A 43830-nucleotide genomic window follows, 5' to 3' on the forward strand; every position below is an offset into this window, starting at 1 on the left:
GGTCAGGTCACTGGTCGACATCGGCGACCAGACCGGCGGCCTGGTGGCCTCGGCCGGGCGGCTGGCCGAGCGCAGGCCGCTGCTGGGCACCTCGCCGCCCGCGCTGCACCTGGCGGCGCGGCTGCGCGAGGCGGCCGGGCCCACCGGGCTGGCAGGCGAGGTCAGCGCCGCCGACGGCGAGCTGGCGGGCTACCACCGGGCCCTGAACGAGACCGTGGGCCGCTACCAGGACGACGAGCGGGAGATCGCCTGGCGGTTCACCGGCCGGGAGACGGGCAGGTGAGCGCCCCGACCCGCGTCGCGGCCCCCGGGGTGGACTTCGGGCTCGTGGAACTGGACCTGCTCGCCACGCACGCCGGTGCGCGGTTCCCGTTCCCGCTGCGGGTGCCGGAGTTCGGCCGGATCCCCGGTGAGCGGGACGTGCTGCTGGCAGGTGCCGGGGTGACCCTGCGCTCGCGCGGGCTGGCGGGGGAGCGCGGTCCGCTCGGCATCGCGGCCGAGGTGGTCACCGCGCTGCGCCGGTACCGGGGCACGGTCGACCTGGTGCTGGCGGGCCCGGACGGGGCGGTCGGCGTCCTCGGCGTGGTCTACCGGTCCTGGGCGCTGATCTGCACCCAGCGGTTCACCGGCGACCCGGCGACGAACGGGGTGCGCATCCGGCGGGTCGCGCAGAACACCCTGGCCGAGGAGCTGCTGCGGCTCGTGCCCGAGGTGGAGGCCGCGGTGACCATGCCGATCACGGTCCCGCCGGACGGCTCCGACCCCGCCGCGCTCGACGAACTCGGCCTGCTGCTGCCCGAGCTGACCGGCGCGGGCCAGCTCGGCGCGAACCGCCGCGTCCCGCTGCCCGTCGCCGCCAGGGCCGGAACCGAACTGTCCTGGTTGGACGGACCACGCGGCCGGGTGCGGATCGACCGCGCCGAGGACGGGTGGAGCAGCGTCAACTCGTTGCGGCACAGCGACCTGGGCCTCGCGCTCACCGCCTGTGCCACGATCGCCGGAAGGGAAGACGATGGGTCCTGAAGAGTGGCTCGCGCAGTACGACAAGCGCCTGACCGAGGTGGCCGCGCGCGCCGAGGAGGCCGACGCGCGCCTGCGCCGGGTCGGCGCCACGGCGGCCTCGCCCCGCGGTGAGGTCCGGGTGAGGGTCGGCGCAGGCGGCGTCCTGGAGGACCTCACCCTCACCCCTTCGGCCCGCACGCTCGAATCCGACGAGCTGGCGCGGCTGATCCTCGACACCACGCGCAAGGCGCGGCACGCGGCCAGTGCGCAGATCGCCCGGATCTCCGAGGAGTGCTTCGGCGAGGGCCCCGCGCTGGAGGTCATCAAGCAGCACCTGCCCGCCGGTGCGCGCCCGACCGGCGACCGCGACGACGACGACTACTTCGCCAACCCGCCGGAGATCACCCGATGACCGAGAGCCCGATGACCCAGTTCGACGTCCACGCCGACCGGCTGCACGGGCACGCCCGCAGCGTCGACGACGTCGCCGACCGCCTCTCGGCCATCGGCGGCGGGCTGCCCAGCGGCCTGGCCGACCTCGCCCTCGGCCTGTTCGCCCAGTTCCTCGCCACCGGCCTGCAGGGCGCCATGACCCAGACCGCCAACACCATCACCAGCGCCTCGTCCTCGGCCGCCGAGGTGGGCGCCGGGATCACCCGCACCGCGGCCGACTACCAGTACACCGACGAGGACAACTCCTCCGCGCTGACCCGGGAGTACCCCTGATGCCCGACACCGACACCGCCCGGATGGTCACCGAGCTGCAGGCGACCGACGCCGCCGTGCGCGCCAAGGGGTGGGTCGCCCCCGGCCTCGGCGTGCCGGGCGCCCCCCTGGGCCTGCTGGAGACGGCGTTCAACCCGCTGGGCGGCCTCGCCGCGGCGGGCCTGGGCTGGTTCATGCCGCTCGTGTCGTTCCTCGGCGAGGGCCTGACCCAGCTCCAGGGCGGCAACGGCAGCTCGGTCTCCTCCGGCTCGCGGGACTTCGGCGACGCCGGGCAGAGCATCGGCGGCGTGGCAGAGGAGTACCGGCAGTCGGCCACGACCCAGACCGCGGGCTGGACCGGGGCGGCCGCCGACGAGTACCGGCAGGCCGCGAACCAGCACGCCGACGGCATCGCCGGTCTCGGCCAGGCGAGTACCGGGGTGGGCAGCGCGATCATCGGCGCGGGCCAGGTCGTGGCCCAGGCCATCGCCGAGGTCACCGAGCTGATCGCCGAGGCCGTCGCGCAGATCGTCCCAATCCTGACCCAGGCCATCGCCAGGGCCGGGGAGACCTTCGGCCAGAGCGTCGTCGAGGCCATCCCGCCGTGCGTGGGGATCGCGGTGGAGTACGCGCTGCGCATCGCCGCGAAGCTGGCGGCGCTGGTGGCCAGCGGGGACAACCTGATGAAGCTGGTGCAGGGCGGCATGGCCGTGGTGCAGATGATCGAGCAGGCGCTGTCGGGCATCGGCCAGCAGAGCGTGAGCGCCGAGAACCAGGCGGCGGTCGGCGGCGGTCAGCAGGGGGGAGGCGGAGCCGCGAGCGCCGCCGACGCCGTGGAGGAGGCGGCGGGGTCCGGGAACACCGCGGGCAGCAACGCGTCCGCGGCCCAGAAGACGTCGTCGTCCGGTGGCGGTGCGCCCTCGTTCGGGGGTGTGACCGCGCCGAGCGGGTCGTCCGCACCGGGCGGCTCGTCCACCCCGATCGACGCGCCCGCGCCGAGCCGGGTGGCCATGCCGAGCGGCCTGGGCGCCGCGCCGGACTCCACCACCCGGCTGTCGGGCCTGGTCCCGCCGTCCCACAGCGGCATCCCGACCACCTCCGGCCTGACCGCCCACACCGGCGGGGCAGGGATGTCCACCGGCGGGTCCGGGGTGCCCACCACCGCCCTCAGCGGCGGCATCCCCCTCGGCGCCAACGGTTCGGCCCCCGTCCCCGGTGCCCGCGTCGGCGCCGGGCGCGACACCACTGCCGCTCGCCAGGAGAGCAGGCAGCAGCCGGTGCGGGCTCCCGGGGCCGGTGGCGGCACGCCGGGCGCCACTCCGATGGGTGCCGTGGGTGGGGTCAGGCCAGCCGGTGAGTCCGACAGGGAGCACCAGCGCAAGTACACCGTGGTCGAGGGGCACGAGGAGGACCTGAAGGTCGCACCCCAGGTCATCACCGGATCGGACTAGCCCTGTCCGCAAACCTGCCGACCACCCGACAAACCGGCGGCAGACCAGGCCGAACCCCACCGGCGCAGCCACGACCAGCCGCCTGCCTGGCGGCCCGCCACGCCGAACCGCACCGGGCGCAGCGAAAGCCAGCCACCCAGGCAACCGCCGGCCCGGCTACGGAAATGCCCGGGTGGGTGGATCTGCTTGGGTGGGGATGCCGATCATGTGCAAGCCTGCTCGGGCTGTGGGGCATCTCTTCAGCCCCACTCGGTCACACTGGGCGCATGATCGGCGTAGGGGCCCCACCCAAGCAGATCCACCCACCCGGGCACGCCCCCAAACTCTCGGCGCTTGTGAAACAACGGCACGGCTGAGCAGATCGCACCACCCGGGTATCCACGACAAAATCCCGGTCTCCGAACAGGACACGGCACACCGGCCCGGGGGGCCTCCATGCCCCGGAGCCCCCGGCTCGGTCCGGTGTCCACTGAGGACGTTCAGCGGGGAACGCCTTCGGGGTGCGCGCGGGGGGCCAGCTCGGCGAGCACCGCTCGGATCGCCGGGCTGGCACCCGCGCTGCGCCGCCAGGTCGCGTGCACCTCGCGCTTCGGCGGTCGCCGCAGCGGCCGGGACACGAGCCCTTCCCCCAGCGGCGGGCGGGCGAGGCGGGGGACCAGGGCGATGACCCGGTCGGCGGAGACCAGCGACAGCTGGGTGGAGAAGTCGTCGACCAGGTGGCGCACGTCGGGGTCGTCGGGCGCGTCCGCGAACAGCCGCCGGAACCACTGGTGGCACACCGTGCCGGGCGGGCTGGTCACCCACGGGTGGCCAGCCAGGTCGGCGCTGGTCAGCGGCCGGTCGAGCCGCGCGAGCGGGTGCTCCCGCCCCATCACGACGTCGCCGACGTCGGTGTGGACGTGGCGCCGGGTCAGGGACGCGGGCAGCGGGGCGGGCAGGCCGTCCGCGTCGTGCACCAGGGCCAGGTCGGCGGTCCCGGCGTCGACACCGCGCAGGGCCTGGTCGGGGTCCTGCTCGGTGACGTGCACGCGCAGGTCCGGGCAGCGCGCCGAGAGCCGGGGGACGATCGGCGCGAGCAGCCCGCGGACGGCCGTCGAGAAGGCGACCACCCGGAGGCTGCCGCGCGCCGCGCCCCCCGCGACCGACCGGCCCGCCTCGGCGCAGCGCTCCAGCGCCTGGAACACCTCCGGTGTCGCCTCGACGATGGCCCGCCCGGCCGGGGTGAGCACGACCCCGCGACCGGCCGGGGCCAGCACGGGCACCCCGACCTGCTGCTCCAGCCTCTTGATCTGCTGCGACACCGCCGAGGCGGTGAACCCCAGTTCGTCGGCCGCCCGCGCCAGCGTCCCGAGGGTGGCCACCGATCGCAACGCCCGCAACGCCCCGACCTCGATCATGAAGCCACACTACGCAATACCGGTGAGGAAGCATCGCTGGAGCGTGGGTGTCGGTGCGGGCACGATCGCCCCATGACCACTGCGCAGCACCCGGCCGAACTGCTCTTCGGCACCAACCTGGTCGCCATGGTGACCCCCATGCGACCCGACGGCGCGATCAGCGAACCCGGGCTCGCCGACCTCGTCGACCACCTGCTGGGCACGGGGTGCGACGGCATCGTCGTCGGCGGGACCATCGGCGAGGCGCCCACCCTGACCGACGCCGAGACAACCGACCTGATCCGCGCCGTGGCGGCCAGGGCGGGGGGTCGGGCCAGGGTGATCGCGGGCGTCGGCACCAACAACACCGCCACCAGCACCCACCGGGCCCGCCAGGCCGAGGCCGCCGGAGCCGACGCCCTGCTGCTCGTCTGCCCCTACTACTCCAGGCCGACCCAGGCCGGGGTGGTGGCGCACTGCCTGGCGGTGGCCGACGCCACCGAGCTGCCCGTGATGCTCTACGACGTGCCCGCGCGCACGGGCACCGCCATGGACGCCGCCACGCTGGTCGAACTCGCCCGCCACCCCCGCATCCGAGCGGTCAAGGACGCCAAGGGCGACCTGTCCGAAGCGGTGTCCGTCATGGCGGGCACCTCCCTGGCCTACTACTGCGGCATCGACGAACTCAACCTGCCCCACCTGGCGTGCGGCGCCACCGGCGTGGTCAGCGTCGTGGGCAACATCGCCGCCGACCGCAACGCCGAGCTGATCCGAGCCGTCCGCGGCGGCGACCTGGACACGGCCCGGGCGATCCAGGTCTCCCTGCTCCCGCTGACCGACGCCGTCATGCGGGCCTCCCCGGGAGCCGCCACGGCCAAGGCAGCGCTGGCCGACCTGGGGATCATCCCGCACGCGGCGGTGCGCCTCCCGCTGCTCGAACCACCGGCCGAACACCGCCTGCGCCTGGCGGACGCCCTGGCGACGGCGTCGGTGGATCACCGGAACAGGCTGGTCCAGTAGTCCCAGAAGGCGATCAGCACGAGGATCACGATCACCACGTACCACAGCGCCAGCACCGCGCTGTGGACCTTGCGCAGCGGTGCCAGCGCGGGCCAGGTGTCGAGGGCGGTGTACCAGAACAGCGGGATCATCACGACCCACACGACCATGCAGTACGGGCACAGCGCGTGGATGTCGTACAGGCTCGCGGCGATGAGCCAGTGCACGAACACCACGCCGAACGTGGTGCCCACCGCGAGCCCGATCCGGTACCAGCGCGGCGGGTCGAACCCCGCGAGCCCCGCCACCCCGGTGGTGACGACGACGGCGAAGGCGGCGATGCCGATGAGCGGGTTGGGGAAGCCGAACGCCCCGGCCTGGGCGCTGTCCATCACCGAACCGCAGGAGATGATCGGGTTCAGCGAGCAGATCGGCACGTAGGTGGGGTCGCCGAGCTTGGCGATCTTCTCCAGCGTCAGCGCGATGGCCGCGGCGAGGCCGAGGCCGCCGCCGATCGCGTACAGCCAGGCCAGCGCGCGGCTCATCCGGCGAGCCTTGCATCGATCGCCGCGCGCAGCTCCCGGTCGACCTCGCCTGCGGTGCTGCCCTGCGGGTCGAACTTCTCGCCGTTGATGAAGAACGTGGGCGTGCTGTCCACACCGAGCTTCGTGCCGTCGGCGACGCCCTGGTCGATGATCGCCTGCACCTCCGGGGAGGCCGCGTCCGCGCGGAACCGGTCCAGGTCGAGCCCGGCCGCGGTGGCGAACTCCTCGAACCTCGCGGTGGCCCGGGGGAGGTCGTCGCTGGTGGACTTGCCGTCCTCGGTCAGCGCCCAGGACGCGTACCCGTCGTAGAGGGCGTGGTACATCTGCGCGTACTTGCCCTGCTTGCCCGCGGCCTCGGCGGCGCGGGCGGCGGGGACGGCGAGCGGGTGGCTCTGGAGCGGGAAGTTCCGGGGGACGAAGGTGAACCGCCCCGCGTAGTCCTGCTCCAGCTTCTTGGTGATGTTCTCGTAGAACGAGGCGCACGCGGGGCACTGGAAGTCCAGGAACTCCACCACGGTCACCTTGTCACCGGCCACCTGGGACAGTGTGTGGCTCCCCGCGGGGCGCAGGGTCTCGTTCGAACCGCCGCCGCTGCCGTCGGAGCGGTTCGCGAGCAGCACGATCCCGATCACCGCGACGGCGACCACGACGACGATGGCGGTCAGGATCACGTTCAGGGACACGCCGCGGCGCGCGGTCACCGGATTGCGGGTCTTGCTCGGCATGGGAGTGGGTCACCTTCGATAGGGGTGGGGGTCTCACCGAGTGAGTCGGATGAGATCCGGAGTAGTTCCGGGAACCATTCACCCTTTCCGGGCGACTCATGTGGGTGTGAGGGTGGACAAGGCCGTCGTCGCTTCGGCCTGCGCTGGTGCGGTGCTGAGTGCGGCGGTGGTGCTCGCGGCCGGTGACGTGTACGCGCTGCTGGGCGACAGCGACCCGGGCTTGCCCGCGGCGCTGCTGTTCGGGGTGCTGCGGTTCGTCGCCGACGCGGCCGGTGTGGTCGTGGTGGGGGCACTGGCCTTCGCGGCGTTCGTCGTGCCCGCGCGCCGCGGGGCGGTGCTGACCGCCGACGCCTTCGGGGCGACGCGGATCGCCGCCGCGGCGGCCCCGGTGTGGCTGCTCGCCGCGCTCGGGGCGGTGCCGCTCTCGGCCGCCGACGCCACCGGGCAGACCCCGGGGGTGGTGTGGCGCAACCTGGCGGCGCTCGTGGCCGCCACCGAGGAGCCGAAGGCGTGGCTGGGCGTGGCCGCCGTCGCCGCGGTCGTGGCGGTGGGGGTCAGGACGACGCTGACCTGGTCGACGACCGTCCTGTGGTTCGGGCTCGCGCTGGTGGGGCTGCTGCCGCCGGTGGTGGTCGGGCACGTGTCCGTCGGCGCCTGGCACGACCTGGCGACCGACGCGATGGCCTGGCACATCCCGGCCGCCTCGGTGTGGGTCGGGTCACTCGTCGCGCTGCGCTCGCACCTGCGGCGCCGGGGTTCCGCGGACCGCGGGCAGGTGGTGCGCCGCTACCACCGGCTGACCGCGGTGTGCCTGGTGGTGCTGGTCCTCAGCGGAGCGGTGCCCGGCCTCGTCCTCTCCCGTGGGCAGTTCTCCGGTTACGCGATTCTGCTGCTGCTCAAGGTCGCCGTGTGCGCCCTCGTCGTCGCCGGGCGCCGCCTGCTCGGTTCCCGGTGGCCCCTCGCCGTGGAACTGGTCGCGCTCGGCGTGGCCCTGGGCGCCTCGATCGGCCTCGGCCACCTGGTGCCGCCCGCGTTCACCGGCCGGTCCGCCTCCGTGCACGAGACGATCCTGGGCTACGAGCTGACCGCGCCCCCGACCGCGGCGGGCCTGCTGTCCGGCGTGCGCCCGGACCTGCTGCTCGGTCTCGGCGCGGTGCTGCTGGCCTGCGCCTACCTCGCCGGGGTGCGGGTACTGCGCCGCCGGGGGCACCACTGGGCTCCCGGCCGGACCGCCGCGTGGCTGGCCGGGTGCGCGGTGGTCGTCCTGGCGACCTGCTCCGGTCTCGGCAGGTACGCGCCGGGGACGTTCAGCCTGCACATGGTCGCCCACATGTCGCTGAACATGTTCGGCCCCGTCCTCCTGGTCCTGGGTGGACCGATCACCCTGGCCCTGCGCACCCTCCCACCCGGTCCGCGCGCCTGGCTGGTCGCCCTGACCCACTCCAGGGCCGCGCGGCTGGTCGCGCACCCGGCCGTCGCCTCGGTGGTGTTCGTCGCGTCCTACTACCTGCTGTACTTCTCGGACCTGTTCGGCGCGGCCATGCCGTACCACTGGGCGCACCAGGTGATGAACCTGCACTTCCTGCTGTCCGGCTGCGTGTTCTTCTGGCTCGTCATCGGCGTCGACCGGCCCCCGCGCCCGCTGCCGCACCTGGCCAGGCTCGGGATGCTGTTCGCGGTCATGCCGTTCCACGCGTTCTTCGGCGTCATCCTGATGAACTCCCGGACGGTGATCGCCGAGACGTACTACCGGTACCTGTCCCTGCCGTGGGTGCCCGACCTGCTCGCCGACCAGCGCCTCGGCGGCGGCATCGCCTGGGCCGCGGGGGAGATCCCGATGCTGGTGGTCGTCATCGCGCTGCTGCGCCAGTGGGCCGCGGCCGACCGGCGCGAGGCCACCCGCACCGACCGCCACCTCGACGCGGGCCGCGACGACCGGCTCGACGCCTACAACGCCATGCTCGCCGACCTCGCCGGGCGACGGCACTGACCAGCTCCGGGAAGCAGACGATGACCTCAGCACCGACCAGCGCACCGGTCGAACTGGCCGTGTCCGGCATGACCTGCGCCGCGTGCGCCTCCCGCGTCGAGCGCAAGCTCAACAAGCTCGCCGGGGTCCGCGCCTCGGTCAACTACGCCACCGAGCGCGCCGTCGTCCACCTGCCGCCGGGCCTCGGCGACGACGACGTCATCGACACCATCCGCGAGGCGGGCTACGACGCCAGGGTCCGCCCCAGGGCCGAGGACGACCGCGCCGCGCACACCACCGCGATCACCGACCTGCGGCGCAGGCTGCTCGTGGCCGCGCTCCTGGCGATCCCGCTGGGCAACCTGTCGATCACCCTCGCCCTGGTGCCGGGCCTGCGCTTCCCCGGCTGGGAAGCCCTGTGCGTGCTGCTGGCGCTGCCCGTGGTCGCCTACTCCGCCTGGCCCTTCCACCGCGCGGCGCTGCGCAACCTGCGGCACGGGTCGTCCAGTATGGACACCCTGGTCTCCCTGGGCGTGCTGGCTTCCTTCGGCTGGGCCGCGTGGTCGTCGGTCGCGGGCAGCTCCGCCCCCGGCCACTGGCTGGGCTTCGGCACCACCGCCGCGGGGGCCGACGCGGTCTACCTGGACGTCGCGGCCGGGGTCACCACCTTCCTGCTGGCCGGGCGCTACTTCGAGAACCGGTCCCGGCGCAGCGCGGTCGACCTGCTCACCGCCCTGGCCGGACTGGCGGTCAAGGACGCCCGCGTGCTCCGCGACGGCGTCGAACACGTCGTGCCCGCCGCCGAGCTGCGGGTCGGCGACGTCGTGGTGGTCCGGCCCGGCGAGGGCATCCCGGTGGACGGCGAGGTCGTCGACGGCTGCTCGGCGGTCGACGCGAGCGCGGTCACCGGCGAGTCCGTCCCCGCCGAGGTCACCCCGGGGGACCGGGTGGTGGGGGCGACGGTCAACACGACCGGGCGGCTCGTGGTCCGCGCCACCGGCGTCGGCGCCCACACCCAGCTCGCCCAGATGAGCGCCCTGGTCGAGGAAGCGGCCCAGCGCAAGGCGTCGGTGCAGCGCCTGGTCGACCGGGTGTGCGCGGTGTTCGTCCCGGTCGTGCTGGTCGTGGCGCTGACCACCCTGCTCGGGTGGCTGGCCACCGGCCACGGCGCGCGCGAGGCGTTCACCGCGGCGGTGTCGGTGCTGATCATCGCCTGCCCGTGCGCGCTGGGGCTGGCGACGCCGACGGCCCTGGTGGTCGGCGTGGCCAGGGCCGCCCAGTCGGGCATCCTGATCAAGGGCCCGGACGCGCTGGAGGCGACCCGCATGGTCGACACCGTGGTCCTCGACAAGACGGGGACCGTGACCACCGGCCGCATGGCCGTCGTCGACACCGCGTCCTTCACCGGAGCACCCGAGGCGGACGTCCTGCGCCGGGCGGGCGCGGTGGAAGCGGCCTCGGAACACCCGATCGCCGCGGCGATCACCGCCGCGGCTGGCGACGCACCCGCCGCCGTGACCGGGTTCGAGGCGCTGGTCGGCGCCGGGGCCCGCGGGGTCGTGGACGGTGTGCGGATCACGGTCGGCACCGCCGCGCTCATGTCCGAATCCGGCATCGCCATCCCACCCGCCGCCCACCGGTGGCTCGACACCACCGGCCCCGCCACCGCCGTCCTGGTCGCCGAGGGAGGTGCCGTCACCGGCGGGATCGCGGTCCGCGACACCGTCAAGCCCACCGCCGCCGCGGCCGTGGCCGACCTGCACCGCCTCGGGCTCCGCACCGTCCTGCTCACCGGCGACAACGAGGTGGTCGCCCGCGCCGTCGCCGCCGAGGTCGGCATCCCCGAGGTCCTCGCAGGCGTGCGCCCGACCGACAAGGTCGCCGCCGTGCAGGAACTGCGCGCGGCCGGACACCGGGTCGCCATGGTCGGCGACGGCATCAACGACGGCCCGGCCCTCGCCGCCGCCGACCTCGGCCTGGCCATGGCCCGCGGCAGCGACATCGCCACCCACGCCGCCGACGTCATCCTCGTCCGCGACGACCTCACCGCCGTCCCCGAGGCCATCGCCCTGGCCAACCGCACCCTCACCACCATCCGCGGCAACCTCGCCTGGGCCTTCGGCTACAACGTCGCCGCCATCCCCCTGGCCGCCCTCGGCCTCCTGAACCCCCTCATCGCGGGCGCCGCCATGTCCCTGTCGTCGGTGCTCGTGGTCTCCAACAGCCTGCGCCTGCGCAACCACCGCCCGTCCCGGTCTCCCGGCGCGCGCGTCTGATCAGCTCCGCGCGTGACCCCGACCGAACCGGTCGAGGGGCGAGTGGCATTCGGGTGAGCGTCGCGGAACGCGGTCGCCTGCCCGACGCCGACATCGGTGTCATCGCCTTTCCCCCTACCCGCCTTCGGAGCATTACCGCCGTTACTACCGGGACCTGACAGCGGGATTCGGGTACCTGGGCGGCCAAGGCGGCCGATACGTATAGGGCGCCCGAGCGCGGGGTAGGATGCTGCTCGTTGACATGGAGGTAAACATGGAGTACACGCCGTTCGAACGACGTGACCCAGACGAGCAGTACCGGACGATCCTGGCCAGGATCGTGAACGAGGGCGAAAAGGTCCCCACGAAACAGGGCCCCCCGGCGTTGACCCTGATGCAGCAGGCGATGCGCTTCGAGTTGGGCAATGGTTTCCCGATGATCACCGAGCGGAGCGTGCGCTCTTTCTGGCGCAAGCCGATCGGTGAACTCTGCGCCTTCATCAACGGTGCGACCACCCTCGACGAATTCGAGGAATTCGGCTGCGACTGGTGGGGGGATTGGGCGACCCCGGCGAAGACGTCGTCCCGGGGCCTCCCGCCCGGCAGCATCGGTCCGGGTTCCTACGGCGGTGCCTTCCACGACTTCCCCACCCTGGAATCGGGGCCGTTCGACCAGTTCGCCCACCTGGTGGAGCAGATCCGGGAGCTGCCGGACGTCAGGACGCACTTCGTCAGCCCGTGGATCCCGCAGTACCAGGTCCGCGGCGCGGGCAAGCGCCCGCGCACCACGATCGCGCCCTGCCACGGCTGGGTGCACGTGCGCGTGCTCAACGGCCGCCTGCACCTGCACATGTTCCAGCGCTCCGGCGACGTCCCGGTCGGGGTCCCCTCGAACATGATCCAGTACGCCGCGCTGACCCTCATGCTCGAACACCTGACGGGCGTCCCGGCGGGTGTCTACTACCACACCATCTCGGACGCGCACGTCTACGAGGACCAGCTCGACCAGGCGAAGACGATCATCGGGCGCGAGTCGCGGAGGCTGCCCACCGTGGTGCTCAACGACGCGGGGCGCGCCGTCACCGACATCCACGACTTCCGGGCCGAGCACTTCGACCTGGCCGACTACGAGCCGCACGGCGGCCTGCGCATCCCGGTGTCGCCGTGAGGACCTCCCTGATCGTGGCGGCGGACGAGAACGACGTGATCGGGCGGGGCAACGCCCTGCCGTGGCACCTCCCGGTGGACCTCGCCCGGTTCAAGCGGCTGACGATGGGCCACGCGCTGGTGGCGGGCCGCCGCACGCACGAGAGCATCCTCGACCGGCTCGGGAAGCCGCTGCCCGGCCGCTTCACAGCCGTGGTCACGGGCAAACCCGGCTACGCGGCGGGCGCGGGCGCCGCGAGCCAGCCCGATTGCCGCTCGGCCCTCGAACTCGCCCGCGGCGTGGAGGCGTTCGCGCAGCGCGACGAGGTCTTCGTCATCGGTGGGGCCCAGGTGTACGGCCAACTGCTCGACGACGTCGACCGGGTCCACCTGACGCGCGTGCACCAGCACGTGGACGACGGCGACGTCACCATGCCCGCCGGGTGGCTGGGGGCGTTCGAGCTGACCGGTGGTGAGGAGAGCGGGGATTCCCGCTGCTCGTTCCTGACCTACGACCGGAGGTAGGCGTGGAGCTGTACTACCTGGGCAACTCCCGCCTGGAGGAGCAGCGCGCGGAGATGATCAGGCTGGAAGAGGCGGGCGTGTGCCTCTTCTGCCCGGAACACCGCCCCCGGGACCAGGTACCGCTCCTGCGCACCGACCACTGGTCCGTCGTGCCCAACCGGTACCCGTACCAGGGCACCCGCGTGCACCTGATGCTCGTCCCGGACGAACACGTCACGGACATGGCCGACCTGTCCGGGGCGGCCCAGGCGGACTTCTGGCCGACCCTGCGCTGGACGCGCGACCGCCACGGGCTCACCCACTACGGCATCGGCGTCCGCAACGGCGAATCCCGCTTCACCGGCGGGACGATCAAGCACCTCCACGTGCACGTCCTCACCGGGGACGTCGACGACCCGGACCACACCCCGGTCCGGATGAAGTTCAGCTCGCGTCCCCGGGAGGACTGAGCCGACCGGCCGCGGCGGTGTCCACCCAGACCAGCTCCACGCCCGCGGCGCGCAGGATCGAGTCGCCGTCGAGCATCGAGTACGGGCCCGCGAAGTAGCAGCGGCGGAACCCGACCTCCGCGATCATCCTGGCGCACCCCGGGCACGGGAAGGTCGACACGTAGAGGTCGGTGCCCGCGAGTTGCTCGCCCGTCCTGGCCGCCCGGGCGACGAGCAGCGCCTCGGCGTGGATCGCCGTGGACAGATCGATGCGCACACCGCGGCTGAAGTCGTTGCGCGGGTCGCCGTCGACGTAGGGCGTGTACTCGCTGGGGCGGTGCTGGTTGTGCTCGACGCCGATGACCTCCCCGTCGCGCACGGCGACCGCGCCGACCTGCCGCCACCAGTCGGAGCTCAGCGCCGCGGCCCCCGCCGCCCGGGCCATCAGGGCGAGGTCCTCGGCGTCCGAGGTGACCACCCCGTCGTAGTCCGGGGGGCGCTGGGCCAGGCTCCAGCTCCGGTCCCACCGCAGGAACGTGCGCTCGTAGACGAGCTTGCGCCCCGCGTCCAGCCCGTGCCGGGCGACCAGGTCGCGGGTGATCTCCTCGTCCGGGACCACCAGCAGGTCGGCGACCACCGCGTCGGCCACCCCGTCCCGTTCGACGACGGACACCGCGGGCCGGTCGGCCGAACCCCGCAGGTACCCCGCCGCGACCTCCGGGGCCAGCGCCCTGATCTCCTTCTTCATCGACGGGTGGTCCTCGGCGAAGCTGGTGCCCAGGAGCAGGATCTCGTCGGCGTCCGCGTGCCGGGAGAAGAACGCCTCGTACCCGGCGTGCAGGACCGGCAGGTACAGCAGGAGCTGCTTCATCAACTCTTCCGGAACTCGTCGATCACGTCGTGGATCAGGTCGGGCAGCCGTTCGGCCAGGTGCTGGGACATGCGTTCGGCGAGGCCGAGCTGGAGCAGCCGCAGCCGCGCCGAGGTGCTCACCGTGGCCATCCGGTCGAGCACCTCGACGTGCCCGCAGTACTTCTCCTCCAGCTCGGCGATCTCCTCGGCCGAGTACGTCTCCGCGGTGGCCACCAGGACGTCGGGTCGCACGGCGGAGATGAGCGACCACCGGGGCTCGTCGACGTGCTTGAGCGTCACCAGCCCCACCCCGCGCTGGTGGGTGAGCATCCTCAGCCGCTCCGCCTCCGGCACCGCGGGCCGCCACGGTCCCTTGCGCTTGCGCACCTTCTCGTCACTGTCCACGCCGACGATGAGGAAGTCACCGAACCGCCTGGCGGCCTCCAGGTACATCGAATGGCCCTCGTGCAGGATGTCGAAGGTGCCGCTGGTGAGGACGACCTTCATGCCCAGCACGCGCAGCGCTTCCGCGATCTGGCTGATGGTCGCGTAATCCGACACGTAGCGGACGTCGAAGTTGGACGCGTCCGCAAACAATCCGCTGTTCGGAGCCATCAGTCTTCTTCCGTGCGGGTGAGATGTCGATTCCGGGAAAGCGCCGCGACAAGCGGGCGAACGGCAGCCCGGTGCTCGAATTCCACCTGCACAGCGCCTCCCGCCAATCGCCTCGTCGCCCGTCTGGCACTATGCCGTGCGTCACTCGGCCGGAGCACGGACTTCGCCGATGCTACGCCGCGGCCGGGAGTGCCCCGATCGGCAGGTGGTCGCGAAACGCCGATCACGATCCACACCCGCGACACCCCGAAACGACCGGGTCGACCACTCCGCGGGCAATCCTCAGGTGGTGCTCACCCGGTGCAGGCGCAGGGCCACCTGGATCTCCAGGAGGTGGTCGGCCTGGCGCCAGGTCTCGCCAAGCAGGCGGCTGATGCGGGCCGAGCGCTGGGAGACGGTGTTGGGGTGCAGGTGCAGTTCCTGGGCGGTGCCGCGGGTGTTCTGGTTCGTGGCGCAGGAGACCTCCAGGGTGCGCAGCAGGTCGTGGTCGGTGGTCTGCTGGGTGAGCAGGTCCCGCAGCAGCTCGCCGCGGACGCGGGCCTCGGCCTCGCCCATGCGCCGCCGGGTGACCAGGACCAGGGCAGCGACCAGGGCGGCGCGTTCGAGGATGCGCCGGTCGGTGTCGCTGATCGGGGCCGGGCCCAGGTGCACGACGGTGCCCAGCGGCTCCGACTCGGTGATTATCGGGAACGCGCACAGGCGTCCGCGGAGCAGGGTGTGCCCGGAGGTCCTGGCCTCGGCCCCGATCCCGGCCAGCTCCGGTTCCCCCGCGCGGTCCGCACCGCCGGAGGTGGCGACGGCGGTGCCGTGCTCGTCGAGGACCAGCACGTGCCCGGGGACCGCGGTGGCGGTGGCGGTGGCGACCTCGTCGACCCCCTTGCCCTGCAGGACCAGCTTGGTCAGCCGCTCGTGCACGTCCGCGCTGCGCTCCAGGTCGTCCACGTGCGACCGGACGGTCGCGTTGGCCACCCGCAGCTCGTCCAGGTAGGACTCGACGCTGCCCGGAGGCGCTTGACGTCGATTTGCTGAAGGCAATCGGCTTGAGCGTCGGAATTCGCGAGGTTCACTGGTTTCATGAGCCCTGATCCGTGGATGTGGGCAGCCACTTGTGTATTCGCGAACGTTCGACGGCGGCGTCGACGTGCCACAGCTTGGCAGCCCGGTCGAACCGCGCGTTGAATTCCCGCTTGACCACCGCGTTGTCCGCGAACGGCACATCGAGGTACAGCCGCCCGTCATCGACTTCGCCGGGGCGGATCTTCGAGCCCGTCGTGGCGCTCCCGCCGGGGCCGCGACGGTAGGCGGGATCTGCCAACGGTCGTTCCCGGCGCGCGGTCGTCATGATCTTGCGCACCCGCTCGCACGCGGCCGCGTCGGTGATCCGCATCATCAAGTCGGTCGGGCCGGTGTTCGCGAGCAGGTTGAGCGAACCGTGCCAGAGCACGGTGTCGTCGACGATCATGACCTTCTCGTGCATCCGCTCGCGCAGTGACACCTCGCACCCCGCGCCGCGCAGTTCGTCGACGAGCTTCCCCTCCGCGGAATCGCCGTCCGGTGGGCGGGTGTGCACGACGACCCTGACACCTGCTGCCAGCCGCGGTGCGAGGATTCGCAGCCAGCGCCGCACGGGCCGGGGGTCGAGGAAAGGGCAGTAGATCTCGAGGCTGCGCCCCGCGTGGTCGATGTCCCACTCCACCGCCCGGTGGACCTCGTCGGCCGGGAAGAACGAGGGGCGGGCGAGTTCCTCCTCGGTCAGACCCGCGAGGTCCGCCGCCGTTCGGACCGGGACCAAGTCGTCGATCGAGAGCCGGTGGGCGTGGCGCTCCAAGTGCTCGACGAGGCGGGCGGCTTCGCTGCCGGGCGGTAGGTTGCGCTTGAGGAAGTCCACGTCCGCGACCACGACGAGATGGTCTTGGGCCCGGCTCAGCGCGACGTTCAGCAGGCGGCAGGTGGTGGACGAGAGGCCGGTGCCACCGTAGAAGAAGCCGAGCTTGTCGCCTGCGCCCGCCACGGTGTCGATGACCACCACAGGCCGTTGGCTGCCCTGGAAACGGTGCACGGTGTCGACCAGACCGTCGAACCGCTCCCCGAAGCGGTACCGGAGACTGGTGTCCAGGGCGCGCGCCTGGAGTCGATACGGGGTGATCACCGCCAGCCTGTCCGTGGCCCGCTTCTCCACAGCCTCGGCCTTGCGTCCGGGCAGCACCCCGTCGTACTGGAGGCCGCGGATCAATTCGTGGATCACCGCCTCGTGCACGGGGTTCGTCATGTGCGCGTCCCTGCGGCCCCGGGGGTGCGGAACCCGTCGTGACGACGTGTCGACGAGGACAACGGGTGCGGGGAGCAGGGGTGATGGGGGCACCCGGCTGCTGTTGTCCCGCAGGGTCCTCAGCGGGCTGTCGGGGTAGGCGACGGTGTTGACCGCGGCGCAGATGTCCGGGCGCATCCGGTACTGGGCGTCCAGGCAGATCATCCTGGCGTCCGGTCGCGCCGAGCCCGCCTCGTCGACGAGCGCGGCTGCGTGGAACGGGTCCCGGTCCATCCACCGCCGCGAATGTGCTCGGTCGGCCTCGCTGGCCTTGGTGTTGGTCGCACCCAGCGTCACCGGGGGCAGTTGGCGGAAGTCACCCGCGATCACGACCCGTTTCGCACCCAGTCCCGCCGCGTACCAGGCCGATGGCAGTGCCACCATGCCCGCCTCGTCGATGACCACGACGTCGGTGGAGCTCATCAGCGCGTTCGACTGCACTGCCTTGGCGACAGTCGCGCCCATCACGCGGCAGCGCTCGCGCACCGCCGTGACGATGCTGCGCCGTTCCTTCTCCGCATCGGCCAGAGCGCCTGTGAGCTCTCGTTCCTGTGCGTCGAGGCGCGGCAACGTCGGCATCGTCTGCAACCGATGGTAGGTTTCGGTGGTCAGTCGACCGGCGATCGTGTCCAGTCGCCTCCGGCACTCTCGCAGGCGGGCCTCATCAGCTTGGACGAGGTCGTGGGCGCGCTGGGCCTCAGCCGCCCGATCGGCCACCCGCGCCCGCAGCGAATCGATCTTCTTCTGCTTCCGGCCGAACAGCCCGGGGTCGTCACCGATCTGGTCCAGGTCCAGTTGAGCCTTGTCCGCGGCGTCTCGTGCGCTGCGGGCCTGTTTGTGGTGCCTGCCGATCGCGTCCTCCAACGCGCGGGCGCTGTCGAGCAGCTCGCTGCGCTCGGCTGTGGCGTGCGCGATCTCCCGGTGCAGTGCGATGCCCTCGCGGACTTCGCCGAGGTGATGCTGGAGGGATTGGATCCGCTGCGCGAGTTCAGCCGTCAGCCGGTCGGCGATGGCGTCAGGGCTGACCGCGTCCCCGTAGCGCTGCGCCAGTGTGGGGACCTCGATCTCGCCGCTGCGTTGGACGAGGCCGGATCGGAACTGCTCCTCGTGGACGAGGAGTTCGCACACGCGCTCCAGTGCCTGGTCCACCGCCACGTGTGTCGGTGCGACGAACAGCACGCGCAGGCCCTGCCGGTAGCAGCCTTCGATGATCCTGCTGATCACGTCGGTCTTGCCGGTGCCCGGCGGTCCCCAGATGAACGTGATGTCGCTGGCCAAGGCGTGCTCGATCGCCAGCCGCTGCCTGTTGTTCAACGGGAGGTTGTCGTAGCCGTGCACCAGCCGCCCGGGTTCCGGGCAGCGGCCGATCCGGGGGGAGCCCTCACCGAGGACCCACGACGCGGTCGTGGAGTTGAACCCGGCATCCTCACCGGATGCCGCTATGCGCTCGACAAGCAGCTCCAACGACGCCGTGTCGTCGGCGCGGAGCTGCACGTTGGTCAGGTTCCTGCCCAGGTCGGACTCAGCCGTCACCCTGACCTTGCCGCCGGGCATGGCCGTCGCGGTGACCTGCACCCAGGCGCCGCGAGACGACGAGGGGCGGGCCAAGAACCTGTTGTTCGACTGTTCGCGCCAGTTCGTGGCGGAGAAGACGTAATCGATTCCCGTGCCGTGGGCGCTCACGACCTGCCCGTCGCGCAGCGGGATCTTCCCGTTGTCCTTGCCGTCGTTGGCCAGTACGGCTGCGATCTCGAGGTTGAGCGCGGTGACCAGGTCACCGATGGGGTGGGGCAGCCGTGTCGTCATCGGCGCCACCGGGCTCGTACGCGCTGCCACCAGCTCAACCGCGGCACTGGCGGTCTGTGGTGGGTGGGCGGTGGCGGATGAACAGGCAGCGGTTGGTGAACCGGCGTAGGCGGTGTGGCCGGTGTTCGGGTTGCTCTTCGTGATGAGTAGAGCCTGTCGAGGCTTCGCGCGAGGTCGTCCGCATCGGTGTGCGCCCTTGTTGCCCGCGGGAGGCTCCCACGGGGCGCGGTGGTCGGCAGAGGCGGTGAGTCGGGCAGTGGCGCAGCAGGAGGTGGTGGGGCGGGAGGTGGTGGGGTGGCGGGCGGCGGGGCCAACATGGCGTTGGCGGCAGCCTCGGTGAGGATGCGCAGGGTTTGGACGCGCTTCAACTCGATCTGGGGACTGGGCCGAGTGGCACCCTGGGCCCAGTACTGGGTGACCATCCCGCTGAGCGCCACCCACGAGCCGCGCAGCGCTGTGACCTCCTGGTTGAACGTCGCCTCCAGTTCGCGGGTGATGCCGCCCCACGCCACGATCCTGAAGGCTCCATTCCGCCAGTTGCCGAAGTTGATGAACGCGGTCCTGGTTTGCCTGCCGTCGACCGCACGCGTATCGGTCACCTGCCCCACGATCGTGACGTGGTCGCCGACCCGGGCCATGAGCGCTGAGCGGTTGTGGGCGTCGACGGCGCGCGGCCCCGCCGGGCGCTTGGCTGTCGAGGTCGACTGGCGGCCGGTTCCGCTGACCCGTTCTCCGGCCAGGATTGCGGGCACTGCGGCAAAATCCGCTTGGCAGGCGGCGATGAGCACCCGGGCCCGCTCGGCGACCGCACCGATCCGGGCCAGCCTGGCGAAGACCTCCGAGCGCGCGGGTGCGGCGAAGTCCTCCGCTTCGAGGATGAGGTTCTCGCCGGTGTTGAAGTCGTGCCACAACGCCGGGTCGTACTTCAGCGCCTCCAGCGACAGGTCGATGACACACGCGCTGAACGCGTCCAGGTGACTGCCGTAGCTGTTCGCACGGTCGGGGTGCTGGTAGTTGCGGTGCCCGAACTCGGATGCCCCGAAGTCCGCCAGGGCGGGGACGTACATCCCGTCGTAGTCCACCAGCCGGATCCGGTCCGTGCCATCGACGAGGATGTTGCCGTGCTGCAGGTCGCCGTGCGCGGCACCGGCGGCGCGCAGCCTCGCAGCCGCCGCGGTGACCTGGCTCCGGACCTGGTCGAGGCGGCGCGGCTCGTGGAGGTGGTCCTCCACCCAGCTGTCCAGCCGCTTGCCCTCGACCCAGGGCATCCTGACGATGGGGAACACACCGCTGTTGACGCGGATGCCTTCCGCCACGAACGCGACGTCGGTCAGGAAGCCCATGTCGACCCGGTGCGCCTGGACGAACTCGGCGACAGCGGCGTACCGCTCGCGCAGCCGCGCTCCCTGCTTGTGGAAGCACCGGACGGCGAACCGCTGCCCGCCCGAGTTGACCGTGAAGGTCAGTGCGAACCCGCCGCTGGCGACCAAGGGCTGCCTCAGCGGAGTGAGTTCTGGTGTCCCGTACCGCAGTGCCGGGTCGGCGAACGACCTTGCCTGGATGGCCTGCTGGTAGTCGATGAGCTGGGGCAGCTTCATGCCCACACCACGCAGACGGTCGAGTCGTCGTCGTCCAGTTCCTGCTGTTCCCGAGCCCGTTCGATGAAGTCGGCGAACCGGTCGTCGTCGTCGACGTGCTCGATGAGCGGCGGCAGCCCACCGGTCTCGGCGTGGTGTCGCAACAGGTACTTCGCCACTGCATCCGTGGCGAGCAGCAGGATGTCGCCGTCACTCAGCGGACCGCTCGCCGAGCGCACGTGCTCAGGGGGGACCGGGGTGTCGGGCGTGGTGTGCACCAGCTCGGCGAAGCGCGAGAACTCCGTCCAGTCGTCCAGGGGGGCGGCGAGCACCAGGCGCCCGTCGGAGATGTGGAGCAGGCACGAGTCGCCCACAGCGGTCACCAGGTAGCCGTCGGCGTCAACCCGCACACCCAGGAACGTGGCAGCCGAGCCCCTGTGCAGCTTCTCCCTGGCATGCCACGCCAAGCCTGGGGTGGCCACGCGTTCCCACCACTGCTGCCGCAACGCGCCGAGCACGTCGGGTGCGAGCGGGTCGTCACCGTTGATGAAGGCGTCGGTCAGCAGCTCGCTCCACACATCGGCGCGGGCGGTGGTCGAAGCGCCGTCGGACACCGCGAACCGGCCCGAGTCCGCACGTCCGCCCGCGCTGTCCTCGTTCTCCTCGGGCCGGTTGTCGCGTTTGGCGGCTGTCCGCACTGCGAGGCGCAGCACCCGGTCCCCGGACGCCGGGATCACGTGGTCTGCGCGGGCCCCGGCAGCAGCTCTCGGCGCCCGCTCGGTGTGATGGGCCGGGTACCGATGTCGAGGAACTCGATCACCGACGTCGCTTGGGCGTTGTAGAGGAAACCGCGTGCACCCGGTTGCACCGCGTACCCCAGACCGGCCGCTGCCTCCGCCATCTGGACGGGGAGTTCGCTGGACATCTCGAACAGCAACGAGGCGTAGTCGTCCGGCAGCGCACCGGCTGAATTCGGCAGCAACACCTCACCGAACGAGGAACTCGAGAGGTGCACGTTGAACATCAGCGCGGGCCCGTCGTCCGTCCGGACGGACCGCACCCTCTCGGCCACGGGACGCGGATCGCCATCGGTGCTCACGCCGTCGGTCAGGTTGATGACGATCGGCGGGAAGCTGTTCGCGTGCTGGGAACACCAGCCCGACAGCACCTGCTCGGCGAGCCCCAGCGCCCCGACCATCGGTGTCGGCCCGTTCGCGGTGGCATCGACCCACACCGGGACGGCCATGGGAACCTGGATGATCCCGCCCGCCCCGTCGGCCTCTTTTCGCATCACCTCGTCAATGCGCCGAGGGTTGTCGGCGACCTGGCTGATGGGCAGCAGTGGCCGACCGGCGTCCGTGCCGTGCAGTGCGAACTGCACCTCGCCCCCGTACCCGATGACGCCGATCTCGAAGTAGTCGAGCACTCGGTTGTCACCCTTGCTGCATTGGATGACGGCGTTTCCGAGCAGCCGGTTCACGCTCAACGCCAGTGCATCCGCCTTCGACGGCCCGGTTCCCCACTGTTCCGACATGGAGAAGGACTGGTCGACGAGCAGAAGCAGACAGGCCGGACGCCGTCGGTTGATCTCGGCTGTGTACAAGAGCCCCTCCCCAAGTGCACTCGACCAGGATCGTAACCAGAGCGCGCAGGCCGTTGCCATCCGGCGTCGATCCAGCAGGCGAACGGAACGTTGATGCCCGGCGGTTGGAACGATCACCGGTATGTCAAGGGCGACATAATCCCAGCTCAAGACGGGTCCTGGTCGCAAGCGGGAGCGCTATGGGTCAGAAATTCGGATTATTCCTATCGGCTGCGCGATGACGGTCGGTCCTGATCGCCGCAGGTTCGGCCGTTGTCCACCGGACGTGCGCGACGCTTGCAACGGAGTTGCGCGAACAACTCGATCGCCGCGCGGTGGTGGACGATCGGGCTCATGCGCCGGGTAGTCGGCACGGAGGGGATGGCTCGTGCGCCGCCGGGGTGGAGCGGAAAGCGGGACGCCACGCCATCGGAAGATGGGGTGAGAGTGAGGACTGGCCGCGCGAACACCTCGGAGCGGGATGAGCGCGGCACCGGGACACGCTGCGTGCCAGGTGTCCGTCGAGTCTCCACCAAGCAGGTGGACATCGGGTTCGGGAGAACCAGCGGTTTCGTCGACCGCGCACACGCGGTGTGCGATCACCCTCCTGCCTCTTTCGAGAAGCCGATGAGGTTTTCCACCGGCGGTTCAACAGGTTCAACAGGAGCTTTTCCGGGCCTCTTGTTCGATTTGCTCGTGCCGGTGTTGACTCCATGGGGAACTTCGGTTGGCTCGACGGTTGATTTCAGGCCATCGACACGGAGGGTGGTGTTGTGGTGGACGCCGGTGCGCTCGTGAACAAGCTCGACCTCCCGGTTCGGCAGCACGTGGAGAACAACGAATTCCTGGCCGCCGCGCGGAATGGGCGGCTGGACCAGAAGCAGGTCCAGCGGCTGGTGCAGGTCGAATTCCAGACGCAGGAGGCGGAATTCGCGACCTACCCGCTGCTGGCCGTCCGGTTCCGGCACGAGGTGCCCGCGGGCCTGTTCGTCCACGTCGCCGACACGATCTTGCAGGCCAGGCGGTTCCTGGTGCGGGACGTGGTGGGCGCGGTGGGCTTGGACGTGGCGGAGTTGCGGCGGGCGCCGTTGTCGACGGCGACGCGGGAAGCGGCGGACATGCTCTCCTGGATGGGGTTGCACGCCGGTGCCGGTGAAGCGGCGCTGGTCGCCCGGACCGATTTCCTGCTGTGGACGGCCGCGTGCGCCGCGCTGCTGGACGTCCTGCCCGGCAGCGACGTCCCGGAGGTGCTGATCTCGTACCTGGAGCAGTACGCCGAGCCGCCCGCGGCGGTCGTCGACGGCGCGGTGGAGGTCATCGACTTCGCCTTGGCCGAGGGCGAGGAGGCGGACCGGGTGCTCCGCAGCGCGCCGGGCGTGGAACCGATGCTCGGCAACCTGTGGCACTTCGCCGCGGCGGGCTGAGCGGCACCCCCGATGGGCGTGCGGATCGACACCGAGGCGTTCACCGACAGCGACCGCGAGGTCTTCCGCCGCCGCCTGGAGGACTCGCTGGTCGTGCTGGACGCCGTGCTGCGGCGGCCCGGTTTCGGCGGACCCCCCGACACGGTGGGCGCGGAGTTGGAGGTCTTCCTCGTCACCGAGGACGACACCCCGGCGCCGGTGAACCTGGAGGTGCTCGCCGCGGCGGGCGACCACCGGCTCACCCACGAGGTCGGCCGCTACAACCTGGAGCTGAACCTGACCCCCAGGCACGTCGCGGGCAGGCCGTTCACCGCCCTGCGGGCCGAGGTCGGGGCGGTGCTGGGACTGGTGGCCGACGCGGGCAGGCGGTTCGGGGCGCTCCCCGTGACCATCGGGATGCTGCCGACCCTGCGCCCGGGCGACTTCGGCCGCGGCGCGATCACCGACGTGCCGCGGTACCGGGTGCTCGACCGGGAGTTGCGCGGTCGCCGGTGCGCGCCGCTGCACATCGGCATCAGCGGCGCGGACGACTGCGCCATCGAGGCGGACTCCATCGCGGTGCAGGCCGCCTGCTGCTCGTGGCAGGTCCACGTCACCGCGGCCCCGGACCGGTTGGCGATCACCTACGACGCGGTGCAACTGGCGATGGCGCCCCTGCTCGCGGTGTCCGGGAACTCGCCGCTGCTGCTGGGGCGGCGGCTGTGGCCGGAAACCAGGATCGCGCTGTACGAGCAGGGCATGGGCGACCACGCCACCGCCGCCGCGACCGGCACCCTGCCCCGGGTGACCTTCGGTTCCGGGTGGACGCACGGGGCGACGGGGGTCTTCGCGGACGTGGTGCGCAACCACGACGTCCTCGTCCCCGAGGTGTCCGAAGAGGACCCGCTGACGGCGCTGCGGCGGGGCCGCGTCCCGAGCCTGGACGAGCTGCGCCTGCACCAGAGCACCGTGTGGCGGTGGAACCGACCGGTGTACGACCCGGCGGGCAACGTGCGGGTCGAGGCACGCGCCCTGCCCTCCGGCCCCACACCGGTCGACATGGCGGCCAACGCGGCGTTCCTGGTGGGGCTGAGCAGGCACCTGGCCACCACGGGGAGCGGCTTCACCGCCGCTGTGCCGTTCGACGCGGCGAGGGGCAACTTCCACCGGGCCGCGGCGATCGGTCCCCGGGCGCCGCTGCGGTGGCCGTTCCCCGGTGGTGTCCGCGTGCTCCCCGCCGCCGAGCTGGTGCGCGCGCTGCTCCCGGCGGCGGCCGACGGGCTGCGCGACCTCGGCGTCGACCACGCCGAGGTGGACCGGTACCTGTCGGTGCTGGAACACCGCGCCGCCACCGGGCGGACCGGCGCGCGGTGGCAGCGGTGCGCCTTCGAGGCGCTGCGGCGGCGGTCGTCCACCGAACGGGCGCTGCGCGAGTCGGTCCACCGCTACCGCGAACTGAGCACCACCGATGAGCCGGTGCACACCTGGCCGGCCCCGTCCCGAGGAGCACCCTGGTGAGCACCCCGCCCCCCGCCGCGGACCTGCAGGTCGACTTCCCCTTCGACTACGCCGCCCACGTGGCGGGCGGGCGGCGCATCGGCCGCCTGCCGACGAGCGCCCTGGGCACCCGCGTCGCGGTGATCGGCACCGGCGGCAGCGGGCTGACCGCCGCCTACGAGCTGCTCCGCGTGGGCTGCACCCCGATCCTGTACGAGGCCGAGCGCTCCCCGGGCGGCCCCGGCGGCAGGCGGCTGGGCGGGCGGATGCACTCCCAGCGGCTGGCCCCCGCCGACAGCGCGGTGGTGGAACTGGGGTGCATGCGCGCCCCCGACTCCGCCCGGCTGCTGCGGCACTACGCCGACCTGTTCGGCCTGCACTGGCAGCCCTTCCGCGACGAGTACGTCCCGGGCACCACCCCGCGCACGGTCCTCGACATCGATGGCCGCACCCGCGCGGTCCGCGAGATCAGCGACCTGTACCCCGGGGACGAGGTGTTCCGGCAGGCGCACACCCGGTGGCTGGAAGCGTTGGAGCGGATCGGGCTCACCGACCTGCGCCGGGCGGTGGCCGCGCGGGACCCGGAGGAGATCCGGCGGCGGTGGGCGGCCCTGCTCGGCCGCTACGAGCAGTGGACCTTCCACCGCTTCCTGCTCGACCCCGACGGCGCCAGGCTGACCTGGGAGCAGGCGCGCGTGCTGGGCACCGCGGGGGTGGGCACGGCGGCCTGGGACTGCTTCTTCGGGCTCGCGTTCACCGAGGTCATGCGGCTGTTGCTGACCACGGAGGGCGCCGAGGTGTTCCACCTGCGCGAAGGCATGGGCGCGGTGGCCGACGGGTTCTGGAACCACCGCACCGGCCTGCCCGACGGCCGCTTCACCAGCCTGGCGGAGGTCAACGACGGGGCGCCGCGGCCGGGGGTGGTCACCCTGGAGGTGGGGGAGGACACCACCGAGGGCGTGGTCGTGCACGACGAGGACGGCCGGGCGGACTGGTTCCCCGCCGCCGTCTTCACCCCGCAGTTGCACGTGCTGGAGACCTCCGTGCGGGTCCGCCCGCTGCGCCCCGGCGGCGCACCGCCCTTCGGGCCCAGGTTGCTGCGCGCCATCCGCAGGCTCAGCTACTGGCAGTCGGCCAAGACCGTCCTGGTGACCGAGACGCCGTTCTGGACCGGCACCAGCCTCGACGGGGTGACCCTGACCGACCGGTTGCCGCGCGCGACCTACACGATGGACTTCGGCGAGCCCAGGGAGCCGGGCGGCAGGCGGTCGGTGCTCGTGCTCAGCTTCACCTGGGCCGAGGACTCCATGAAGGTCGCCTCGTCCACCCTGCAGGAACGGGTCGGGGCGTTCGTCGACGAGCTCTGCGAGATCCACCCGGAGGTGGCCGAGGAGCTGCGCCGCCAGGTCGCCGCGGGGGCCACCCGCACCATCTCCTGGGAGGAGGAGCGCAACTTCAAGGGCATCTGCCGGTTCTCGCGGCCGGGGGAGTACCCCTACCAGTGGGACCTGTTCTCGCACTTCGTGAAGGACGCCGCGGGCGTGCCGGGCGAGCCCGCCAACCCGCTGTTCCTCGCGGGCGACGACGTGTCGTGGTCCCCCGGGTGGCTCGACCACGCCATGGCCTCCGGGCTGAACGCGGCCTGGGGTGTGCTGCACTGCCTGGGCGGCAAGACCACGCCGGACAACCCGGGACCCGGTGACGTCTGGCAGCGCGAGCACTACCGGCCGCTGACGCCCGCCGAGGTCGCGGACCGGCAGGAGCCGAACCGACCGCCCACCACGACCAGCCCCCGCGACACCGCCCACGACGGGTTCGTGGTGACCGCCGACCGCCTGTGGGACGGGGAGCGCATGCGCCCGGCCGCCGAGGCGCGCGTGCTGGTGCGCCAGGGGCGGGTCAAGCAGGTGGGCGCGGGGGTGACCGGGTCGCCGACGGCGGAGAGCATCGACCTGCCCGGGCACACGCTGCTGCCCGGCCTGATCGACTGCCACGTGCACGTGCTGGACGAGTCGCTGAACACCGCCTCCGTCGGGGAGCAGACCCTCCGGGCGCTCCCGGCGATGCGGACGCTGCTGGACAACGGGTTCACCACGGTGCGCGACCTGGGCAGCGCCGACTACCCCAGCACGATCGACCTGCGCCAGGCGGTCAAGGAGGGGCTGGTCGTCGGACCCCGCCTGCTCACCGCGCCCAACATCATCTCCGCCCGGGGCGGGCACGGCGACAAGGAACCCGACCTGACCACCCGGTTCGGCATCGAGGTCGGCACCCTGGCCGACGGCACCGCCGAGGTCATCGCCCAGGTCCGCAAGCAGGTCCGGGCGGGTGCCGACTGGATCAAGTTCGCCGCCAGCGGCGGGTTCGGCACGCCATCGGACCACCCGGCCGCGGTGACCTACACGCAGGCCGAGATGACCGCGCTGGTCGCCGCCGCCACCGACCTCGGGCTGCCGTGCGCGGTGCACGCGTTCAACGACGAGGCGGTGCGCCGCGCGGTGCGCGCCGGGGTGCGCTCGGTCGAGCACGCGAACCTGGTGGGCGCCGACACCCTCGCGCTGCTCGCCGAACGCGGTGTCCCCCTGGTGCCCACGCTGTACGTGGTCTTCCACCACGTCGACCGGCTCGACGACGAGGACTTCTGGGAGGGCAAGCCGGGCGTCCTGCGCGCCAAGTTCCGCGACTGCGCGGAGTCGCTGCGGTCCACGGCCGCGCTGCTGGCCGACAGCGACGTGGTGCTGGCCTTCGGCACCGACGCCAGCGTGATCCCCTACGCGGACACGTGGCGGGAGTTCCCCACCATGGCCAGGGTCGGCATCGGGGCCGAGCGGATCCTCAGGTCGGCGACGTCGGTGGCGGCCGACCTGCTGCGGCAACCCGACCTCGGCCGCGTGCGGCCGGGCGCGGTCGGCGACCTGGTCGCGGTCCCCGGCGACCCCACCGAGGACATGGGCGTCATGGGCGAGGTGGACTTCGTCATGCAGGGCGGCACCGTGCGCAAGCCATGAACCCCGCGCGGGGCGTCAGCCGGAGGCGGCCAGCTCCGCGCACAGCCGGTCGACCTGCTCCTCGGTGACGTGCGGCATGACCACCAGCGCGGCGTGCTCCTCGTCGCGGACCAGGTGCCAGCGGCGGCAGAAGTCCGTCGGGGGCGGGTCGAACAGCACGATGGTCCCCCCGCGCGCCCGGCTCGGGTTGCGGCCCACCTCGGCGAGCCTGCGCTGGGCGTGGGCGGCGGTCCGGTGGCACCGGCGCGCCCGCTCGGCCAACCCGCTCCTGCCCAGGCGGCGCAGTTCGTACCACAGCAGCGCGGGCGCCAGCGCGTCCCGCGAACCGGTGATGGTGTCGTCGTCGGACCCGACGGCGACACCCTCCTCGCGGATGGTCGCGACGTCGGCCTCCGGGACCAGGACCACCCCGCAGGGCACCGGGCACCCGATCACCTTGTGCCCGCTCATGGCGACGCTGTCGGCCCCCGAGGCGAGGTTCCACGGGATCGCCTCGTCGCCGAACTCGGCCAGGATGCCGCCGAAGGCCGCGTCGCAGTGCACCCAGCTCCGCCCGACCCCCGCCGCCGCGAGCGCGCGGCGCACCCCGGGCAGGTCGTCCACCGCGCCGCGACCGGTCGTGCCGATCGTCACCGCGACCACCGCCGCCCGACCGGGGTGCCGGGCCAGTTCCCCGACCAGGGCCGTGGTGTCCAGCGTGCCGTCCGGTCGGGTGCGCACCGCGACGTAGGGCATCCGGAGGAGCCTGGCCAGCTTCGGCAACGAGTAGTGCGCCTCGGCCGAGGCGTACAGCACCGCGTCGGGGTGGCGTTCCCGCGCCACCCACACCGCGAACGTGTTGCTCTCGGTGCCCCCGCTGGTGAGGTAGCCGAACACCCGGGACGGGTCGCCACCGGCCAGGGCGGTGAAGAAGTCCAGCACCGCCACCTCGAACGGCTTGGTGTCGATCCGGTACGCGCTCTCCGCGCGCGGGTTGCCGACGTTGTTGCCGTGCACGGCGAGGAATTCCGCCAGCGGGCGGTGGTCGAAGTCGAGGTTCACCGGGAAGCCCACCATGCGGTCGCTCTCCGCGCGCATCCACCGCACCGCCTCCGCCAGCGGGTCGACGTCCGGGTTCGCGTCCTCGCCGATGCGGAGCCGGTCGGGGTCGAAGAGTTCCACGGTCGTCCACCTCCACCGGGATCGTGAATGACAATGTAGTGGTGCGCCGGAGAAGGCGGCAGGGCCATTCAGGCAGTCCGGGAACCCGAGGGGAATATTCCGCTCCGGCCGGGCGGATTCCCGTTGTCCCGCACCGCTTGTGGCCGGGGGAATCGCCGCCCGCCCCTCACCCGAAGGAGCGATGGTCGCGGTGGGGAGGCCGTGCTTGAATGAAAAGGGCGGAATCTCCGGAAAGCGATGAGGTATTTGTTCGACACGCCGGTTTCGGGCCGGTGTGGCGGTCGAAGCTGTCAGGAGAACTGGACGTTGCGCAAGAACACGCCCAACGAAGCGCTGCGCGCCCTCCTCGGGGAGGCTCGGTGGACCGGGCACAGCTTCGCCCTCGCGGTCAACCGGGTGGCCCTCGAAGCGGGCGTGGTCCTGCGCTACGACCGGACCGCGGTGGCGCACTGGCTGTCGGGGAGCCGCCCGCGCCCACCGGTCCCCGAGTTCGTCGCCCAGGCCCTGTCCCGCCGCCTCGGCAGGCCGATCCCGGTGGCCGACATCGGCCTGCGCGCCGCGACCGCTTGCCCGGCCGAACCGGCCGCCGACGACGCGACCGCGGCCTCCGCGCTCCTCCAGCTCATCACGGCGGACCTGGACCCCGCGTGCCGCAGCGCGCTGTGCGAACAGCCGTTCCGGGTGGAGTGGGCGGCGACCCCCGAGTGGACCGGTGGCCGGTCGGGCCGCGATCCCCGCCCCGCTCGGGTGTGCGCCGTCGAGAGCGAGACCGCGGAGGCGATCAGCGCCATGCGGTGCGCCTTCGCCACCGCCGACCAGGCGTTCGGCGGCGGGCACGCCCGGCTCGCGCTGGCCGCCTACCTCGCCACCGACGTCACCACGTGGTTGCTGGCGTGCACCGAGGACAACCACCGCACCCTGTTCGGCGCGACGGCCGCGCTGACCCGCCTGACCGGTTTCATGTGCTTCGACAACCTGCACCACAACCTGGCCCAGCGCTACTACCGGGCGGCACTGCGCCTGGCCGACGAAGCGGGCGACGCGACGGCGCACGCGCTGGTCCTGCGCGGCATGAGCGTGCAGGCCTGGTTCCTGGGCCACTACCGCCAGGCGGTCGGCCTGGCCGACGCAGCGGTGGACCGCGTGGGCGGTCGTGCCTCGCCCGGCGCGCGGGCGGCGATCCTCGGCCAGGCTGCCGTCGCCCACGCCGCGCTCTCGCACCGCGGCACCGCCCTGTCCCGCCTGGCCGAGGCCGAGGGGTGCCTGGACGGTGCCGCGGAACCGCCCGCCCAGCGGACCGACCGGGCGGACCTGGCCCACCTGACCGGGCAGGCCCTGGTGTCCCTCCGCGCCAGCCACCGGGCCGAGACCGCACTGTGCGACTCGCTGCGCCACCGCCCCGAAGCCGAACGCCGCTCCCGCATGCTCACCATCCACCACCTCGCCGACCTGCAACTGCGCCAGGGCCGCCTGGAGCAGTCCTGCACCACCTGGCACCGCTTCCTCGACGACTACCCCCGCATCCACTCCGCCCGCGTCGACCTCGCCTTCCGCACCTTCCGGCGAAAGCTGTACGCGCACCGCGGCAACACCACCGTGCGCGACACCCTGCACCGCGCCAGCCGCGTCGCCGGGTGACGGGCACCCCGCGAGGTACAGCCGCGAGCCGCCCTCTTCCACGTCGACGTGCTCTGACACCGCGCCCGCCGGGGCGGCGACGGTGCGCGATCCAGTGACAGCCCGGGCGGGCGCGTTCCACGGCCCTGATGACGGCTCCCATAAGCTGGGGGAATGACATTCGGTGATCCACGTGAACCGATGAGCAAGGGGCCTCGGTCGGTCCCGAAGCCGAAACGGCTCGCGCACCTCCGCGTCGACCCCCGCGGCTACCCGGTCATCGCCGCGATCGGCCAGGCACCCGGGGACATCGACTTCGGTGCGCTGTCGGAGCCGCGGAAGCTCGCCCTGGCCACTTTCGACCTCTGCGCCGTGTGCGCGCTCCCGTTCGGCGACGAGCTGCGGTGGCAGGTTTCCTTCGACAGATCAGCGGCGACGGCGAAGACGCTCATCTCGAGTGAGGCACCGGTCCACGAGATCTGCGCCCTGTACGCGGCCCAGGTCTGCCCGTTCGTCTCGTCACCGTACGCCCGGCACGGCGACGAGATCCGCAAGGGCGTGAAGCGCCCTGAGGTCACCTTCCTGGCCGGGTTCCGGCGGACAGCGCGGGTCTTCGGCCGACGCTTAGGGCTTCAGACATCCGAATGCGTCCTGCACTTCGAGACCACCGACGTCGAACAGCAGTTGGAGCTGTCGAACTCGGCCGAAGCGATCGAGGCTTACCAGCGGGCGCTCCAGACCGAGGTTGAGTTCACGATCGACGACACCGAGCGAGAAATCGCGACGCGCCTCACCGAGCCGACGGTCAAGGAAGGTGAGGACTCAGGCAGTGTCATGGCGGGCGCCGCGTGGTTCGCGGGCGGTGCGTTCTGCCCTGGTGTCGGCACCGTGCAGGGCATGCGGCGCTTCGCCGAAGACCCGATGTACACAGCTCTCGCGCGGCGGGTGCTGCTGGAACCCGGATTCGCGGAAGATTTCGAGGAGACGGAGGACCCCTACACCCGCGCTGCGCTCAAGTGGCTCAACAGCCGCGACCACCTGCCCGAGATCCTGACGAGCTGGCGCAACGCCGAGATGAATCGGGCGCGGCGCGGCAGGCCACCGTCCGGCAGGAGCAGCGGCGGAGCTGATCCCAGGAAGTCCAAGCGCAAGCTCCAGGGCGCGGCTCGGCGCAAGAACCGCCGGTGACCCAGACCCGGCTGTCACATGCTCAGGTCGGCTTCACACCTGGACAGCGGCGATGGTCGCAGCTCCGCAACCCGGGCCTGGATGAGCAGTGGACCGGCGCACCAGATCAGACCCGCTGCGCCCGGGTGTCGTTCAGCAAGACGCGTCCACCGGCACCGTGCCGCCGAGCTTGAACACGATCGCGATACCGATCAGAACAGGGTCGCGGGCTCGATCGGCTCGGGCTCGGGCAGCGCATCGAGGTCGGGCACGAGCGCCCGCACCTCGTCGTGGAAGCGGCGGGCGAGTGCGGGCGCGTCGTCGTTGTCGGGGGTGTGCAGGAAAACCGTCGGTGACCGGCCCTCGCGCAGCCAGTCGGCGACCACCGCGGTCCACGGCCGCCACCCCTCGACCGTCTCCTCGACCGAGTCCCGGCCCAGGTACCGGACGATCGGCCGGTCGGTCAGCGCCCGCGTCCGCCGCGGCAGCCGCGGTTTCCTGGCCCAGGCTTCCTGCTCGGCCTCACTGGTCGGCGGGCTCTGGAAGAAGACCGCGGTGTCGAACGGCACCCACTCGGCCCCCGCGCCCGCGAGCACCCCCTCCAGCAGCGACGTCGAGCCCGCGTCGGTGAAGAACCCCGGGTGGCGCACCTCCACGGCCCGCCTGCGGTCGGCGGGGAGCCTGCGCAGAAAACGACCGAGGGCGTCGACGTCCGAGGGGCCGAACGAGCCGGGCAACTGCGTCCACAGGACCGCCCGCTCCCCGAGGGGGTCGACCGCGTCCAGGAACGCCCGCATCTCGGCTTCGACCCCGACCAGCCTGCGCTCGTGCGTGACGACCTTGGGCAGTTTGACCGCGAACCGGAAGTCGGGGCCGGTCTGCTGCGCCCAAGCTTCGACGGTCTTGCGGGCGGGGGTCGCGTAGAAGGTGGTGTTGCCCTCGACCGCGTTGCACCAACCCGCGTAGGCCCGCAGGCGCTCCTTGGCGGGCAGCGACTGCGGCAGGAACCGCCCTGGCCACGCCTTGTGGGTCCACATCGCGCAGCCGACGTGAAGACGTGCCACTCCGCCAACTCCCCTCGATCGTGAGCGAAGATAGCCTGTGCCCACCCGCGACCGCGCGGCGGACGCGGGTGCCGCCCGGTAGTCGCGGACCGCGTCCTCGACCGCACCCGTCCCACGTCCACCCGCTCGGGGCCGACGTCGGCGCTGTACCCGCCCGGCTCTGTGCGGACACCTCGTCGCCGTGCTTGCGCCGGATCTCGTGCACGCAGGTCCTGCGCGGCGGGCAGCGGCGGCAGAACCGTCGCCACCCGCACGGCGTCCTCGGCGAAGGGTCGCCCGGTGGCCAGACCCACCAGGTGGGAGGCGATGAAGTCCCCGCCGCCACGCGCGCCCACCTCGACCAGCCGCACCCGCCCGACTGACCACGCACTCCAGGTGGAAGGGGCAGTCGTCCGATCCCAACGCCGCCACGACACGGCGGTGAACTCCTCGTGGATCAGCCCGGAGAACCCGCCGAGCAGGTCGAACGCCGCCTCCAGCTCCTCGGCGGAGTCGACCAGGACGATGCCCCGGCTGCCCGAGGACGCCACCGGCTCAAGCACCCCGGGCACCCCCACCGCGGCCAGGGCGGGCCCGAGGCCCTCCCCCGCGGTCGACCCCGGAGAACCGGGGCGGGGTCGGCGGCGGCGACCGCCGCCCGCACCAGCGACTTGCCCTTGGCCCACCCCGCCGCGGCGGGGCGGTCCGGCAGCCCGGGCCGGGTGGCGATCCGACTCGCGGTGCGCACGTCACCGTCAGACCAGGCCAACACACCCGCGAACCGGTGCCTGCCCAGTTCGCCGATGTCGACGTCGGTCAGGGCGGCGGTGTCGGCCTGGATCGGTGTGACCGACGCGGGCAGGCCACCGGGCACCCGATCGGCGAGCAGGACGACCGGGTGCCCCGCCCGCTGGGCGGCCTCGAACGCCGCGCCCCGCTCCAGGTGGGTCCGCCTCGCGTTGACGAAGAGCACCGGGTTCACCGCGGCGCTCCCGCCGCCACCGGGTCCACCGGGCGGACCTCCTCCGCAGGCGCTCTCCGCCCGGCCATCGCCAACTGCGACAACACGATCCCGGTCAGCATCGCCGCCGACCCGGCCCACTGCGCCGCGCTCAACCGCTCGCCGAGCACCACCGCCGCCAGCACGCCGCCCACGATGATCTCCAGCGCCGCGACCAGGCTCGCCGAGGTGGACGGGATCACCCGCTGGGCGATCACGCCCAGCAGGATGGCGCCCGCCATCCCCACCAACCCCACGTACAGCGCCAGGCCCCACACCGGCGCCGACCTCGCCGTGCTCGCCAGCACCTCGAACGGGAACGGCGCGAACACCCCCGCCGCCGTCAGCGCCACCGCGCCGAGGCACCCTCCCCAGGTGGCCATGACCAACGGGTCGTGCGTGCGCAAACCCCGCTCCGCCAACAGGAACCGCCCCGCCAGGGTCACCGCCGCGGCGAGGCCGAAGGCGACACCCACCCAGTCCAACCCGGCCCCGTTCCCGCCGACCCCGCTGACCAGCGCGAGGCCCGCGAGGAGCACCGCGATCCCCACCCACAGCAACGCCGGGACGGGCCTGCCCTGCACGAACCGGACCCACAGCGCCACGAGCACCGGGGCCAGGTACTCCAACAGCAACGCCACGCCCACGGGCAGCCGCCCGAGCGCGACGGTGTAGAGGACCTGGTTGACCGCGATCGTGATCACCCCGTACAACGCGACCAGCCACCAGTCGCCGCGCGGGACGGACATCCTCCCCCTCCGCAGCAGCAGCGCCGCGGCGAGGAGGGCCAGCGCGCCGATCACCGTGCGCACCTGGATCACGTTCACCGGGGACAGCCCGCTGCCCGCCAGCAGCTTCAACGCGGGGGCCGCGCTGCCCATCGCCACCGCGCCGATCGCGCCGATCGCCAGTCCGCCCGCCAGACCCGTCCTGCTCATCGCGCGAGCACGTCCGCCAGCAGGGCCGCGCCGGTCGCGAACTCGGCCTCGGCCCGGCCCAGGAACTCCGACTCCGACAGCGCGGACTCCGCCAGCACGCTGACGAAGTAGCCGCCGCCCGGGTCCGACACGACCTGGTCGCCGAACGCCGCGCGGGCCGCGGTGACCGCGGAGTCGTGCCGCGGGCCGAGGAACGACACAGCCGTGGCCACAGCGCTGTCGACCACCCCGATCTCCAACGCCCGCGCCGCCACCATCTGCGACAACGGCGTCGCGCTCAGGTAGGTGCCCTCGGCGAGCCGCGCCAGCCCGCTGACCAAACCGTGGTGGCGCAGGCGCCGGTAGGGAGTGTCCTCGACGATTGGGAAACCGTGCCGGTCTGCCAGCTCCACCACGGCGCGGCGGGTCTCCTCCGACGCGCACACGCCGCTGCGGTCCTGGAAGCAGGGGATCGTGTAGAGGAACGCGGGGGCCCGCTCCGCCACGACCGCCGCCAGCCACTCGTCACCCAGGTTCCCGCCGATGCTCGGGTACTGGAATACCTCGGTCGGCCGGTCGGTGACGACGTCCGCGGCGATGTTCGCCAGCTCGTCGACGGGCGGCACCTGCTCGGGGGGAACGCCCCTGGTGAAAGCGATGAACACGGGAACGCCTTTCTCGGGTTGGATCAGGTCAGAACCGGTCGGGCCGGGGTCAGGAACGAGCGGTCGAGATCAGCCGTGGTGGCGACGCCCAGCTGCCGCAGGCAGTCGCGCGGCTCGGCGTCGACCAGGTCGAGGACCTGCCCCACGCCGCGCTCGCCGTCCAGGCCGAGGCCCCACCGGTAGGGCCTGCCCAGGCACACCGCGTCGGCACCCAGCGCCAAGGCCACGCACCGACCCGCGTCCTCGGGCCGCAACACGCCCTTGACCAGCAACGGCAGGCTGGTCAACGCGCGCAGCCGGGCGATGTCGGCCCAGGTGACCGGCAGCCGGTCGAGCCTGCCCGACGCCGGTGCCGCCCCATCGAGCACGCCGACGTCGCGCAACGTCCCGTAGTCGACGTCGTCCGGCAGTCGGAACCCGGCTCGCCACGTGCTGACCCGGCGCGCGCTGTCGGACGCGTCCACAGTCACCACCGGTGCCGACGCCCCACCCCGCTCGGCATAGGCCACCGTCTCGGCCACGTGCTCCCGTGAGCGGTACCCGTAGAGCTGGAACCAGCTCAACCCGGGTGAGGCCGCGGCGATGTCGGGGAACCGGTGGTGCGTGTCCGTGCTGACCACGGACAGGACACCTCTGGCCGTCGCGGCGCGCGCGACCGCCAGTTCCGCGTCCGGGTGCAGCAGCCGCTGCGGGCTGGTCGGTGCGAGGACCACCGGGCTCGCCAGCACGTGCCCGAGCAGGGTCGTCGCCGTATCGGGTTCGTCCGCCCCGGTCCGCACACCCCTCGGGGTCAGCCACACCGAGCTGAACGCGTCGGCGTTGCCCGCCACGGTGCTGTTGCCACCCGCCCCGCCCTCGACGTAGGCGCGGATCGGGGCGGGGGTGCGCTCACACCACGCGGCCTCGACGTCAGCCGAGGTCAGGGCGGGGTGGGGCTCGACGGCGGTCACCAGACGCCCCGGATCCGCGGCAGGGCGGGGACGACGCGCGAGCCGCCCATCATGTCCCGCACCGTCCGCGGGATCGATCGCACCGAGTAGAACCGGCGCAGCCACCGGTCCTGGCCGTCGTAGCGGGGGGTGAACGCCGTCCGCCCGTGCGCCGCCACGGTGTTGTCCAGCACGACCAGGTCGCCGGGGGTCAGGAGGACGTCGTGGCAAACCTCCTCCAGCGCGGCGGCCAGGGTGACGAGCGCCGACCTGCCCGCGGCGGTGGTCGCGAAGGTGTTGTGCGAGTTGAACCGCAGGAACAGCCGGTCCGGCTCGCCGTAGAGCACCGGGTGCGGCCCGGCGGGCGCCGCCTCCGGCCCACCCCGGGTGAAGGAGGTCGGGTGGTTGCTGGAGAACACCGGTTGTCGAAACACCGCGAGAACGCCGTCGTCGAGCAGGCGGGCCGCGGCCCGCGCCGAGGCGACCCTGGTGGCGGCGACACCGAGGTGGTCCTGCCGCAGGCACAGCAGCCCCAGGCAGTCCGGGCGCAGCGGGTGGTGCACGTTCTCGGTGTGGAAGTCGAACGCCACGGACCCGGAGTTCTCGATCCGCTGCTCGTCACCGGCCACCGGCTGCACCTCGTGCACCAGCGCCCCGGCCTTCTCCTCGGCGTACCCGACCATCACCCCGAGCGCGTCGGCCACCCGCCGCAGCACGGCGTCCGTGTGGTGGCCCACCACCCCGGAGGCCACACCACCCACGTGCGTCGGCGGCAGTTCGCCGACCGGAATCCCGCGCAGCAGCACGAACCCGTCCTCGCCGGAGTCCGCTGCGAACTCCCGCAGCGCGGCAGGCGCCTCGCCCACGGCGAGCAACGCCTCGTACTCAACCCCGGAAATAGTGGAAATTGATGAAGATATCGCAGTCGTCATCAGCCTGGCCCCAATTGTCGCAGTGTGCTGACGTGTCGAGAACAACGCTCTAAGCGCCAGATTCCCGCCCGCTTTCACTACGATTTCGTCTCGTTCTCCCCATACGAAAAGGACGGTAGCCGAAACACCCCGCAATGCGCTTGAAAATTTCCCACCCCTGACGCAAGAATATTGCGTGCCCCCACAGCCCCTCGACGACGTCGACCACCACCTGCTGGCCCTCCTCCAGCAGGACAGCGGCAGAACCCTCGCCACCCTCGGCGACCTGGTCGGCCTGTCACCCAGCGCGGTCCAACGCCGCATCACCCGCTACCGCGAAACCGGCCTCATCACCCGCACCGTCGCCGTCCTCGACCCCCGGACCGCCACGGACGCACTCCTGGCCATCTGCACGGTGACCCTCGACCGCGAGTCGGCGGAGGCCCACGAGGAGTTCCGCGCCCACCTGCTGGCGAACCCCCACGTCCAACAGCTCTACAACGTCACGGGCGACCACGACTACATCGCCGTCCTGGCGACCACCGGCATCAGCCAACACCGGTCCGTCGCCGACGAGGTGCTGAAGTCAGCCCCGAACATCCGCCGCTACACGACGATGGTGGTCTTGGACCCGCTGCGCACGACACTCACCCTGCCGACCCGCTGAGCCACGCGCCGGTCCGAACTCGTTTCCGCTCTACTCTCCGCCCTGATCCGGCTCAGGCACCAAGAGGAGGGGACACCCGTAGCGCGCCCAATCCGCCATGGTTGGAACCGCTGGTCATTGCCGTTCGAGTGCAGATGATCGTCGGACGGTGGAATCCACCGCCAGGTGCTTCAATCCGATCGGAGTGTCGTGGGAACCATGGGCCACCCCACGGTTGGAGCTGGTCGATGTAATCCAGGCCGTCGGGAGCCGGAGGTCCTGGCTCTACAGGTCGGTCGTGTTCAGTGTGGTCGAATCCCACGTGTTGACCACTTGGAGTGCGTTTTGCATGGGTAGTTTCTTGAAGCAGCTGGGTGTGGCGAAGCCGGGGTAGCTGTGGGCGTGGCGTTCCCAGCGAGCGCTGACGCGCCGGTATCCGTTGGTGAGCCAGGCCAGGGTGTGTTCAACGATTCAGCGGTGGCGGCCGAGCTTTTCAGAGGTGTCAATGTCGCGGCGGCTGATGCGAACCATGATGCCGCGGTCGATGAGCCATCGACGCAGCTCTTCACGTCGTAGGCCGTATCCGCATGGAGCACGATCTACCTACTCCAGTCATTCAAGATTTGCAGTACCGCCGAATTTTTAGGGGGAGGTTTGCGCGGATAGGTGGCAGGTTGACGCGCGATGGCGAAGGGTGTCCGATTGTCGCCAACAGATCAAGTGGCGAAATGGGAAATTTCCAACCAAATGGAGGAGTTTCGTGGATTTGGTGATTGGCCCGTTCGGCCTATTGTTTTATTTTTCTTGTTAAGGCACCGTTCGGTTCGTTTGCGGAGAACGGTGGGTGGTGACGCCCGCCGACGGTGACCTGGGGGTCTCCTTGATGCCTGTTTTCCCTGCGCGCGGAAAGCGGCGCGGTCTCGCAGCGGTTTTGGCCGCTGCCCTGCTGGCGCCCGTGCTCTCGGTCGTGCCCGCTGCCGCCGAGCCTGTGCCCGCTGCTGTGCCCGACGAGGTCGCCACCGAGTCGGGCGCGTCGGCCGCGGCGCGCGCCGGGGGCAGGTCGGTCCGGGTCGGGGACCTCACCGACGAGACCACTGAGGTCGTCGCCAACCCCAACGGGACGTTCACCCTCACCCAGCACCGCCTGCCCGTGCGAGTTCGGCGGGGCGGGGAGTGGACCCCGGTCGACACCACGCTCGTGCGGCGGGTCGACGGCAGCGTCGCGCCCAAGGCCGCCGCGGTCGACCTGACCGTGTCCGGCGGTGGCACCGCCCCGCTGGTCGCCCTCGCTGCCGACGGCGCGCGCACCGGGCTGACGTGGCCCACCCCGTTGCCCGCCCCCGTGCTCGACGGGCCCACCGCCACGTACCCCGAGGTCCTGCCGGGGGTGGACCTCAAGGTCACCGCCGACGTCGTCGGGTTCAGCCAGGTGCTCGTGGTCAAGACCCCGGCCGCCGCCGCGGGCGTCGACCAGGTCGTCTTCGGCGCCCCCGGCGTCGAGTTGGCCGAGGGCCAAGGACGCGGTCACGACAACTCCGGTCCCGCCACTGAGACCCCCGACGGTGTGCAGGCCCGCAACGCCCAGGGTGAGGCGGTGCTCAAGGGCGACGCCTCCCGCATGTGGGACTCCTCCGGTGAGGCCACCCCCGAAGACCGGCTTCGCGGCACCGGTGTGGGCGCCCGCACCGCCGTGATGGACGTCGAGGTCGGCGACGGCACCATCGCCGTGGCCCCCGACCAGGACTTCCTCGCCGCCTCCACCACCCGCTACCCGGTGTACCTCGACCCCGGCTACGGGTGCACCAGTTGCGGCAAGACCCACCACGTCGTCGTGCAGTCCGCATGGCCCAACGCGCTGAACTTCGACCGCACCGACGGTGTCCTCAACGAGCTCAAGGCCGGGTACGTGTGCGAGGGGTCTTGCTTCGTCTCCCGTACCTACCTGCGCATGAGCACCGCGGCCCTGGCGGGCAAGGCGATCAACAACGCCTACCTGCACCTCCACGTCCTGCACTCCTACCAGTGCGGCTCCGCCCAGCACACGGAGCTGTGGACGGCCAACTGGGTCGACGCGGGCACCACCTGGAACAACCAGCCGGGCGGGGCCGCGTGGCAGAGCAGCAGCAACACCACCAACAACGGCACGTACTGCCCGAGCAACGGCGGCATGGACCTCGGCGCCAAGAACGCCATCACCTCCGCCGCCGCGAACGGCTACGGCGAGACAGTCTTCCTGGTCAAGGGCGCCAACGAGACCAGCAACGCCTCTTGGCGCCGGTTCGACCTCAACCCGTACCTGGTGGTGGAGTACAACTCCTACCCCAACCAGCCGCAGCACCTCGGTGTCAACGGGTGGGGCCCCAACCCGGGTGATGCCCTGCCGTGCGTCAACGGCGACGCCCGCCCGGTCATCGGCACCCGCACCCCGCGGCTGCGCGCCAGGGTGTCCGATCCCGACGGCGGCATGCTGAACGCCTCGTTCCGCACCTACAAGGGCACCACGAGCAACCACACGTGGGACGGCACCGAGACCACCACCTACAACGTGCCCTCCGGCAGCTTCGCCGAAGTCACCGTGCCCGGCGGGCGGATCAACGCCGAGGGCGTGCACACCTGGAACCTGTGGTCCACCGACGGCGCCCTGGTGTCGTGGTCGGGCACGTGCGAGGTCGATGTCGACACGGTCACACCACCCCCGCCCTCGGTCAAGTCCACGCAGTACCCGGCTGGGGTGTCCTCCGGCGGCGTCGGCCGTGGCGGCCTGTTCGAGATCAGCCCGCCTGCGGGCAACACCGACAAGATCACAGGTTACCTGTACACCTTCACCGGCCAGGGTGAGGTCAGGTCCTCTCCGGCCCAGGTCAACGGCACCGCTGTGGTGTCGTGGTCACCAATCGCGTCCGGGCCGTTCACCCTGTCGGTCAAGTCCGTGGACCGCGCGGGCAACATCTCCGCGACCGCCACCACGTACTCCATCGTCGTCTCCGACTACCAGGCGCTGCTCTCGGCCGAGGTCGCCCACTGGTCGTTCGAGGACTCCCTGGTCGACACCGCCGAGACCAAGTCGCTGAGCTACACCGGCCCGCTGTCGCCTGATGGGTTGCCCGGTGGGTTCTTCGGCGAGGGCCACGACGGGCGCGGCGTGATCACCGACCAGCAGGCCCAGGAGTTCTACCAATCCAGCCGCCCGCTCATCCGCACCGACCGCGGCTTCAGCGTCTCCGCGTGGGCCCGCCTCGATGGCGATGGTGGTGACTTCTCCGTGCTGTCGCAGGACGGCAATCGCACCTCCGGGTTCGACCTGCGCTACGAGGACGCCGTCGACCGGTGGGCGATCGCATTCACCGACAGCGACACCGACGGTGCCACCGCCGCCGTCAAGGCGCTGTCGGATGACCCTCCCGTCCCCGGCGCCTGGACGCACCTGACCGGTGTCTACGACGCCACGGCGGGCAAGCTGCGCCTCTACGTCGATGGTGCCCTCGACGGCGAAGCCACGGTGACTGGCACCCGCTGGAACGCCGCAGGCCCGTTCGTCGTCGGCGCCGCGAAAGCCGCAGGCCACCGCGCCCGCCACTTCACCGGTGTCATCGACACCGTCCGCGTCCACGACCACGCCCTGACCGCCACCGAGGTCAGCGGCCTGACCACCGGCTCCTCCGCAAGCCCCGTGGCCGAATACGCCTTCGAGGACAACCTGCTCAACAGCGGGGCCAACAACAACCTGGGTTCCCCGGTGACGACGCAGTACACCAAAGGTTACGCCGGGCGCGGCATCAAGACCGACCTGAGCACGGGGCAGCGCCCGGTCACCACCGGGCCGGTGGTCGACACCGGCGCCGGCTTCTCGGTCACCGCCTGGGCCAGGCTCGGGGACAAGACCCGGCACAACGCCGTGGTCAGCCAGGACGGCACCAGGCTCAGCGGGTTCGTGCTGCGCTACGCCCCCGACGTGGACCGGTGGATCTTCGGCACGGCGGGCACCGACTCCGACAGCGGCCAGTTCCGCTGGGCGATCGGCACCTCCTCACCGCAGGTCGGCGTGTGGACGCACCTGGCCGCCGTCTACGACCAGGACCTGGGCAAGATCCGCCTCTACGTCAACGGCGTCCGCGAGGCGGAGACCAGCGTCACCCCGGGCTTCTCGGCCACGGGCAGGTTCGTCGTCGGCGCGGCCAAGCAGGTCGGCAACGGCACCTCGCACTTCACCGGCGACATCGACGAGGTCACCGCCTACGACGACGCCCTGTCCGCCGTCGAGCCCGCCCTGGCCGCCAACAGCCCCGTCGCGCGAGCTCGCTACCTGCTCGACGAGACCGCCGGGGTCAACGCCGCCGATGCCGAGGGCGGGCCCACGGCCCGGCTGCGCGGCAGCGGTGTCTCCTGGGCCCCGACCGGCGGGAAGCAGTCGGCGAACTTCCTGGGCCACCAGGTGGAGAACGGCGGCTCGGTGCCCGGGGTCACCCCGCTGGCGTCGTGGTCGCTCGACGGCACGGTGACCGACTCCTCCGGCAACGGCCGCGACCTGGTCCACTCGAACAACTCCGGCCCGACCGCGGCGAACCACCAGACCGGGTTCTCCGGCCAGGCGGTCACGCTCAACGGCACCGACCAGCGCCTCCAGCGGTCGTCGATCATCGACACCACTGCGGGCTTCACCGTGTCCGCGTGGGTCAAGCTCACCAGGACCGACGGCTGGTTCACCGTGATGTCCCAGGACGGCAACCGGACCAGCCCGTTCGTCCTGCAGTACGACCACGGCGCCGACCGGTGGTCGTTCGGCATGACCACCGGGGACGTCGACGCCCCCGGCGTGGCCCGCGCGCAGTCCAAGCAGCCGCCCAGGGTCGGTTCGTGGACCCATCTCGCCGGGGTCTACAACGCGGGCACCGACAAGGTCCAGCTCTACGTCGACGGGCAATTGGAGGGGGAGAACACCTGGGCCACCCCGTGGCTGTCGAGCGGCTCCTTCGCCGTGGGCAGGCTCAAGTACAACGGCGCCGACGCCGACTTCTTCCCCGGCAGCATGGACGAGCTGCGCGTCTACGGCCAAGCGCTCAACGCCGAACAGGTCAACGGCCTGTGGCACCTCGGCAGCAGCATCACCGCGGCCAAGCCCGACGCGTTCCGCGCCGACCAGTCGTTCACCCTGTCCGGCTGGGTCAACCCGACCTCCTACGACCAGGGCACGCGGATGGCCTTCGGCCTGGACACCACGGGCCCGCACTCCGGGCTCGCGGTCGGCCTGGCACCGCAGTGGAACCGGTGGGCCGTGCTGGTGGAGGGCAGCGGGGGCAACGCGGCCCAGGCCCAGTGGCTGCTCAGCGACAACCCCGCCTCCGACTACGAGGACCAGAACGGGTGGGTGCACCTGGCCGTGGCCTACGACGCACCCGGCAAACGCGTGCTGCTCTACGTCAACGGCGTCCGGCAGAACACGGTGCCCACCAACGACACCCAGTTCGAGCCCGCCACACCGTCCACCCCGTACGGCTGGTACGCCGGGGCCAACACCACCCTGAAGGACGCTTCCGGCGTGCTGATCGGCCGCAACACGTGGAACGGGGTCGGGGCGCACAACTGGCGCGGCGCCGTGCGCGACGTACGTGTCTTCTCCGGTGTGGTACCGCCCACCTGCGATCACTCCCCGGTCTGCGCCACCAAGCTCGCCTCCGCCTAGCACCACCGCGAACACCCCAGAACCCCTGAGAACGCCGAGAACCCAGGAACCCCACACCATGCGCCTGCGTTCGTTCCTGCGTGCCACGACCACGGTCGTCGCCGCGCTCGCGGTCACGGCCACCACCGTGACCGCCCTGCCCCCGCCCGCCGCCGCCGACACCGGTCCCGCCGTCAAACCGGAGCGCTCCGTGCCCGGCAAGGCCGTGGCCCCGCTGCCCGTGCCGGACATGTCCATGCCCGCGGCCGCCGCCCCGGCGGCGGCGTGGCCCGCGGCGGGCAAGGCACGCGCTGCCGCCGCGAGGACCGGGGCCGTGCTGG

Annotated in this window: 35 protein-coding genes and 1 pseudogene; 19 read left to right on the forward strand and 17 right to left on the reverse strand. The window is 72.0% G+C overall.

Features of this window, described 5'->3' with window-relative positions; genetic code table 11:
• The first annotated feature begins 10 nt into the window (after nt 1-10).
• The 5 genes from L6E12_RS20240 to L6E12_RS20260 are packed head-to-tail and all read left to right on the forward strand — an operon-like array spanning nt 11 to nt 3158.
• Nucleotides 11-283, forward strand: a complete 273-nt coding sequence (locus L6E12_RS20240) for a hypothetical protein (protein ID WP_374201917.1) — start codon at nt 11-13, stop codon at nt 281-283.
• Complete coding sequence (locus tag L6E12_RS20245; protein ID WP_236229495.1) at nt 280-1023, forward strand: ESX secretion-associated protein EspG; 744 nt, start codon at nt 280-282, stop codon at nt 1021-1023. The genes L6E12_RS20240 and L6E12_RS20245 overlap by 4 nt, the downstream gene beginning before the upstream one ends.
• Nucleotides 1013-1414, forward strand: coding sequence for a YbaB/EbfC family nucleoid-associated protein (locus L6E12_RS20250; RefSeq protein WP_110080470.1), 402 nt, complete (start codon nt 1013-1015; stop codon nt 1412-1414). Before L6E12_RS20245 ends, L6E12_RS20250 begins: the two co-directional genes overlap by 11 nt.
• Nucleotides 1411-1728 carry a type VII secretion target gene (locus L6E12_RS34825; RefSeq protein ID WP_255683307.1) on the forward strand — a complete coding sequence of 106 codons (318 nt, stop codon included), beginning with the start codon at nt 1411-1413 and terminating at the stop codon, nt 1726-1728. The genes L6E12_RS20250 and L6E12_RS34825 overlap by 4 nt, the downstream gene beginning before the upstream one ends.
• Nucleotides 1728-3158 carry a WXG100 family type VII secretion target gene (locus tag L6E12_RS20260; protein ID WP_236229496.1) on the forward strand — a complete coding sequence of 477 codons (1431 nt, stop codon included), beginning with the start codon at nt 1728-1730 and terminating at the stop codon, nt 3156-3158. The genes L6E12_RS34825 and L6E12_RS20260 overlap by 1 nt, the downstream gene beginning before the upstream one ends.
• Before the next feature lie 479 nt (nt 3159-3637).
• On the opposite strand, the gene L6E12_RS20265 is transcribed toward L6E12_RS20260, so the two are convergent.
• A complete protein-coding gene (locus tag L6E12_RS20265; RefSeq protein ID WP_236229497.1) occupies nt 3638-4555 on the reverse strand; it encodes a LysR family transcriptional regulator in 918 nt (305 codons plus the stop codon).
• A 72-nt stretch (nt 4556-4627) separates the two neighbouring features.
• On the opposite strand from L6E12_RS20265, the gene dapA reads away from it, so the two are divergent.
• Nucleotides 4628-5554 carry a 4-hydroxy-tetrahydrodipicolinate synthase gene (dapA, locus tag L6E12_RS20270; RefSeq protein WP_236229498.1) on the forward strand — a complete coding sequence of 309 codons (927 nt, stop codon included), beginning with the start codon at nt 4628-4630 and terminating at the stop codon, nt 5552-5554.
• Here the strand turns inward: dapA and L6E12_RS20275 are convergent.
• Both L6E12_RS20275 and L6E12_RS20280 read right to left on the reverse strand, forming a co-directional pair.
• Nucleotides 5530-6078 carry a vitamin K epoxide reductase family protein gene (locus L6E12_RS20275; RefSeq protein WP_236229499.1) on the reverse strand — a complete coding sequence of 183 codons (549 nt, stop codon included), beginning with the start codon at nt 6076-6078 and terminating at the stop codon, nt 5530-5532. The two genes, dapA and L6E12_RS20275, sit on opposite strands and share 25 nt — an antisense overlap.
• Entirely contained in the window at nt 6075-6803 is a 729-nt protein-coding gene (locus tag L6E12_RS20280) for a thioredoxin domain-containing protein (RefSeq protein WP_236229500.1), read from the reverse strand. The genes L6E12_RS20275 and L6E12_RS20280 overlap by 4 nt, the downstream gene beginning before the upstream one ends.
• A 151-nt stretch (nt 6804-6954) precedes the next feature.
• On the opposite strand from L6E12_RS20280, the gene L6E12_RS20285 reads away from it, so the two are divergent.
• From L6E12_RS20285 to L6E12_RS20305, 5 genes are all read left to right on the forward strand, one after another.
• The gene (locus L6E12_RS20285; RefSeq protein ID WP_236229501.1) at nt 6955-8793 is read left to right on the forward strand and encodes a cytochrome c oxidase assembly protein; all 1839 of its coding nucleotides are present in this window, start codon (nt 6955-6957) and stop codon (nt 8791-8793) included.
• A gap of 20 nt (nt 8794-8813) precedes the next feature.
• Nucleotides 8814-11048 (forward strand): cation-translocating P-type ATPase, encoded by a 2235-nt coding sequence (locus L6E12_RS20290; protein ID WP_236229502.1) that lies wholly within the window; start codon nt 8814-8816, stop codon nt 11046-11048.
• Nucleotides 11049-11301: 253 nt separating this feature from the next.
• Nucleotides 11302-12195, forward strand: coding sequence for a thymidylate synthase (gene thyA, locus L6E12_RS20295; protein ID WP_236229503.1), 894 nt, complete (start codon nt 11302-11304; stop codon nt 12193-12195).
• Nucleotides 12192-12698 carry a dihydrofolate reductase gene (locus tag L6E12_RS20300; RefSeq protein ID WP_236229504.1) on the forward strand — a complete coding sequence of 169 codons (507 nt, stop codon included), beginning with the start codon at nt 12192-12194 and terminating at the stop codon, nt 12696-12698. Before thyA ends, L6E12_RS20300 begins: the two co-directional genes overlap by 4 nt.
• Nucleotides 12699-12700: 2 nt before the next feature.
• The gene (locus L6E12_RS20305) at nt 12701-13147 is read left to right on the forward strand and encodes an HIT family protein (protein ID WP_236229505.1); all 447 of its coding nucleotides are present in this window, start codon (nt 12701-12703) and stop codon (nt 13145-13147) included.
• Here the strand turns inward: L6E12_RS20305 and L6E12_RS20310 are convergent.
• The 7 genes from L6E12_RS20310 to L6E12_RS20340 all read right to left on the reverse strand — a co-directional run bounded on the left by L6E12_RS20310 (nt 13122) and on the right by L6E12_RS20340 (nt 21887).
• Complete coding sequence (locus L6E12_RS20310; RefSeq protein WP_236229506.1) at nt 13122-13997, reverse strand: deaminase; 876 nt, start codon at nt 13995-13997, stop codon at nt 13122-13124. The two genes, L6E12_RS20305 and L6E12_RS20310, sit on opposite strands and share 26 nt — an antisense overlap.
• Nucleotides 13997-14593: an adenylyltransferase/cytidyltransferase family protein gene (locus L6E12_RS20315; protein WP_236229507.1), complete on the reverse strand. Its 597-nt coding sequence runs from the start codon at nt 14591-14593 to the stop codon at nt 13997-13999. The genes L6E12_RS20310 and L6E12_RS20315 overlap by 1 nt, the downstream gene beginning before the upstream one ends.
• Before the next feature lie 282 nt (nt 14594-14875).
• Entirely contained in the window at nt 14876-15562 is a 687-nt protein-coding gene (locus L6E12_RS35475; protein ID WP_236229508.1) for a CdaR family transcriptional regulator, read from the reverse strand.
• A 103-nt stretch (nt 15563-15665) separates the two neighbouring features.
• The gene (locus L6E12_RS20325; RefSeq protein WP_236229524.1) at nt 15666-18707 is read right to left on the reverse strand and encodes an AAA domain-containing protein; all 3042 of its coding nucleotides are present in this window, start codon (nt 18705-18707) and stop codon (nt 15666-15668) included.
• Nucleotides 18704-20305: a hypothetical protein gene (locus tag L6E12_RS20330; RefSeq protein WP_236229526.1), complete on the reverse strand. Its 1602-nt coding sequence runs from the start codon at nt 20303-20305 to the stop codon at nt 18704-18706. Before L6E12_RS20330 ends, L6E12_RS20325 begins: the two co-directional genes overlap by 4 nt.
• The gene (locus L6E12_RS20335) at nt 20302-21021 is read right to left on the reverse strand and encodes a protein phosphatase 2C domain-containing protein (RefSeq protein ID WP_236229509.1); all 720 of its coding nucleotides are present in this window, start codon (nt 21019-21021) and stop codon (nt 20302-20304) included. Before L6E12_RS20335 ends, L6E12_RS20330 begins: the two co-directional genes overlap by 4 nt.
• A complete protein-coding gene (locus tag L6E12_RS20340; RefSeq protein WP_236229510.1) occupies nt 21018-21887 on the reverse strand; it encodes a VWA domain-containing protein in 870 nt (289 codons plus the stop codon). The genes L6E12_RS20335 and L6E12_RS20340 overlap by 4 nt, the downstream gene beginning before the upstream one ends.
• Nucleotides 21888-22642: 755 nt before the next feature.
• Here L6E12_RS20340 and L6E12_RS20345 point away from each other — a divergent pair.
• From L6E12_RS20345 to L6E12_RS20355, 3 genes are read left to right on the forward strand one after another with little or no spacing between them, the layout of a single operon-like run.
• Nucleotides 22643-23290 (forward strand): hypothetical protein, encoded by a 648-nt coding sequence (locus L6E12_RS20345; RefSeq protein ID WP_236229511.1) that lies wholly within the window; start codon nt 22643-22645, stop codon nt 23288-23290.
• Between the two features lie 18 nt (nt 23291-23308).
• Entirely contained in the window at nt 23309-24787 is a 1479-nt protein-coding gene (locus L6E12_RS20350; protein ID WP_236229512.1) for a glutamate--cysteine ligase, read from the forward strand.
• Entirely contained in the window at nt 24784-27774 is a 2991-nt protein-coding gene (locus L6E12_RS20355) for an amidohydrolase family protein (protein ID WP_236229513.1), read from the forward strand. The genes L6E12_RS20350 and L6E12_RS20355 overlap by 4 nt, the downstream gene beginning before the upstream one ends.
• Before the next feature lie 15 nt (nt 27775-27789).
• Here L6E12_RS20355 and L6E12_RS20360 read toward each other — a convergent pair whose 3' ends face one another.
• Complete coding sequence (locus L6E12_RS20360) at nt 27790-28935, reverse strand: histidine decarboxylase (protein ID WP_236229514.1); 1146 nt, start codon at nt 28933-28935, stop codon at nt 27790-27792.
• Between the two features lie 306 nt (nt 28936-29241).
• On the opposite strand from L6E12_RS20360, the gene L6E12_RS20365 reads away from it, so the two are divergent.
• Nucleotides 29242-30573, forward strand: a complete 1332-nt coding sequence (locus tag L6E12_RS20365) for a hypothetical protein (RefSeq protein WP_236229515.1) — start codon at nt 29242-29244, stop codon at nt 30571-30573.
• A 153-nt stretch (nt 30574-30726) separates the two neighbouring features.
• On the forward strand, nt 30727-31740 hold the full coding sequence (locus tag L6E12_RS20370; RefSeq protein WP_236229516.1) for a hypothetical protein: 1014 nt from the start codon (nt 30727-30729) through the stop codon (nt 31738-31740).
• A gap of 191 nt (nt 31741-31931) precedes the next feature.
• Here L6E12_RS20370 and L6E12_RS20375 read toward each other — a convergent pair whose 3' ends face one another.
• From L6E12_RS20375 to L6E12_RS20400, 6 genes are all read right to left on the reverse strand, one after another.
• Nucleotides 31932-32756, reverse strand: coding sequence for a DUF72 domain-containing protein (locus L6E12_RS20375; protein WP_236229525.1), 825 nt, complete (start codon nt 32754-32756; stop codon nt 31932-31934).
• 463 nt (nt 32757-33219) lie between these two features.
• The gene (locus L6E12_RS20380; protein ID WP_236229517.1) at nt 33220-33744 is read right to left on the reverse strand and encodes a hypothetical protein; all 525 of its coding nucleotides are present in this window, start codon (nt 33742-33744) and stop codon (nt 33220-33222) included.
• The gene (locus L6E12_RS20385; RefSeq protein ID WP_236229518.1) at nt 33741-34700 is read right to left on the reverse strand and encodes a DMT family transporter; all 960 of its coding nucleotides are present in this window, start codon (nt 34698-34700) and stop codon (nt 33741-33743) included. Before L6E12_RS20385 ends, L6E12_RS20380 begins: the two co-directional genes overlap by 4 nt.
• Nucleotides 34697-35344, reverse strand: a complete 648-nt coding sequence (locus L6E12_RS20390; RefSeq protein WP_236229519.1) for a hypothetical protein — start codon at nt 35342-35344, stop codon at nt 34697-34699. The genes L6E12_RS20385 and L6E12_RS20390 overlap by 4 nt, the downstream gene beginning before the upstream one ends.
• A gap of 23 nt (nt 35345-35367) precedes the next feature.
• Nucleotides 35368-36294 (reverse strand): alpha-hydroxy acid oxidase, encoded by a 927-nt coding sequence (locus L6E12_RS20395; protein ID WP_236229520.1) that lies wholly within the window; start codon nt 36292-36294, stop codon nt 35368-35370.
• Complete coding sequence (locus tag L6E12_RS20400; protein WP_236229521.1) at nt 36291-37205, reverse strand: TauD/TfdA family dioxygenase; 915 nt, start codon at nt 37203-37205, stop codon at nt 36291-36293. Before L6E12_RS20400 ends, L6E12_RS20395 begins: the two co-directional genes overlap by 4 nt.
• A 175-nt stretch (nt 37206-37380) precedes the next feature.
• On the opposite strand from L6E12_RS20400, the gene L6E12_RS20405 reads away from it, so the two are divergent.
• The 3 genes and pseudogenes from L6E12_RS20405 to L6E12_RS20415 all read left to right on the forward strand — a co-directional run.
• A complete protein-coding gene (locus tag L6E12_RS20405; protein ID WP_236229522.1) occupies nt 37381-37851 on the forward strand; it encodes an Lrp/AsnC family transcriptional regulator in 471 nt (156 codons plus the stop codon).
• A gap of 910 nt (nt 37852-38761) precedes the next feature.
• Nucleotides 38762-43510, forward strand: a complete 4749-nt coding sequence (locus L6E12_RS20410) for a LamG-like jellyroll fold domain-containing protein (protein WP_236229523.1) — start codon at nt 38762-38764, stop codon at nt 43508-43510.
• A gap of 58 nt (nt 43511-43568) precedes the next feature.
• A pseudogene (locus L6E12_RS20415) lies at nt 43569-43830 on the forward strand (hypothetical protein); the annotation flags it as partial.

The sequence above is a fragment of the Actinokineospora sp. PR83 genome (assembly GCF_021056305.1).
Lineage (GTDB): Bacteria > Actinomycetota > Actinomycetes > Mycobacteriales > Pseudonocardiaceae > Actinokineospora > Actinokineospora spheciospongiae.

Coding starts and splice junctions, on each gene's coding strand:
- L6E12_RS20250 (WP_110080470.1), top strand. CDS start 1,013: ATGGGTCCTGAAGAGTGGCTCGCGCAGTACGACAAGCGCCTGACCGAG.
- L6E12_RS34825 (WP_255683307.1), top strand. CDS start 1,411: ATGACCGAGAGCCCGATGACCCAGTTCGACGTCCACGCCGACCGGCTG.
- L6E12_RS20260 (WP_236229496.1), top strand. CDS start 1,728: ATGCCCGACACCGACACCGCCCGGATGGTCACCGAGCTGCAGGCGACC.
- L6E12_RS20265 (WP_236229497.1), bottom strand. CDS start 4,555: ATGATCGAGGTCGGGGCGTTGCGGGCGTTGCGATCGGTGGCCACCCTC.
- dapA (WP_236229498.1), top strand. CDS start 4,628: ATGACCACTGCGCAGCACCCGGCCGAACTGCTCTTCGGCACCAACCTG.
- L6E12_RS20275 (WP_236229499.1), bottom strand. CDS start 6,078: ATGAGCCGCGCGCTGGCCTGGCTGTACGCGATCGGCGGCGGCCTCGGC.
- L6E12_RS20280 (WP_236229500.1), bottom strand. CDS start 6,803: ATGCCGAGCAAGACCCGCAATCCGGTGACCGCGCGCCGCGGCGTGTCC.
- L6E12_RS20290 (WP_236229502.1), top strand. CDS start 8,814: ATGACCTCAGCACCGACCAGCGCACCGGTCGAACTGGCCGTGTCCGGC.
- thyA (WP_236229503.1), top strand. CDS start 11,302: ATGGAGTACACGCCGTTCGAACGACGTGACCCAGACGAGCAGTACCGG.
- L6E12_RS20310 (WP_236229506.1), bottom strand. CDS start 13,997: ATGAAGCAGCTCCTGCTGTACCTGCCGGTCCTGCACGCCGGGTACGAG.
- L6E12_RS20315 (WP_236229507.1), bottom strand. CDS start 14,593: ATGGCTCCGAACAGCGGATTGTTTGCGGACGCGTCCAACTTCGACGTC.
- L6E12_RS20325 (WP_236229524.1), bottom strand. CDS start 18,707: ATGACGACACGGCTGCCCCACCCCATCGGTGACCTGGTCACCGCGCTC.
- L6E12_RS20330 (WP_236229526.1), bottom strand. CDS start 20,305: ATGAAGCTGCCCCAGCTCATCGACTACCAGCAGGCCATCCAGGCAAGG.
- L6E12_RS20370 (WP_236229516.1), top strand. CDS start 30,727: ATGACATTCGGTGATCCACGTGAACCGATGAGCAAGGGGCCTCGGTCG.
- L6E12_RS20375 (WP_236229525.1), bottom strand. CDS start 32,756: ATGTGGACCCACAAGGCGTGGCCAGGGCGGTTCCTGCCGCAGTCGCTG.
- L6E12_RS20385 (WP_236229518.1), bottom strand. CDS start 34,700: ATGAGCAGGACGGGTCTGGCGGGCGGACTGGCGATCGGCGCGATCGGC.
- L6E12_RS20400 (WP_236229521.1), bottom strand. CDS start 37,205: ATGACGACTGCGATATCTTCATCAATTTCCACTATTTCCGGGGTTGAG.